The following is a 44,519-nucleotide window of genomic DNA, read 5'->3' as shown; positions in this document are numbered from 1 at the left end:
GCTGGTTCTATGTGGTCTGTGGTGCGCTGTGGGGGGCCGGCTCGCCGGCCCCCGACCCCACCCGAGAATTAGCAGTACAGACGACGACATAGGGGACAGAGTGCTCGACGTCAACTTCTTCGACGAGCTGCGCATTGGTCTCGCCACCGCCGACGACATCCGTCAGTGGTCGCACGGCGAGGTCAAGAAGCCTGAGACGATCAACTACCGCACCCTGAAGCCGGAGAAGGACGGACTCTTCTGCGAGAAGATCTTCGGTCCGCAGCGGGACTGGGAGTGCTACTGCGGTAAGTACAAGCGCGTCCGGTTCAAGGGCATCATCTGTGAGCGCTGCGGCGTCGAGGTGACTCGCTCCAAGGTCCGTCGTGAGCGGATGGGGCACATCGAGCTCGCCGCTCCGGTGACCCACATCTGGTACTTCAAGGGCGTTCCGAGTCGGCTGGGCTACCTGCTGGACCTCGCCCCCAAGGACCTCGAGAAGATCATCTACTTCGCCTCGTACGTCGTGACGAGCGTGGACGCCGAGTCGCGTCACCGTGACCTCTCGACGATCGAGAACGAGATCCTGGCCGAGAAGCGGCAGTCCGAGAACAGCCGCGACTCGGAGATCGAGAAGCGGGCCGCCAAGCTCGAGGCCGACCTGGCCGAGCTGGAGGCCGAGGGTGCCAAGGCGGACGTCCGGCGCAAGGTCAAGGAGGGCGGAGAGCGCGAGATGCGCCAGATCCGCGACCGGGCCCAGCGCGAGATCGACCGCCTGGACGAGGTGCTGGACACCTTCCGCAAGCTGGAGCCGAAGCAGCTGGTCACCGACGAGCTGCTCTACCGCGAGCTGCGCGACCGGTTCGGTGAGTACTTCACCGGTTCGATGGGCGCGGAGGCGATCAAGGCGCTGGTCCAGAACATGGACCTCGACGCCGAGGCCGAGAGCCTGCGGGAGACCATCCGGTCCGGCAAGGGTCAGCGGAAGATCCGGGCGCTCAAGCGACTCAAGGTCGTCGCGGCGTTCCTGAACACCCGCAACTCGCCGCTCGGCATGGTGCTGGACTGCGTCCCGGTCATCCCGCCGGACCTGCGCCCGATGGTGCAGCTCGACGGTGGCCGCTTCGCGACCTCGGACCTCAACGACCTGTACCGGCGTGTGATCAACCGGAACAACCGCCTCAAGCGGCTGATCGACCTCGGCGCGCCCGAGATCATCGTCAACAACGAGAAGCGGATGCTCCAGGAGGCCGTCGACGCGCTGTTCGACAATGGCCGTCGCGGCCGGCCGGTCACCGGCCCGGGCAACCGCCCGCTCAAGTCGCTGTCCGACATGCTCAAGGGCAAGCAGGGCCGGTTCCGCCAGAACCTGCTGGGCAAGCGCGTCGACTACTCGGGCCGTTCGGTCATCGTGGTCGGCCCGAAGCTCAAGCTGCACCAGTGTGGTCTGCCCAAGCAGATGGCGCTGGAGCTGTTCAAGCCGTTCGTGATGAAGCGGCTGGTGGACCTCAACCACGCGCAGAACATCAAGTCCGCCAAGCGGATGGTCGAGCGTCAGCGCCCGGTCGTGTGGGACGTGCTGGAAGAGGTCATCGGCGAGCACCCGGTGCTGCTCAACCGGGCGCCGACCCTGCACCGTCTGGGCATCCAGGCCTTCGAGCCGCAGCTGGTCGAGGGCAAGGCGATCCAGATCCACCCGCTGGTCTGCACCGCGTTCAACGCCGACTTCGACGGTGACCAGATGGCGGTGCACGTGCCGCTGTCCGCCGAGGCCCAGGCCGAGGCGCGGATCCTGATGCTGTCGTCGAACAACATCCTCAAGCCGGCCGACGGCAAGCCGGTCACCATGCCCACGCAGGACATGGTCATCGGTCTGTACTACCTCACCCACCTCACCCCCGGTGAGAAGGGCGAGGGCCGGGTGTTCAGCTCGGACGCCGAGGCGCAGATGGCCTTCGACAACGGTGAGCTGGGCCTGCAGGCGCCGGTGAAGATCCGCCTGCGTGGCGTGGTCGGCGTCGACAACGGCACCGGCGCCGAGGCGTGGACCGCCCCGGAGGGCTGGGTCGAGGGTGACCCGCTGACCGTGGAGACCACCCTGGGCCGGGTGCTGTTCAACGAGACGCTGCCGCAGGGCTACCGCTTCGTGAACTACGAGATCCGCAAGGGTCAGCTCTCCGCGATCGTCAACGACCTCGCCGAGCGCTTCCCCAAGGTGGCGCTGGCCGCCACCCTGGACGGGCTCAAGGAGGCCGGTTTCCACTGGGCCACCTGGTCCGGCGTGACGATCGGCATGGAGGACGTCATCGCTCCGCCGCGCAAGGCGGAGATCCTGGCGAAGTACGAGAAGGAAGCCGACCGGATCGACAAGCAGTACCAGCGTGGTCTGATGACCGCCGAGGAGCGTCGCGGCGAGCTCATCGAGATCTGGACCAAGGCGACCAACGAGGTCGCCAAGGAGATGGACACCGCGCTGCCGCAGGAGAACCCCCTGTGGGTGATGATCAACTCGGGTGCCCGCGGTAACCTGCTCCAGCTCCGGCAGATCGCGGCGATCCGTGGTCTGGTGGCCAACCCGAAGGGCGAGATCATCCCGCGGCCGATCAAGGCCAGCTACCGGGAGGGTCTGTCCGTGCTGGAGTACTTCATCTCCACGCACGGTGCCCGTAAGGGTCTCGCCGACACCGCGCTGCGGACCGCCGACTCGGGTTACCTGACCCGTCGTCTGGTGGACGTCTCCCAGGACGTGATCATCCGCGAGGAGGACTGCGGCACCGACCGGGCGATCCCGATGCAGATCGGCGAGAAGCTGGACGGCAAGCTCGTCATTCACACCCACGCCGAGACCAGCGTGCACGCCCGGACCCTGGCCGACGACATCAAGGGGCCGGACGGCACCGTGGTGGCCGAGCGCGGCCAGGACATCAACTCCATCGGGGTCGACAAGATCGTCGCCGCTGGCGTGGAGACGGTCCGGGTGCGCAGCGTGCTCACCTGCGAGTCGAAGCTGGGCGTCTGCGCGGCCTGCTACGGCCGTTCGCTGCCGACCGGCAAGTCGGTCGACATCGGTGAGGCTGTCGGCATCATCGCCGCCCAGTCCATCGGCGAGCCGGGTACGCAGCTGACGATGCGTACCTTCCACACCGGTGGTGTCGCGGGTGAGGACATCACCCAGGGTCTGCCGCGTGTCCAGGAAATCTTCGAGGCTCGGGTCCCGAAGGGTAAGGCGCCCATCGCCGACACCCCGGGTCGGATCCGGATCGAGGACGGCGAGCGCTCGCGCAAGATCATCGTGGTGCCGGACGACGGCAGCGAAGAGATCGTCTACGACAAGATCTCGAAGCGGGTCAAGCTCCGGACCCACGACGGCGGTCACGTCGCGGTCGGCGAGAAGCTGACCGAGGGCACCATCGACCCGCACGAGCTTCTGCGGATCATGGGTCCGCGGGCGGTCCAGGTCCACCTGACCAGTGAGGTCCAGGAGGTCTACCGCTCGCAGGGTGTGCTCATCCACGACAAGCACATCGAGATCATCATCCGCCAGATGCTCAAGCGGGTGACGGTCATCGACTCCGGCTCGACCGAGTTCCTGCCGGGTGTGCTGGTCGACCGGGCGCTGTTCGAGTCGGAGAACCGCCGGCTCGTGTCGGAGGGTGGCGAGCCCGCCGCCGGCCGTCCGGTGCTGATGGGTATCACCAAGGCCTCGCTGGCCACCGACTCCTGGCTCTCCGCGGCCTCCTTCCAGGAGACCACCCGGGTGCTGACCGACGCTGCGATCAACTCGCGCAGCGACTCGCTGGTCGGCCTCAAGGAGAACGTGATCATCGGTAAGCTCATCCCGGCCGGTACGGGCATCAGCAAGTACCGCAACGTCCGGGTCGAGCCGACCGAGGAGGCCAAGGCCAAGGTCTACTCGATGACCGGCTACCCGGAGACCGATTACGGGTTCGGGCCGGCCAGCGGGCAGGCTGTGCCGCTGGACGACTTCGACTTCGGGTCGTACCGCTAAGCACCGACACCGACGAGGCCCCCGGCACCTGCCGGGGGCCTCGTCGTGTCCGGACCGACCCGGCCGTCGACCGGGTTGGGCATGATGGAGGCATGACGACCGCACCCGGACAGGTGTCCGTCGCGTCTCAGGGCCTGCGCCACCCGCTGGATCCGGACCCGGCCCGTGCCACGAAGGCGCGGGCGGTCTTCGCGCTGGGGCTGCTCGGCATGTTGACCGGGCTCTTCATCGGCGGGGTGGTGCCGGCGACGGTGGCGCTGCAACTGGCCCGGCAGGCCCGCCGGGAGGCGTACGCCTCGGGGGGTTTCCTGACCGGCGGCGTCTGGCTGCGGCGGGGGGAGCGGTTGGCCTGGACCGGCCTGGCGCTGGTCGCGGTCACCGTGGTCGTCGCCGTGGTGATCGGGGTGGTCCGGCTGGCTGACACGCCGTTCGGCCACGACTACCCGGCGAACATGGACTGACCGTTTCACCGGCCACGCCCAGCGCGGACGGCGCCGCTTCCGGCGGTAGCCTGGCCGGTGTCCGCCGCGCGGCGACGGCGGCCCTGTCGACAGGAGGACCTCGTGACGGAACCGGCGCGGCCCCCGGCGGACGAGCCGGCGGGGCATCCTGACGCGCCGGCCGCGAGCCCGGCCCCCTCCGGCCCGGACGAGCGGGCCCAACCAAGTCCGAACGGGCCGCCCGCCCCGCCCGCCGACGTCCCCGATCCGGGTACGCCGCCGTCGGGTTGGGGTGCGCCGCCCCCGCCCGGATGGGGTCCGCCCACGGCCGAGTGGGGCGGGGTCTATCCGCCCGGACACGGCCAGCCCCATCCCGCTTCCGGGGCGCCGCTGCCGCACGCCTGGGGTCAGCCGCCGTCGGGCTGGGGTCAGCCGTCGGGGCCTGCCGCGCCGTCGGGCTGGGGTCAGCCGTCGTCCGGGCCTGGTGCGCCCGGGGGTTGGGGGCACCCGCCGGCGGGGGTTGGTGTGCCGCCCGGCTGGGGTCAGCCGCCATCGGGGCCCGGCGCGCCAGCGGGTTGGGGCCACCCGGCGCAGGGCCAGCCGGCGCAGGGCCAGCCGCCCGGGTGGGGCGTGGCTCCCGCCCGACCGGTGCCGCCGCCCACCGACGATCAGCGGCGGCCGCCGAAGCGGGTGGAGGCGGTGCCCGGCACGCCGTTCGGCGTGGTGTACCTGGACGTGCCGCCGGTCACCTCCGGACTGGCGACCGGGGCGCTGGTGGCGGGCATCGCGTCGATCCTGGTCTCGCTCCTGGTGATCTGCTTCGGGGTGGCCTTCGCAGACGACGGCGGCGTCTGGGCCTCCGGCGCCTTCACCGTTCTGGGGGTGCTGGCGGGGGTGGCGGCGATCGTCACCGGTCTGCTCGGTCGGCGGCAGATCGGCCGACCGGCCGCGCCGTCGGCGGTACGGTTCACCGGGCGAGGGCTGGCGGTGGCGGGCATCAGCTGCGGCGCGGCGGGTGCGGTGCTCAGCCTGCTGGGTCTGGGTCTGGCGTTGCTGATCACCCTGACGTGAGGCCGTGCGCCGGGTCTGCGGTGCCTGCCCGGGGGCGACGGGTGGTCCGGCGGGGAAGCCGGTACACTTGTGTCCGTAGGTGCCCATCGCGGGCGACGAGGCGGGACGAGATCCGGCCGGCGAGTGTGAGACGGTCGCCGACCCATTCCGTTTTGACCTGGGCGGCTGTGGTAGGTACTCTTTCCCCTTGTGCCCGGGCGTGCCCGGGCAACTCGTGCGTGCGCTGGATCCGGAGTCCGGACGGCGGCACGACAAGCCAGAGATCCGGGGCGGGGCGATCCGCGTGCCGGTGACAGAAAACCCGGTACGCCTGCGAAAGCGTCCGAACCGGGACCGTGAGCTGGGCGACACGCCCGACCGCGGGTGCCGGGGCCTCCGCAAGGTGGCCCTGGTCGGAATGTAGGAGAGCCGGTCATCAGGCCGGCTAACGAGCAGACGGCGCGGCCGCGTACAGCGGCCGAAGGGAGCGGAGAAACCCGGTGCCCACCATCCAGCAGCTGGTCCGAAAGGGCCGTCAGGCCAAGACGACCAAGACCAAGACCCCGGCGCTCAAGGGGTCCCCCCAGCGGCGCGGCGTGTGCACCCGCGTGTACACCACCACCCCGAAGAAGCCGAACTCGGCGCTGCGCAAGGTCGCTCGTGTGAAGCTCAGCAGCCAGATCGAGGTGACCGCCTACATCCCGGGCGTCGGTCACAACCTGCAGGAGCACTCGATCGTGCTCGTTCGCGGCGGCCGGGTGAAGGACCTCCCCGGCGTGCGTTACAAGATCGTCCGCGGCTCGCTGGACACCCAGGGTGTCCGCAACCGCAAGCAGGCGCGCAGCCGTTACGGCGCGAAGAAGGAGAAGAGCTGACATGCCGCGTAAGGGACCCGCTCCGCGGCGGCCACTGGTCGCTGACCCGGTGTACAACTCGCCGCTGGTCACCCAGCTGGTGAACAAGATCCTGCTGCGCGGCAAGCGTCAGCTCGCCGAGTCGATCGTGTACGCGGCCCTCGAGGGCTGCCGCGAGAAGTCCGGCACCGACCCGGTCGTCACCCTCAAGCGGGCGATGGACAACGTCAAGCCGACCCTCGAGGTGCGCAGCCGTCGTGTCGGTGGCGCCACCTACCAGGTTCCGGTCGAGGTCCGCCCCACCCGGGCGACCACCCTGGGCCTGCGCTGGCTGGTCACCTACTCCCGCGCCCGGCGCGAGAAGACCATGGTCGAGCGGCTGATGAACGAGCTGCTGGACGCGAGCAACGGCCTCGGTGCCGCCGTCAAGCGGCGCGAGGACACGCACAAGATGGCCGAGTCGAACAAGGCCTTCGCGCACTACCGCTGGTAACACCCTGGTTCCGGCGCCTCCGGGCGCCGGAACCGCCACCAGTTGAGTCGAGACGACGATAAGTAGGGATTGAAGTGGCCGCCGCAGACGCGCTCGCCAAGGTACGCAACATCGGCATCATGGCGCACATCGATGCCGGTAAGACCACGACCACCGAGCGAATCCTGTTCTACACCGGCATCACGTACAAGATCGGTGAGGTCCACGAGGGCGCTGCCGTCATGGACTGGATGGAGCAGGAGCAGGAGCGTGGTATCACCATCACCTCCGCTGCTACCAAGTGTGAGTGGAAGGGCCACACGATCCAGATCATCGACACGCCTGGTCACGTCGACTTCACGGTCGAGGTCGAGCGGTCGCTGCGTGTCCTGGATGGTGCGGTCGCGGTTTACGACGGTGTCGCCGGCGTGGAGCCGCAGACGGAGAACGTCTGGCGGCAGGCCGACAAGTACAACGTCCCGCGCATGTGCTTCGTCAACAAGCTCGACCGGACCGGCGCCGACTTCTTCCGCTGCGTGCAGATGATGATCGACCGGCTGAACGCCACCCCGCTGGTGCTCCAGATCCCGATCGGGCTCGAGGGCGACCACATCGGTGTCGTCGACCTGATCGGCATGCGCGCCCTCACCTGGCGTGGGGAGACTCAGAAGGGTGAGGACTACGCGGTTGAGGAGATCCCGGCCGACCTGGCCGACTCCGCTGCCGAGTGGCGCGAGAAGCTGATGGAGACCCTCGCCGACGTCGACGACTCGGTGATGGAGAAGTACCTGGAGGGCGAAGAGGTCTCCGTCGAGGAGATCAAGGCCGCCATCCGGCGTGCCACCATCGCCGGCAAGGCCAACCCGGTGCTCTGCGGCTCGGCGTTCAAGAACAAGGGCGTCCAGCCCATGCTCGACGCCGTGGTCGACTTCCTGCCGTCGCCGCTGGACGTTCCGGCGATCGAGGGTACGGCCACCGACGGCGAGACCCCGCTGCTGCGTAAGCCGTCCAACTCGGAGCCCTTCTCCGGCCTGGCCTTCAAGATCCAGACGGACAAGCACCTGGGCAAGCTCACCTACGTCCGGGTCTACTCCGGCACGCTCGATTCCGGTTCCCAGGTGGTCAACTCCACCAAGGACCGCAAGGAGCGCATCGGCAAGATCTACCAGATGCACGCCAACAAGCGGGAAGAGCGTCCGTCGGCGCAGGCCGGCGACATCATCGCCGTGCAGGGTCTCAAGCAGACCACCACCGGCGACACGCTCTCCGACCCGGCGAACCCGGTCATCCTGGAGTCGATGACCTTCCCGGAGCCGGTCATCTCGGTGGCGATCGAGCCGAAGACCAAGTCCGACCAGGAGAAGCTGGGCACCGCCATCCAGCGCCTGGCCGAGGAGGACCCGACCTTCCGCGTCCAGCTGGACGAGGAGACCGGTCAGACGGTCATCTCCGGCATGGGTGAGCTGCACCTGGACATCCTGGTCGACCGGATGCGCCGCGAGTTCAACGTCGAGGCCAACGTCGGCAAGCCGCAGGTGGCGTACCGCGAGACCATCCGCCGCAAGGTGGACAAGGTCGAGTACACCCACAAGAAGCAGACCGGTGGTTCCGGCCAGTACGCCCGCGTCATCGTGAGCGTCGAGCCGCTTCCGCTGGACAACGACTCGCCGACCTACGAGTTCGCCAACGCCGTCAGCGGCGGCCGCATCCCCCGGGAGTTCATCCCCTCGGTGGACGCCGGTGCGCAGGACGCGCTGCAGTACGGCATCCTGGCGGGCTTCCCGCTGGTCGGCGTGAAGCTGACCCTGCTGGACGGCCAGTACCACGAGGTCGACTCGTCGGAAATGGCATTCAAGATCGCCGGCTCGATGGTGATGAAGGACGCGGCCCGCAAGGCCGACCCCGCACTGCTCGAGCCGATGATGGCCGTTGAAGTCACCACTCCTGAGGAGAACATGGGTGACGTCATCGGTGACCTCAACTCCCGCCGCGGCATCATCCAGGCGATGGAGGAGCGCAGCGGCGCCCGCATCGTCCGGGCTCTGGTGCCGTTGTCGGAGATGTTCGGCTACGTCGGCGACCTGCGGTCGAAGACCCAGGGCCGGGCTAGCTACAGCATGCAGTTCGACTCCTACGCCGAGGTTCCGCAGAGCGTCGCGAAGGAGATCATCGCCAAGGCAACGGGCGAGTAACGCCCTGAGCAGGTGATTCGTGGTCGGTCGCGGGTGGTTTCACCCGCCCGCGGCCACCACGATCGGATTGCGTGAGACCGGGCCTGTAGGCTTCATCGCCGCAGAACCCACAAAAGCTCTCCGGCCGTTCGGCCGGAAAGGCTGTCGACAGAGTCCTAAGCGCCGACCGGCGCGCCGGGCGTACGAACCAAGAAGTCCACAGGAGGACACCAGTGGCGAAGGCTAAGTTCGAGCGGACTAAGCCGCACGTCAACATCGGCACCATTGGTCACATCGACCACGGTAAGACGACGCTGACGGCGGCCATCACCAAGGTCCTGCACGACCAGTTCCCGGACCTGAACCCCTACACGCCGTTCGACGAGATCGACAAGGCGCCGGAGGAGAAGGCCCGCGGCATCACGATCTCGATCGCGCACGTCGAGTACCAGACCGAGGCGCGGCACTACGCGCACGTCGACTGCCCCGGCCACGCGGACTACATCAAGAACATGATCACCGGTGCCGCGCAGATGGACGGCGCGATCCTGGTGGTCGCGGCGACCGACGGCCCGATGCCGCAGACCCGCGAGCACGTGCTGCTGGCTCGCCAGGTTGGTGTGCCGTACATCGTCGTGGCGCTCAACAAGAGCGACATGGTCGACGACGAGGAGCTCCTGGAGCTCGTCGAGCTCGAGGTCCGTGAGCTGCTCTCCTCGCAGGAGTACCCGGGTGACGACCTGCCGGTCGTCCGGGTTTCGGCGCTGAAGGCCCTCGAGGGTGACCCCGAGTGGACCGGCAAGCTCCTGGACCTGATGACCGCGGTCGACACCGCGATCCCGCAGCCGGAGCGTGAGACCGAGCGGCCGTTCCTCATGCCGATCGAGGACGTCTTCACGATCACCGGTCGTGGCACCGTCGTCACGGGTCGCGCCGAGCGCGGCATCCTCAAGCCGAACGAGGAGGTGGAGATCGTCGGTATCCGCGAGAAGTCGCAGAAGACGGTCTGCACCGGCATCGAGATGTTCCGCAAGCTGCTCGACGAGGCCCGCGCGGGCGAGAACGTCGGTCTGCTGCTGCGTGGCATCAAGCGCGAGGACGTCGAGCGCGGCATGGTGGTCGTCAAGCCGGGCACCACGACCCCGCACACGGAGTTCGAGGCGACGGTCTACATCCTCTCCAAGGAGGAGGGCGGCCGGCACACCCCGTTCTTCCAGAACTACCGTCCGCAGTTCTACTTCCGGACCACGGACGTCACCGGTGTCGTCACCCTCCCCGAGGGCACCGAGATGGTCATGCCGGGCGACAACACCACCATGTCGGTGAAGCTGATCCAGCCCATCGCCATGGAGGAGAACCTCAAGTTCGCGATCCGCGAGGGTGGCCGCACCGTCGGCGCCGGGTTCGTCACCAAGATCATCAAGTGAGCTAGGTAACCCCGATTAGACCCGCCGCCGGTCGTGCGGCATACTAGTCAGGTTGCGTAACGACAGTTCGTCGCCTGTGTTCGGCTTTCGCTGAACCTCCGGGTGGCGAGACAGTCGAGCGTGGGGTGGTTGGCGGCCCAGTCGCCAACCACCCTCGCACGGCGTTCAGGTCGCGGTAATGCGATCGGCGCCTTGACCCACCGCGCGGTCAGCACCACTCCGGAACCACGGGGCGGAGCCCGGCCCGAGGGCGCGACACGCCCGACCGCGGGGGTCGGCGAAGTGGGCCTGTGCCAGCCGGTACAGGCGCCCGCAACACAGCGGCATCGAGAGAAGGAACAGAAGCCACCATGGCGGGACAGAAGATCCGCATCCGGCTCAAGGCCTATGACCACGAGGTCGTCGACTCCTCGGCTCGGAAGATCGTCGAGACGGTGACGCGCACCGGGGCGCAGGTCGCGGGCCCGGTGCCGCTGCCCACGGAGATCAACCGTTTCTGCGTTATCCGCTCGCCGCACAAGTACAAGGACTCGCGCGAGCACTTCGAGATGCGCACGCACAAGCGGCTGATCGACATCATCGACCCGACCCCGAAGACGGTCGACTCGCTCATGCGCCTCGACCTGCCGGCTGGCGTCGACATCGAGATCAAGCTGTAGGGACCGGACAAATGGACAGGCAAGTCAAGGGGATCCTGGGCGCCAAGCTCGGCATGACCCAGGTCTGGGACAACAACAAGGTTGTTCCCGTGACCGTGGTCGAGGCCGGCCCGTGCGTCATCAGCCAGGTTCGTAGCGCCGAGAAGGACGGTTACTCCGCGGTCCAGCTGGCGTACGGCACGATCGACCCGCGCAAGGTCAAGAAGCCGATCAGCGGGCACTACGCGAAGGCGGACGTGGCGCCGCGCCGGCACATCGTCGAGCTGCGCACCACGGACGCCGGGGAATACTCGCTGGGCCAGGAGGTCACGGTCGAGGAGTTCCCGGCAGGCGTCACGATCGACGTCACCGGCAAGACCAAGGGCAAGGGCTACGCCGGCCCGATGAAGCGGCACGGCTTCCACGGCCTGGGTGCCGGTCACGGCGTCGAGCGCAAGCACCGCTCGCCGGGCTCCATCGGCGCCTGCGCCACTCCGGGTCGTGTCTTCAAGGGCACCCGGATGGCCGGCCGCATGGGTGGCGTGCGCTACACCGTGCAGAACCTCACCGTCCAGGCGGTCGACACCGAGAACAACCTGCTGCTCGTCCGGGGTGCCATTCCTGGTCCCAAGGGCGCGCTGGTTCTGGTCCGTACCGCGGCCAAGAGCAAGGTGAAGAAGGGCGGTGCGGCCAAGTGACCACCGTTGACGTGCGCACCGTCGAAGGCAGCACCAGCGGCTCCGTCGAGCTGCCGGCTGACATCTTCGACGTGCAGGCCAACGTCGCGCTGATGCACCAGGTCGTGGTGGCCCAGCTCGCGGCGGCCCGACAGGGCACGCACAAGACCAAGACCCGCGGCGAGGTCGCCGGTGGCGGCAAGAAGCCGTACAAGCAGAAGGGCACCGGTCGCGCCCGGCAGGGCTCGATCCGCGCGCCGCAGTTCGCCGGCGGTGGCGTGGTGCACGGTCCCGTGCCGCGCGACTACAGCCAGCGGACCCCGAAGAAGATGAAGGCCGCCGCACTCCGCGGTGCCCTCTCGGACCGGGCCCGCGCCGGGCAGGTGCACGTCGTCGAGGCGTTCGTCTCGGGCGAGAAGCCGTCGACCAAGGCCGCACTGGCCACGTTGACCACGCTCACCGAGGCCCGTCGGGTTCTCGTCGTGCTGAGCAGCACCGACGAGCTGAACTGGGTGTCGCTGCGCAACGAGCCGCGGGTGCACCTGATCGAGTCCGGCCAGCTGAACACGTACGACGTGCTGGTGGCCGACGACGTGGTCTTCACCAAGGACGCCCTGGACGAGTTCCTGGGCGTGCCCGCCGAGACCACCGAGGAGGGTGGCAAGTGAGCACGATCGCCGACCCGCGCGACATCATTGTGGCGCCGGTCGTCTCGGAGAAGAGCTACAGCGAGCTGAACCGGAACTGGTACACCTTCCTGGTGCACCCGGACGCGAACAAGACCGAGATCAAGATCGCTATCCAGCAGATCTTCGACGTCCGCGTCCTGACGGTCAACACGCTCAACCGCCAGGGCAAGCGCAAGCGCACCAAGACCGGCTTCGGTCAGCGCAAGGCGACCAAGCGGGCGATCGTGAAGCTGGCTGACGGTGACCGTATCGAGGCCTTCGGCGGCCCGGTCAGCTGAGGGGTGTAGACAATGGCTATCCGTAAGTACAAGCCGACGACGCCGGGCCGACGTGGCTCCAGCGTCGCCGACTTCGCCGAGATCACCCGGTCCACGCCGGAGAAGTCGCTGCTGGCTCCGCTGCCGAAGAAGGGCGGGCGTAACGCCCACGGCCGGATCACCACGCGGCACCACGGTGGCGGTCACAAGCGCCAGTACCGTCTGATCGACTTCAAGCGGGTCGACAAGGACGGCGTGCCGGCGAAGGTCGCTCACATCGAGTACGACCCGAACCGCACGGCGCGCATCGCGCTGCTGCACTACGCCGACGGCGAGAAGCGGTACATCATCGCGCCGAAGGACATGAAGCAGGGCGACCGCGTCGAGTCCGGTCCGGGCGCCGACATCAAGCCGGGTAACAACCTGCCGCTGCGCAACATCCCGGTCGGTACCACGATCCACAACGTGGAGCTGCGTCCGGGCGGCGGGGCCAAGCTGGCCCGTTCCGCCGGCGTCGGCATCCAGCTGCTCGGCCGTGAGGGCGCGTACGCGACCCTGCGTATGCCGTCCGGCGAGATCCGGCGGGTGGACGTGCGCTGCCGCGCGAGCGTCGGCGAGATCGGCAACGCCGACCAGTCGAACATCAACTGGGGTAAGGCCGGCCGTATGCGGTGGAAGGGCAAGCGCCCGACCGTCCGTGGTGTCGCCATGAACCCGGTCGACCACCCGCACGGTGGTGGTGAGGGTAAGACCTCCGGTGGTCGCCACCCGGTCAACCCGCAGGGTAAGCCCGAGGGCCGCACCCGCCGTAAGGGCCAGCCGAGCGACAAGCTGATCGTCCGCCGCCGCTACGCCACGCGTAAGCGCGGCTGAGGGAGATAAGACATGCCTCGCAGCCTCAAGAAGGGCCCGTTCGTAGACGACCACCTGCTCAAGAAGGTGGAAGTGCAGAACGACAAGGGCTCGAAGAACGTGATCAAGACCTGGTCGCGGCGCTCGACGATCATCCCGGAGATGCTCGGGCACACGATCGCGGTGCACGACGGACGCAAGCACGTCCCGGTGTTCGTGACCGAGGCGATGGTCGGGCACAAGCTCGGCGAGTTCGCGCTGACCCGCACGTTCAAGGGTCACGAGAAGGACGACCGGAAGAGCCGTCGGCGCTGACGCCGCGGGCATACGGATAGAGGGAACAAGGGGTTACAGCGATGCCAGGAAAGGGCGACGCTCCGGTGCTTCCGGGCGCGCGGGCGGTTGCGCGGCACGTGCGCATCTCGCCGATGAAGGCGCGCCGGGTGGTCAACCTCGTCCGCGGCCTGCCCGCGAAGGAGGCGCTCACGGTGCTGCAGTTCGCGCCGCAGGCTGCGAGCGAGCAGGTGTACAAGGTGCTCGCTAGCGCGATCGCCAACGCGGAGAACAACGAGCGGCTGGACCCCGACGCGCTGCTCGTCAGCGAGGCGTTCGTGGACGAGGGCCCGACGATGAAGCGGTTCCAGCCGCGGGCACAGGGTCGGGCGTACCGGATCCGCAAGCGCACCTGCCACATCACCGTGGCGGTCGAGGCGGTCGCGCCGGCAGCGCCGAGGAAGGCCGCGGCGAAGAAGGCCGCCCCGGCCACGGAGGCCGCACCGGCCGAAGCGCAGAGCAAGACGGAGGACGCCGAGTAATGGGTCAGAAGGTTCACCCCACTGGGTTCCGGCTCGGCATCTCGACCGACTGGAAGTCCCGTTGGTTCGCGGACAAGCTCTACAAGGACTACATCGGCGAGGATGTCAAGATCCGCCGCATGATGTCCAAGGGCCTCGAGCGTGCCGGGATCTCCAAGGTCGACATCGAGCGCACCCGCGACCGCGTCCGCGTCGACATCCACACCGCCCGGCCGGGCATCGTCATCGGCCGTAAGGGTGCGGAGGCCGACCGGATCCGCGGCGAGCTCGAGAAGCTCACCGGCAAGCAGGTCCAGCTGAACATCATCGAGGTGAAGAACCCCGAGTCGGACGCTCAGCTCGTCGCGCAGGGCGTGGCCGAGCAGCTGTCCAGCCGGGTCAGCTTCCGTCGGGCGATGCGCAAGGCCATGCAGTCGGCCATGAAGAACCCGGTCTGCAAGGGCATCCGGGTTCAGGTCTCGGGTCGCCTCGGCGGCGCCGAGATGAGCCGGACCGAGTTCTACCGCGAGGGCCGGGTTCCGCTGCACACGCTGCGGGCCAACATCGAGTACGGCTTCTTCGAGGCCCGTACCACCTTCGGCCGGATCGGCGTGAAGGTCTGGATCTACAAGGGCGACGCGGTTCCGGGCCGGGAGGCTCCGGCCGAGGCCGGTCCGTCGCGCCCGCGTCGTGGTGAGCGCGGCGACCGTCCCGAGCGTCCGCGCCGTGGCCGGTCCGGTTCGTCCGGCACGACCGCTGGTGGCACCGAGGCCGGCCGGGCTGCTGCGACCACCATCGCGCAGCAGGCCGAGACGCCGAGTGGCGAGCCGGTCGACAGCGCTGCTGTCGCCGCGGCGGCTGCTCCGGCAGAAACGCAGCAGGAGGGCTGACAGATGCTGATGCCGCGCAAGCCCCCGAAGGGCTTCCGCAAGCCGCACCACCCGGACCGCAGTGGCGCGTCCAAGGGTGGTAACCGGGTGGTGTTCGGCGAGTTCGGGATCCAGGCTCTCGAGCCGGCGTACGTGACCAACCGCCAGATCGAGTCGGCGCGTATCGCGATGACCCGTCACATCAAGCGTGGCGGCAAGGTCTGGATCACGATCTTCCCGGACCAGGCCCTCACCAAGAAGCCTGCCGAGACCCGGATGGGTTCCGGTAAGGGTTCGCCCGAGTGGTGGGTCGCCAACGTCAAGCCGGGGCGGGTTCTCTTCGAGATGTCCTTCCCCAACGAGCAGATCGCGCGAGAGGCCATGCGTCGCGCGATCCACAAGCTCCCGATGAAGTGCCGCATTGTTACGCGCGAAGTGGGTGAATCCTGATGGCAGCGGGCGTTAAGGCGACCGAGCTGCGTGAGCTCTCCGAGGAGGAGCTGGTCACGAAGCTGCGGGAGGCCAAGGCGGAGCTGTTCAACCTCCGCGTGCAGGCCGCAACCGGGCAGCTGGACAACAACCGGCGGCTGCAGGTCATCCGTCGGGAGATCGCCCGGATCTACACGATCATGCGCGAGCGCGAGCTGGGGCTCTCGGCCGCGCCGACTGAGGTGACTGCATCATGACCGAGAACACCACCACTGACGCCACCCGCGCGCGCCGCAAGGTCCGCGAGGGCCTGGTGGTCAGCGACAAGATGGACAAGACCGTCGTGGTCGAGGTCGAGGACCGGGTTCGGCACGCGCTGTACGGCAAGATCATGCGCCGTACGCGCAAGCTGAAGGTGCACGACGAGCAGAACGCCGCCGGCATCGGCGACCGGGTCCTGATCATGGAGACCCGGCCGCTGAGCGCCACCAAGCGTTGGCGGATCGTGGAGATCCAGGAAAAGGCCAAGTAGCGAAGGCTCGATCTCGCCCGGCGTTGCGTCGGGCGTAGGTTCCGCCAGGCTCCGGCCGGCCGCTACGGCGGCCGGAGAACCGGCAGACATAGGAGATAGACGTGATTCAGCAGGAGTCGCGACTGCGCGTCGCCGACAACACGGGTGCTCGGGAGATCCTGTGCATCCGGGTTCTCGGTGGCTCCGGTCGGCGCTACGCGAGCATCGGCGACGTCATCGTGGCCACGGTCAAGGACGCGATCCCGGGTGCCGGTGTGAAGAAGGGCGACGTCGTCAAGGCGGTCGTCGTTCGCACGGCCAAGGAGAAGCGGCGGCCGGACGGCTCGTACATCCGCTTCGACGAGAACGCCGCCGTCATCATCAAGGACGGTGGGGACCCGCGCGGTACCCGCATCTTCGGCCCGGTGGGCCGGGAGCTGCGGGACAAGCGGTTCATGAAGATTATTTCCCTCGCGCCGGAGGTGTTGTGACCGTGAAGGTCAAGAAGGGCGACACGGTCGTCGTCATCGCCGGCAAGGACAAGGGTGCCAAGGGCAAGGTCATCGCGGCCTACCCGCGGCAGGACAAGGTCCTGGTCGAGGGCGTGAACCGGGTCAAGAAGCACACCCGCATCAGCACCACCCAGCGTGGCGCCAAGACCGGCGGCATCGTCACCCAGGAGGCCCCGATCCACGTCTCGAACGTGCAGGTCCTGGACTCCGACGGCAAGCCGACCCGCGTCGGTTACCGGATCGACGACAACGGCCAGAAGGTCCGCATCGCGCGTAGCACCGGTAAGGACCTGTGATGACCACGGCTACCGAAAAGACCATGCCGCGCCTCAAGGAGCGGTACCGCAACGAGATCGTGGCCCAGCTGCGTGAGCAGAACAGCTACGGCAACCCCATGCAGGTGCCGCGGCTGGTCAAGATCGTCGTCAACATGGGTGTCGGCGAGGCTGCTCGCGACGCCAAGCTGATCGACGGCGCGGTCCGCGACCTCGCCACGATCACCGGCCAGAAGCCGCAGGTGCGGCGGGCGACCAAGTCCATCGCGCAGTTCAAGCTCCGCGAGGGCATGCCGATCGGCGCGAAGGTGACCCTTCGTGGCGACCGGATGTGGGAGTTCCTGGACCGGCTGCTGTCCATTTCGCTGCCGCGTATCCGCGACTTCCGCGGTCTGGACGGGCGCAAGCTGGACGGGCACGGCAACTACACGTTCGGTCTGACCGAGCAGTCCGTGTTCCACGAGATCGACCAGGACCGGATCGATCGGCAGCGGGGTATGGACATCACGGTGGTCACGACCGCCACGACTGACGACGAGGGTCGGGCGCTGCTCAAGCTCCTGGGCTTCCCGTTCAAGGAGAACTGAGATGGCCAAGAAGGCGCTGATCATCAAGGCGGCCGCGAAGCCGAAGTTCTCGGTTCGCGCGTACACCCGCTGCCAGCGGTGCGGGCGTCCGAAGGCGGTCTACCGCAAGTTCGGGCTCTGCCGGGTCTGCATCCGGGAGATGGCCCACCGCGGTGAGCTGCCGGGTGTGTCCAAGGCTTCCTGGTAAGGGCGACCGCGTCCCGGCTGTCAGCCGGGAACTCCTGCACCGATTAGGTATTGCTCTTCGCCGTAGGCCCGGGGCTGATGCCCCGGGAACCCCGGCGAGAAAGGCTGACGAAATCCATGACGATGACCGACCCGATCGCAGACATGCTCACGCGTCTGCGTAACGCCAACCAGGCGTACCACGATCAGGTGAAGATGCCCTACTCCAAGATCAAGGCGAACATCGCCGAGGTCCTGAAGGCCGAGGGTTACATCGCCACCTGGTCGGTCGAGGAGCCCGAGGAGGGCGCCGTCGGCAAGCGACTGGTCGTCGAGCTGAAGTACGGCCAGAACCGGGAGCGGAGCCTGGCCGGCATCAAGCGCGTGTCCAAGCCCGGTCTCCGGGTGTACGCCAAGTCGGACGGGCTCCCGCGGGTGCTCGGTGGGCTGGGCGTGGCGATCATTTCGACGTCCCAGGGGCTGCTGACCGACCGGCAGGCCCGCAAGCGGAGTGTTGGCGGGGAAGTCCTCGCCTTCGTCTGGTAACGGGAGACTGGTAGAAATGTCGCGAATTGGACGTAAGTCGATCCCGGTACCAGCCGGCGTCGACATCACGATCGACGGGCAGACCGTCAAGGTCAAGGGCCCGAAGGGCGAGCTCCAGCACACGATCGCCGACCCGATCACGATCGAGCGTGCGGAGGACGGGCAGCTGAACGTCAACCGCCCGAACGACGAGCGCAAGGCCAAGGAGCTGCACGGCCTGAGCCGTACCCTGGTCGCCAACATGATCGTCGGCGTGACCGAGGGCTACCGCAAGAGCCTGGAGATCGCCGGCACCGGTTACCGGGTCACCGCCAAGGGTTCGGACCTCGAGTTCGCGCTCGGGTTCTCGCACCCGGTGGTCGTTCCCGCGCCGGCGGGCATCACCTTCACGGTGGAGCGGCCGACCCTGTTCCACGTGGCCGGCATCGACAAGCAGCAGGTCGGTGAGGTCGCCGCCAACATCCGGAAGATCCGTCCGCCGGAGCCCTACAAGGGCAAGGGCGTGAAGTACCAGGGCGAGGTCATCCGCCGCAAGGCCGGCAAGGCAGGTAAGAAGTAATGGGCGAGGTCATCCGCCCCAGCAACGCGAAGGCTGGAAAGGCAGGTAAGAAGTGAGCGCCACGCTGCTCAAGCGCCGCCGCGGCGTCGCCGCCAAGCGCGCCGTTGGGCGTGCGCGTCGGCACTTCCGCGTCCGCAAGAACGTCAGCGGTACGGCCGAGCGTCCGCGCCTGGTCGTCACCCGTTCGCTGCGGCACATGGTTGCCCAGATCGTCGACGACACCAAGGGCCACACCCTGGCGTCGGCGTCGACCCTGGACTCCTCGCTGCGCGGTACGGAGGGCGACAAGAGCGCCCTCGCCGGCAAGGTGGGCGCCCTGCTCGCCGAGCGGGCCAAGGCCGCCGGCGTCTCCAAGGTCGTCTTCGACCGCGGTGGCAACCGGTACGCGGGGCGAGTCGCCGCGCTTGCCGACGCCGCCCGCGAAGCCGGGCTCGAGTTCTAACAACCCCGTCACGAGAGATAAGGAAGGCTGCTGATGCCAGGTCAACAGCGCCGTGGCGGCGGGTCCGGTGGCAACGAGGGTGGTCGCCGCGACAACCGCCGTGAGGGCGGCCGCGGAAACGCGCCCGTCGAGAAGACCCCGCACCTTGAGCGGGTCGTCGCGATCAACCGCGTCGCCAAGGTCGTGAAGGGTGGTCGTCGCTTCAGCTTCACCGCCCTGGTGATCGTGGGCGACGGCGACGGCACGGTCGGCGTGGGCTACGGAAAGGCCAAGGAGGTGCCCGCGGCGATCGCCAAGGGTGTCGAGGAGGCCAAGAAGCACTTCTTCAAGGTTCCGCGGATCGGTCAGTCGATCCCGCACCCGGTGACGGGTGAGGACGCCGCTGGCGTCGTGCTGCTCAAGCCGGCCTCGGCCGGTACGGGTGTCATCGCCGGCGGTCCGGTGCGTGCCGTGCTGGAGTGCGCCGGGATCCACGACGTGCTCTCCAAGAGCCTCGGCTCGTCGAACCCGATCAACATCGTGCACGCCACCGTGGCGGCCCTGAAGGGGCTTGAGTCCCCCGAGCAGGTCGCGGCGCGTCGTGGTCTGCCGGTGGAGGACGTCGCGCCGGCCGCCATGCTGGCGTCGCGTGCGGGGGTGGCGCGCTGATGGCACGCCTGAAGGTCACCCAGCTCCGGTCCGGTATCGGGACCAAGCACAACCAGCGTGAGTCGCTGCGTTCGCTCGGTCTCAAGCGGATCAACGACGTGGTGGTCAAGGAGGACCGGCCCGAGATCCGCGGCATGATCTTCACTGTGAGCCACCTCGTGAAGGTCGAGGAGGTCGAGTAATGACGATCAAGGTGCACCACCTGCGCCCGGCGCCCGGTTCGAAGACCGCGAAGACCCGTGTGGGTCGTGGTGAGGGTTCCAAGGGCAAGACCGCTGGTCGCGGTACGAAGGGCTCCAAGGCCCGCAAGAACATCTCGGCGGCGTTCGAGGGTGGGCAGATGCCCATCCACATGCGCCTGCCGAAGATGAAGGGCTTCAAGAACAAGTTCAAGGTGGTCTTCCAGGTGGTCAACCTGGACCGGCTCGCCGAGCTGTTCCCGAACGGCGGCCAGGTTGGCCCGCTCGAGCTGGTCGAGGCCGGCGCGGTCCGCAAGGGCCAGCCGGTCAAGGTCCTCGGCACCGGGGACCTCGGCGGGGTGGCGCTCCAGGTGTCGGCGCACGCGTTCAGCGCGTCGGCCAAGGAGAAGATCGCCGCCGCCGGTGGCTCCGTCACCGAGCTGTAAGGCGTACGACCTCGGCGCCCGTCAGTTGTGAGTAACTGGCGGGCGCCTAGGTCTGCCTGGGGCGTGTGCGCCCGGTAACATCGGATTCGGTTTATGTAGCCGGGCACACCTGCCCGGAGCGGGACAGGGCTGTTAGAGTCCCATCCCAGCCATGGATTGCGGGCACTCGCCCGTGATCCACCCCCACCCGCCAGGGATCACCGGCGGCCCGCCTCGCGCAGGAGGAAGAAGTTGCTGTCCGCCTTTCTCAGTGCGTTCCGTACGCCTGACCTGCGCAAGAAGCTGCTGTTCACAGTAGGCATCATCGCGGTCTACCGGCTGGGTGCCACGCTCCCCAGCCCGGGCGTCTCGTACGGCAACGTGCAGAAGTGCCTCGACTCCATCTCCGGGCAGACGACGGGCCCGCTGAATCTGCTCAACCTCTTCTCCGGCGGGGCGCTGCTCCAGCTCTCGGTCTTCGCGTTGGGCATCATGCCCTACATCACCGCGTCGATCATCCTGCAGCTGCTGACCGTCGTGATTCCGCGCCTGGAGCAGCTCCGCAAGGAGGGCCAGGCCGGCCAGGCGAAGATCACGCAGTACACCCGCTACCTGACCCTCGGTCTCGGCGTGCTGCAGGCCTCGGCGTTCGTGGCGCTGGCCCGCTCGGGGCAGCTGTTCCAGAACCGCTGCGACCAGTTCCCGATCATCCCCGAGGGCACCGGCATCCCGGACTGGCTGACCCTGTCCATCCTGGTGATCACCATGACCGCCGGCACGGGCATGGTCATGTGGCTCGGTGAGCTGATCACCGACCGGGGCGTCGGCAACGGCATGTCCGTTCTGATCTTCACCTCGATCGCGGCCCGGCTGCCCGGCGAGGGCTGGCAGATCAAGACCAGCCAGGGCTGGGGCAAGTTCGCCCTGGTCATCGCGCTGGTTCTGGTGGTCATCACCGCGGTCACCTTCATCGAGCAGGCGCAGCGCCGGATCCCGGTGCAGTACGCCAAGCGGATGATCGGCCGGCGGATGTACGGCGGCACCTCGACCTACATCCCGCTGAAGGTCAACCAGGCGGGTGTCATCCCGGTCATCTTCGGTTCGTCGCTGCTGTACCTCCCGCAGCTGGCGCTCCAGTTCTTCGACCAGAACGACCCGGGCAAGGTCCAGGCGTGGATCCAGAACAACCTGGTCGCTCCGAACAGCCCGATCTACATCTCGGTCTACTTCCTGCTGATCATCTTCTTCACGTACTTCTACGTCTCGATCACGTTCAACCCGACCGAGGTCGCGGACAACATGAAGAAGTACGGCGGGTTCGTGCCGGGTATCCGGCCGGGCAAGCCGACGGCCGACTACCTGGACTTCATCCTCAGCCGGATCACCCTGCCGGGCGCGCTCTACCTCGGCATCATCTCCATCCTGCCGAACTTCTTCTTCATCTGGCTGGACAGCCAGCAGTATCAGAACTTCCCGTTCGGTGGCACCGCTGTGCTCATCATGGTCGGCGTCGGTCTGGAGACCGTGAAGCAGATCGAGAGCCAACTCATGCAGCGGAACTACGAAGGGTTCCTGCGGTAGATGAGACTCGTTCTGGTTGGCCCGCCGGGTGCGGGTAAGGGCACGCAGGCAGAGTTCGTCGCCGCGCACCTGTCGGTACCCAAGATCTCGACCGGAGACATCTTCCGCTCGAACGTCACCCAGGGCACGCCGCTCGGCGTCGAGGCGAAGCGTTACATGGACGCAGGTGAGCTGGTTCCGGACGAGGTCACCATCAACATGGTCCGGGACCGGCTGGCCGAGCCGGACGCCAGCGAGGGCTTTCTGCTCGACGGCTTCCCGCGGACGACTCCGCAGGCCGCCGCTCTGGACAAGCTCCTCGCCGATCTGGGCACCGCCCTGGATCTGGTCCTGGAGCTGGTGGTCGACGACGACGAGGTGATCCGGCGGCTCTCCGGCCGGCGCACCTGCCGGGGTTGCGGCAAGATCTGGCACGTCGAGTTCGACGCCACCACCCGGCCGGGCATCTGTGACCGGTGCGGCGCCGAGCTGTTCCAGCGCGACGACGACAAGCCGGAGACCATCGCCACCCGCCTGCGGGAGTACAGCGAGAAGACCGCGCCCCTGGTCGACTACTACGGCGCCCAGGGCAAGCTGGTCGGGATCGACGCCACCGGCCCGGTGGAGGACGTCACCACCCGGGCCATCGACGCCCTGCGGTCGTACGGCGGCTGAGGTTCTCCCCGCGCCGCGGCGGATAGAGTGCGAACAGCGGGGTACGCCAGACGTGCCCCGCTGAATGGCCACGAAAGGTAACCGCTCCATGCGTCGTCCCCAGCTGGACATCCAGCTGAAGACCCCTGACCAGATCGAGAAGATGCGCGCCGCCGGGCTCGTGGTCGCCGAGGCCCTGCGCCGGATGCGCGAGGCGGTGGCCCCCGGCGTGAGCACGGCGGACCTGGACGCCATCGCCGAGTCGACGATCCGCGAGGCGGGCGCCGTCCCGTCCTTCAAGGGCTACCACGGCTTCCCGGCGTCGATCTGCTCGTCGGTCAACGAGCAGATCGTGCACGCCATCCCCTCGCCGGAGCAGGTGCTCGCCGACGGCGACCTCATCTCGATCGACTGCGGCGCGGTGCTCAACGGGTGGCACGGGGACTCCGCTATCACCGTCGGGGTGGGCGACGTCGACCCGGCGCTGCTCAAGATGGCCGAGGTCGCCGAGGACGCGATGTGGGCGGGCATCGCCGCCGCAGCGCGCGGAGCGGCCAGCGGCAAGGGGCGGCTCACCGACATCTCGTACGCCGTGGAGACGGCGGTCCGCAAGGGCGGCCGGTACGGCATCGTCGACGGCTACGGTGGCCACGGCATCGGCACCGAGATGCATCAGGACCCGCACGTGCTCAACCACGGCCGGCCGGGCAAGGGGCCGCGTCTGGTCCCCGGCATGGCGCTGGCGATCGAGCCCATGATCACCATGGCGTCCCCGCGTACGGTCGAACTGGCCGACGGTTGGACGGTCGTCACCCGGGACGGTTCGGTCGCGGCGCACGTCGAGCACTCGATGGCGCTGTTGCCCGACGGCGTGTGGGTGCTCACGGCCTTCGACGGGGGCCGCGCCCGCCTGGGCGACCTGGTCACCGCCCGCCAACCCGCAGAAACCACAACCCCCTGACCCACCTCGCCGGTTGATCATGAAGTTATTGCCCTGACACGCCGGTGCGGCTGGCAATAACTTCATGATCAACCGATGTTCGAGGTCGGGCTGACTGGCGTGGCGGTGGCATGCTTGCCGGCATGGACGGGCGCGACGGGATGCGAGCCGCGGACGCGGACCGCGAGGTGGTTGCCGACCGGCTACGGGCCGCCCTCGGCGAGGGGCGGTTGGACCTGCACGAGTACGACGAGCGGGTGCAGCGGGCCTACGCGGCGCGCACGTACGCCGAGCTGGACGCCCTGCTCACCGATCTACCCCCGGTCACGCCCCCGGAGCATTCGGCCCTGCGGCCGGCCAGCGCGCCGGCTGAGCCGCCCGTCGGCCCGCTCGCGCACGGCCACGTCAATCGTTGGCTGGTCGAGGTCTGGCTGCCGTACGTGAGGGTGATCGCCATCGTGGTGATCATCTGGGGCGTGACCTCGCTGCTGAGCCAGGAACTGCTCTACTTCTGGCCGGCGTGGGTGGCCGGGCCCTGGGGCGTGGTGCTGCTGCTCCGGACGGTCGGCGGGCTGGCCGGGGGAGAGCCGCGCCGGCAGGCGATCGAGCGGGAGCGTCGGCGTGAGCGTAAGCGGGCCAAGCGTGAGCGCCGCCGGGAGCTGCGCACCGACGGGCCGGAAGACCCCGGGCCTGAAACCTGACCCACCCCGATGATCATGGACTTGGTGTCGTCGATCGCGGTGTTTCGCCTCGACAACCTCATGATCGATATTCGGTGGGGCGCGGCTCCGCGAAGATCATCCGAGGGCCGGGTGGGGGAGCGGGGGCCGACGCGAGGCTGCGGTGGGTGGCCGGTTTGGCGACGGCGCGCAGGCCGGCGTACACTTTCTGTTCGGCGCACAGCGTCCACTCCGGCATGCCCACCCTGCGCTTCGGTGGGACCTGGAGCCGCGGCTGGCGCGGGCTTCTGATCTTGGTCAGTTTCCCGTGTAAGACGTTGTGGGCCGCCCGGAGCAATCGACGTCAGGACAGCGGAGGACATGCCGAAAAAAGACGGAGCCATTGAGATCGAGGGTCGGGTCATCGAGCCCCTGCCGAACGCCATGTTCCGGGTGGAGCTCGCGAACGGCCACAAGGTGTTGGCTCACATCAGCGGCAAGATGCGGCAGCACTACATCCGCATCCTGCCGGAGGACCGGGTCGTCGTCGAACTCTCGCCGTACGACCTGACCCGCGGGCGCATCGTCTACCGCTACAAGTAGTCCTGACGTCGGCCGGGAAGTCCCGTGTCCGTCTTCGACGTCCGGTCTCGCGCATCGCGCGTCCCCGGGCCAGATGGGAAGTAAGGCAACCGTGAAGGTCAAGCCGAGCGTCAAGAGGATCTGCAACAAGTGCCGGGTTATCCGCCGGCACGGCCGGGTCATGGTCATCTGCAGCGACCCGCGCCACAAGCAGCGCCAGGGCTGACTCAGCCCGTCCGGTCGGAACACGGCCGGGTGGCGTTGGTCCGGGCAGTTCCTCAGCGACACACACATCACACATGCTCGTCCCAGCCGCGAGACGTACTTCTTCGTGGCTGACCCCCGGTCGGAGGCCGGGGCCCGCTCGGGCAGCGACCGATCCCGGTCGCCGGCGCTGACAGCGTCGGAAAGACGGGACGGCCGGTAGCGGGGTGGGACGGGTCCACACCTCCGCCACACATCACGAGGAGTACGCCCGCACATGGCACGTCTAGTCGGCGTGGATCTCCCCCGCGAGAAGCGGATGGAGATCGCGCTCACCTACATCTTCGGGGTCGGTCGCACCCGCGCCCTGGAGACACTCGCCGCCACCGGCATCTCGCCGGACAAGCGCGCTCGGGACCTCACGGACGAGGAGCTCGTGCAGCTCCGCGACCACATCGAGGGCAACTACAAGGTTGAAGGCGACCTGCGCCGCGAGGTCGCCGCTGACATCCGCCGCAAGGTCGAGATCGGCTGCTACGCCGGCATCCGGCACCGCCGGGGCCTGCCCGTGCGTGGCCAGCGGACCAAGACCAATGCACGGACCCGCAAGGGCCCGAAGCGGACCGTCGCCGGCAAGAAGAAGCCCGGCAAGAAGTAGTTCTTAACCGGATGACGGGGTCGGCCGCCGCCGAGGTAGGGCGGGCCGCAACCCAATCCGGAAAGTCAACTAGGAGCGCACAGACTTATGCCACCGAAGGCTCGTGCCGGAGCCGCTGTCAAGAAGGTCCGGCGCAAGGAACGCAAGAACGTCGCCCACGGGCAGGCGCACATCAAGAGCACCTTCAACAACACCATCGTGTCCATCACGGACCCGACCGGTGCGGTCATCTCCTGGGCCTCCGCGGGCCAGGTGGGCTTCAAGGGCTCCCGCAAGTCGACTCCGTTCGCCGCGCAGCTGGCCGCCGAGGCCGCCGCGCGTCGGGCCATGGAGCACGGCATGCGCAAGGTCGACGTGTTCGTCAAGGGCCCCGGCTCCGGCCGGGAGACCGCGATCCGTTCGCTGCAGGCCGTCGGGCTGGAGGTCGGCCAGATCGCCGACGTCACCCCGCAGCCGCACAACGGATGCCGTCCGCCTAAGCGTCGTCGGGTCTGAGAGGTAGAGAGAGATGGCTCGTTACACCGGTGCTGACTGCCGCCGTTGCCGGCGGGAGAAGATGAAGCTGTTCCTCAAGGGCAGCAAGTGCGATGGCCCGAAGTGCCCGTTCGAGTCCCGGCCGTTCCCGCCCGGGCAGCACGGCCGCGGCCGCACCAAGGAGACGGAGTACCTGCTCCAGCTCCGCGAGAAGCAGAAGGCCCGCCGCGTTTACGGCGTGCTGGAGAAGCAGTTCCGTGGCTACTACGAGGAAGCCGTTGGCAAGCAGGCCAAGACCGGTGAGGTCCTCCTGCAGATCCTCGAGTCGCGGCTGGACAACGTCGTTTACCGGGCCGGCTACGCCCACTCGCGGGACATGGCCCGCCAGCTGGTCAAGCACGGTCACTTCATGGTGAACGGCAAGAAGGTCGACATCCCGTCGTACCGCGTCAAGGAGCACGACATCATCGAGGTCCGGGGCAAGAGCAAGGAGCTCACCCCGTTCGTGGTGGCGCAGGCTCAGGCCGGTTCGAAGACGGTGCCGGCCTGGCTGGAGGCAATCCCCAGCCAGATGAAGGTGCTCGTGCACTCCCTCCCGGCCCGGCAGGTCATCGACACGCAGGTCCAGGAGCAGTTGATCGTCGAGCTCTACTCCAAGTAGTCGGGCTCGTTGCGGTGGCCCGCCCTTCGGGGCGGGCCACCGGAACAGTTTGTGTCGTGGACGTCAAATAGCGGGCGTCCTGGAAGAGAAGAGACAACATGCTCATCAGCCAGCGACCCTCCCTCTCCGAGGAGTCGATCAACGAGACCCGGTCGCGGTTCGCCATCGAGCCGCTCGAGCCGGGCTTCGGCTACACCCTGGGCAACTCGCTGCGGCGCACGCTGCTGTCGTCGATCCCGGGTGCGGCGGTCACCTCGATCAAGATCGACGGCGTGCTGCACGAGTTCACCACGATCCCCGGTGTCAAGGAGGACGTGGTCGAGCTCGTCATGAACATCAAGGAGCTGTGCGTCAGCTCCGAGCACGACGAGCCGGTCAGCATGTACCTGCGCAAGCAGGGCCCGGGCGACGTGACGGCGGGCGACATCCAGCCCCCGGCCGGCGTCTCGGTGCACAACCCGGACCTCAAGCTCGCGACCCTCAACGGCAAGGGCCGGCTCGACATGGAGCTGACCGTCGAGCGGGGCCGGGGCTACGTGACGGCTGCACAGAACAAGCAGTCCGGCGCCGAGATCGGCCGTATCCCGGTCGACTCGATCTACTCGCCGGTGCTGAAGGTGACCTACCGCGTCGAGGCGACCCGCGTCGAGCAGCGCACCGACTTCGACCGGCTCATCATCGACGTCGAGACCAAGCCGTCGATGGGCCCGCGTACCGCGCTGGCCTCCGCCGGTTCGACGCTCGTGGAGCTGTTCGGGCTGGCCCGGGAGCTGGACGAGACCGCCGAGGGCATCGACATCGGGCCGTCCCCGCAGGACGCCCAGCTGGCGGCGGACCTCGCTCTGCCGATCGAGGAGCTGGACCTCACCGTCCGCTCCTACAACTGCCTCAAGCGCGAGGGCATCAACTCCGTTGGTGAGCTCATCGGGCGTACCGAGGCCGACCTCCTCGACATCCGCAACTTCGGTCAGAAGTCGATCGACGAGGTCAAGATGAAGCTCGCCGGGATGGGTCTCGGGCTGAAGGACTCGGCTCCGAACTTCGACCCGGCGCACGTCGTGGACACCTTCGGCGAGGCCGACTACGACACCGACGACTACCGCGAGACCGAGCAGCTCTAGTCCGCGCTGCCGCCACAACTGAGGAGCACCAAAAATGCCCACGCCCACCAAGGGCCCCCGCCTCGGCGGCAGCCCCTCGCACGAGCGGCTGATGCTCGCCAACCTGGCGACCGCGCTGTTCCAGCACGGCAAGATCCAGACCACCGAGACGAAGGCCCGCCGGCTGCGTCCGCTGGCCGAGCAGCTCATCACCAAGGCCAAGCGCGGTGACCTCGCCTCGCGGCGGCGGGTGCTGGGTGTCGTCAAGGACAAGGACGTTGTCTACGCCCTGTTCGACCAGATCGCGCCCCGGTACTCCAACCGCCCCGGCGGTTACACCCGGATCGTGAAGACCGGTCCGCGCAAGGGTGACAACGCGCCGATGGCCATCATCGAGCTGGTGGAGGAGCTTCAGGTCGCCGAGCCGAAGGTGAACAAGAAGACCGCCGCCCGCAAGGCCGCGCAGCAGGACAAGGTCGAGGCGCTCGCCCCGGCCGAGGAGGCCCCGCAGTCGGCCCCGGCCGACCAGGACTCCGAGGCGCCGGCGTCGGCGTCCGGTGACACCGACGCCGCCCGCGAGGACAGCGACGAGGCCACCGAGAACAAGGCCTGATCAAGGGCAACGTCGGGCCCGGCACCCCCATCGGGGTGCCGGGCCCGACCCGTAACAGGAGGTACGAGGTGGACGAGCGGATCCGGCTGCGGTTGGACGTCTCGTACGACGGCGCCGGTTTCTCCGGCTGGGCGCCCCAGCCGACCCGGCGGACCGTCGCCGGGGTGCTCGTCGAGACCCTGGACCTGGTCCTCGGCGCGGGCACGGCGACCGGTCTGACCGTCGCGGGTCGCACCGACGCGGGGGTGCACGCCACCGGGCAGGTCTGCCACCTGGACCTCCCCGCCGAGGTGTGGCGGCAGCACGACGGACGGCTGCTGCGCCGGCTCGCGCGGCTGCTCCCCACCGACGTGCGGGTACGGGCGATGTCGGAGGTGCCGGCCGACTTCGACGCCCGGTTCTCGGCCACCTTCCGGCGCTACGAGTACCGGGTGACCGACGCCCCGTACGGCGCCGAGCCGCTACGCCGGCACGAGGTGCTGGCCTGGCCGCGACCGCTGGACCTGGCCGCCCTGAACGCCGCCGCGGCCGGTCTGGTCGGTGAGCACGACTTCGCCGCGTACTGCCGGCGCAAGGAGAACGCGACGACGCTGCGCGAGGTGACCCGGCTGGACTGGCGGCGCGACCCGGACGGCATCCTGGTCGCCACCGTGCAGGCGGACGCGTTCTGCCAGGCGATGGTCCGCAGCCTCGTGGGGGCGATGCTCGCGGCCGGCGACGGCCGTCGGGCGGTCCAGTGGCCGGGCAGCCTGCTCGACCGGCAGGAGCGTTCCAGCGAGGTGACGGTGGCCCCGGCGCACGGGCTCACCCTGGTCGCGGTCGGCTACCCGGCCGACCCGGCCGACTACGCCCGCCGCGCCGACCTGACCCGCCGCCTGCGCGTGCCCGTCGAGGGCTGACAACGGCGGCCGCGACCTCGTCCGCCCGTCGAGAAGGCTGACGACGGCGGCAGCGGACGACGACGGGTGTGCCACCGGTCGGCGGCACACCGGTCGGGCGGAGGCGCGGATCAGTCTCCGGGCAGTTCGCCGTCGCCGCTGCTGCTGCCGCTCTGGGTTCCGCCGCTCTCGGTCGGCGCTGCCGTTGGTTGTCCGGCCGTGCGGCTGTCGGCCCGCCGTTGCAGGACGCCTCGGCTGAGGTGCGCCTCGATCATGTCGAACAGGATCTCCCGGATCTTGGTGTCGCCGGACTTGACCGCGGCTCCGTCCGCGCGGACCACCAGCGCGTACACCAGGTAGTGGCCCCGGACCTGCCAGCCGACCCGTGCCGGGGCGGTGGCCAGGACATCCGCGTCGTCGCCGGCGGACAGCCCCCGGAACCGGCCCTGCCGGTCGTCGAGGAGTTGCCGGATCCGGTCCCGGGCCCGTTCGGCGCTGACCTTGTCGGTGAGGTTGAACAGGCCGGCGGTGACCAGGTGGTCGCCGCCGGGAGCCCGCAACGTCGCCCGGACGACCTGGTTGCAGCCGAGCCGGACCAGCAGGTCGGCCACCTCGTCGGTGGCGGCGACGGCGCAACTGCCGCTGGAGTGCGTCTTGAGGATCTCGTAGGCGGGCTGGCCGTCGGCGAGCTTCAACTCCTTGCCGGGAAAGAGTTCCTTCGCGGTGAGCGGCGCCTGGTCGGTGTCCCGCGAGTCGAGATCCTGCCGCTGCGCGGAAGCGGACGCGGCGACGTTCGGCTGGTACGTCGGGGTGGCCTGTGGCGCCGGCTTGTTGTCCACCAGCAGCGCGGCGGCGCCCAGACCGCAGAGCGCGAGCAGGACCAGGACGGCCGCACCGCCGACCAGCACCTGCCAGAGTCGCCCGCCGCCGCGCCGCGCGGGCGGCTCCACCGGCTGGGCCGAGGTGTAGACCTGGCTGCGGGGGGCCGCGACCGGGGTGCTGACGCGGGTGACCGGCGGCGGCTGGGTCGACGGCAGCATCAGCTGGTTGGGTCGGGGCAGCGACGGAGCGGGAAACCGGGACGGTGAGGGGCCGGCCGGCGGAGGCGGACCGGCGCCGAGCACGGCCAGGTCGGAGCCGGGCTCCGGGTCCTCGAATGCGTCCTCTTCGGACTCGTACCGATACACCATGTCGCCTAGAGTAGGAGCCATTGTCCCTTTAGGGGGTAATATTGGGAAATGCGGCTGTGGGCCGTGTCGTGGCCGACCCGGGCCGGTGCGAGAATTGCCGGCGTGACCGGCGACCATTACTTCACCGCGCAGCCCGCCAGCGACGCGCCGGCGCGCGAAGTCGAGTTCTCTGTCGCCGACCGCGACTACCAGCTCGTCTCGGCCGGCGGCGTCTTCTCCGCCAGCCGCCTCGACCCCGGCACGGCGGTGCTCCTGCGCAAGGCCGAGCTGCCCGCCGCCGACACCACCGGTGACCTGCTCGACCTCGGCTGCGGGTTCGGCCCGATCGCCTGCGTGCTGGCCGACGTGGCACCGGCGAGCACCGTCTGGGCGGTCGACGTCAACGCCCGCGCCCGCGAACTGACCGCCGTCAACGCGGCCCGGATCGGCGCCGCCGACCGGGTCCGGGTCAGCGCACCGGACGACGTGCCGGCGGACCTCCGGTTCGCGCAGCTGTGGTCCAACCCGCCCATCCGCATCGGCAAGGACGAGTTGCACGAGCTGTTGCTGCGTTGGCTGCCCCGACTCGCCCCGGACGGCGTCGGCTGGCTGGTCGTCGCCCGCCACCTCGGCGGCGACTCGCTGCACCGCTGGATCGTCGACCAGGGTTGGCAGGTCGAGCGGCACGCCAGCCAGAAGGGCTTCCGGGTGCTGCGGGTCACCCGGTAATTGGATGTCCCTCCCGGCCCTGGCTGGGGCAGGATCCCGGCGTGGGATACGTGGACGTGGCAGCGGTCGGGCACATCCTGCCCGACGGTCGGGAACTCTTCGCCGACGTGTCGTTCCGGGTCGGTGAGGGCGCCAAGGTCGCCCTGGTCGGGCCGAACGGCGCGGGAAAGACGACCCTGCTGCGGATGGTCGCCGGTGACCTGCCGGTGCGTACCGGCACGGTCGCGCGGGCCGGCGGGCTGGGCGTGATGCGCCAGTTCATCGGCATGATCGGCGACGAGACGACGCTGGCCGACCTGGCGCTGTCGCTCGCCCCGCCACCGCTGCGCGACGCCGGCCGCCGGCTCGCCGAGACCGAGACGGCCATGCGGGCGGCCGAGGTCCGCGGCAAGTTCAGCAGCGCCGCCGGAAAGGCCCAGCTGGCGTACGCCGACGCGCTCGGCGCCTGGGGCGAGGCCGGCGGGTACGACGCCGAGGTGCTCTTCGACACCGTCGCGACCATCGTGCTCAACCAGCCGTGGGACGCCGTACGGGACCGGCCGGTGCGTACCCTCTCCGGCGGCCAGCAGAAGCGCTTCGCCCTGGAGTTGCTGCTGCGCGGCCCGGACGAGGTGCTGCTGCTCGACGAACCGGACAACTTCCTCGACGTGCCCGGCAAGCGCTGGCTGGAGGCGCGGCTGCGCGAGTCCACCAAGTCGGTGCTCTACGTCTCGCACGACCGCGAGCTGCTGGCCCAGAGCGCCGCCCGGGTGGTGGCCGTGGAGGGCGGCAGCGCCTGGGTGCATCCCGGTGGCTTCGCCAGTTGGTACGAGGCGCGGGTGGCCCGGCACGCCCGTCTCGACGAGCTGCGCCGGCGCTGGGACGAGGAGCACCAGAAGCTGCGCGAGCTGATGCTGATGTACAAGCAGAAGGCCGCGTACAACGACGGGTTGGCCTCGCGCTACCAGGCCGCGCAGACCCGGTTGCGCAAGTTCGAGGAGGCCGGGCCGCCGCCCGTACCGCCGAAGGACCAGGACATCCGGATGCGGCTGACCGGCGGGCGAACCGGCAAGCGCGCGGTCGTCTGCGACCAGCTGGAGCTGGACGGCCTGACCTTCCCCTTCGACCTGGAGATCTGGTACGGCGACCGGGTGGCGGTGCTCGGCGCCAACGGCACCGGCAAGTCGCACTTCCTGCGGCTGCTGGCCCGGGGTGGCACCGATCCCGACCCGGCGAACGGACCGGTCGACGGGGCGGGCGCGCTCGCCCCGGTGACGCACGACGGCACCGCCCGGCTCGGCGCCCGGGTCCGCCCCGGCCACTTCTCGCAGACCCACGACCGACCGGAGCTGATGGGCAAGACGCTCGTCGAGATCCTGTGGCGGGGTGACGAGCACCGCACCGGGATGGACCGGCACGCGGCGATGGGGGTGCTCAGCCGCTACGAGCTGGCCGGGCAGGGCGACCAGCGCTTCGGCACGCTCTCCGGCGGGCAGCAGGCCCGGTTCCTGGTGCTGCTGTTGGAGCTGTCCGGCGCGACCCTGCTGCTGCTCGACGAGCCCACCGACAACCTCGACCTGGCCAGCGCCGAGGCGCTGGAAGCGGGCCTGAACGCGTTCGAGGGGACGGTGGTGGCGGTCACCCACGACCGGTGGTTCACCCGCTCCTTCGACCGGTTCGTGCTGTTCCGGGGCGACAGCGAGGTGGTGGAGACCCCGGAGCCGGTCTGGGACGTGGGCTGAGCGGTCACCGGGCGGCGGTGCGTCCGGCCGGCATAGGGTGGATCTCGTGACTGAGATGACCTATCGCCGGCTGGGCGACTCCGGGCTCGTGGTGTCCGTCGTCGGGATCGGCTGCAACAACTTCGGCCGCAAGCTCGACCTCGATGGCACCCGCGCGGTCGTGGACGCCGCCCTTGACGTCGGGATCAACCTCTTCGACACCGCCGACATCTACGGCGAGCCGCAGGGCGGCTCCGAGGAGCTGCTCGGGCAGGCGCTCAAGGGACGCCGGGACGACGTGGTGGTGGCCACCAAGTTCGGCATGGACATGAACGGCCTCAACGGTCCGGACTTCGGCGCCCGGGGTTCGCGGCGGTACATCGCCCGCGCGGTGGAGGCGTCGCTGCGCCGGCTCGGCACCGACCACATCGACCTGTACCAGATGCACGAGCCCGACCCGGGCACCCCGATCGACGAGACCCTCGCGGCCCTCGACGATCTGGTCCGCGACGGCAAGGTCCGCTACCTGGGCAACTCCAACTTCGCCGGCTGGCAGATCGCCGACGCCGACTGGGTCGCCTCGTCCAACGGCCGGTCCCGCTTCATCAGCGCGCAGAACCACTACAGCCTGCTGGAGCGGTCCGTGGAGGCCGAGGTGATCCCGGCCTGCGAGCGGTTCGGCCTCGGCATGCTGCCGTTCTTCCCGCTCGCCAACGGCCTGCTCACCGGCAAGTACAAGCGCAGCGGGCAGCCGCCGGCCGGCAGCCGGCTCTCCGGCGGTGGCCGGTACGCCGACCGGCTCGCCGCGGCCGACTGGGACACCATCGAGGCGATCGAGGCGTACGCGGCCGAGCGGGGTCTGACCATGCTCCAGGTGGCGATCGGCGGGTTGGCCGCCCAGCCGGCGGTGACCTCGGTGATCGCCGGCGCCACCACGCCCGAGCAGGTGTACGCGAACGCCGCCGCCGGCACCTGGGAGCCCAGCGACGACGACCTGGCGGCGCTGCGCGCCATCCTCTGAGCGCGGCGGGCGCGTGGTCGCCTGAACGACACCGGGCCGGGCCGCTCGTCGCGGCCCGGCCCGGTCGTTTCAGTGGCGCCGGAGCGCCGGTCGGTCAGTCGTTCGGCGTCCAGGTGCGGCGGCGGCCGAACAGCATGGCCGCCCCCATCGCCGCGGCGACCAGCACGAGGCCGGCCGCCGCGAACGGCCACCAGCCGGCGCCCGCCCCGCGGTCGCCGGTCCCGTCCGCGGTCACCGCGACCGGTCTGGGGGCCGGAGGTGACTGCGCCGCCCGGGCCTGCACCGTGGCGGTGGCCTTGCCCTGCAGCGGAGCGGGGGAGTTCACCGTCACCTTCCACGTGCCGGTGGAGAGCACCGGGCCGCTGCTGTAGAAGCCCTGTCCCTCGGGCTGTGGCTCCAGTTGCACCGGCCCGACCCGCTGCCCGTCCGGGCCGGTGGCGGTGAGCACCAACCGCACCAGCTGGTCCAGCCGGCGGCCATCGGTGTAGGTGGCCTGGATGGTGACCCCCTCGGCGCCGTCGCCGGCCACCGTCAGCTTGAGTTTGTCGGCTTGGGCGGCCGCCGGGACCGCGGCGAACAGGGTCAGGGCCAGTCCGGCGAACACGGCGGCGACCACCTTGCGGATACCCGTCACGGACATCTCCTCACTACGGATGAGGGAGGCCCCTCCCCGACACCGTGGCGTCGGGGAGGGGCCTCGTCGGATCAGAGCTGGCGGCCCGGAGCGAGCCGGGTGACGTCGCCACTCAGTCGCCCGGCACCCTTGACGGGTTTGCCGTCGTTCGCCTTGACCCCGGCGTTGCTGGCCGGCGTTCCGCCGAGCCGCACCGTCATGGCGTCGGCGTCGCGGATCAGCACGTCCCGGATCTCCGCCTCGGTCACCAGCTTGGTGTCCGCGGCGAGCTTCCGGAATGCGGTCAGTTCCTTGAGCGCCTTGTTGTCGTTGCCCGCCGCCTCGGCCTTACGAACGGCGTCGAGCTTGTTCGTCAGATCCTTGTGGGCCTTGGCCGAGAGCCGCCCCGTCGCCTTGAACCGGTCCAGCAGGAACTGCATGTCCCGGAACGAGGTGGTGACGAAGAACCGGACCGCCGAGGTCGTCGTGTTGCCGGCCTTGTCGGTCGCGGTGACGGTCAGCTCGTGCAGGCCGAGCGGCAGCTCGTACATGGCCTGCAGGGTGCCGCTGGCGTACGCCTTGCCGTCCAGTTGGCCGACCACGGTCGCGATGCCCGAGGTCGGGTCGACGGCCTGCCAGGACACCCGAACGTCCTGGCTGTCCCCGTAGAGCTGGCCGTCGGCGATACCGGAGACCAGCAGCGTCGGCTTGGTGCCGTCGATCTTCAGGATCGCCGACTTGAGCGTCTCGGCGTTGCCCGCCTTGTCGGTGGAGCGGTACAGCAGCTCGTGCTGCCCGTCACCGGTCACCTCGACCGGCTTCGAGTACGGCGTCCACGCGCCTCCATCCAGCGACCACTCGACCGTCTTGACTCCGGAACCGGCGTCGGTCGAGGTCAGCACCACCGGGATCGTTCCGTTGTGCCAGCCCGCGTCGTTCGCCGGAGCGAACGTCGCCGTGGTGACCGGCGCGGTGGCGTCGATCTTGACCGAGACGGTCTTCGTCGACTCCACGTTGCCCGCCTGGTCCGTCGAGCGGAATCGCAGCTCGTGCTCGCCGTCCCCGCTGACCGTCACCGGAGCGGTGTAGTCGGTCCAGGTGGTGGCCCCGTCCAGCTGGTACGCCGTACCGGCCAGTCCGCTGCCGCCGGCCTCGTCGGCGGCGGTCAGGGTGACCGTCACCGGCCCGGTGTACCACCCGTCGGTGGGGGTGCCGGACACCGCCGCCGTCGTCACCGGAGCGGTCTCGTCGGTGACCACCTTGGTGCTCAGCCGGAAGTAGTCGAACGAGGCCGTCTTCGACGCCGTCTGGTTGGCGCCGAGGGTGAACAGACCGACCTTCGGGGTGGCCCCGACCGCGCTGTTGGTCAGCGCCTCCAGCGTGGTCCAGGTCGTCCCGTCGGCCGAGTACGACGCCGTGAAGGTGTCGCCGCTGCGGGCCAGCCGCAGGTGCCACACCGCCGAGGTGAGGCTTGTGGCCTCCGGCTGCGGGTTCTGGACGACGCCGCCGATCTCGCTGCGGAACTCGATCCGCCGCGTCACCGTCTGGCCGGCCTGGTTGTCCGCGATGAAGTCGAACTTCAGGTAGTTGTCGTCGTCCGCCTGCACGAGCAGACCGGCCTGCTGGTACTGCTCGTTCAGCAGGCTGCCGTCGACAGCCGTCTCCAGGGTCCAGTCGCCCGAGGGCGCGGTCTGGAGGATGAAGTTCTTCGGCCCGGTGTTGCTGGTGCCGTAGATGTCACCGTTCGGCACGTCGATCCGCAACGCGCCACCGGTGACCCGGTAACCGTTCGGGTCCTCCCGCAGGATCGCGTCCCACCGGCACTTGTCCAGCGTGTCGCCGGTGAACTCGTCCGACGGGTCGATCGGGCCGGCCGGGGCGTCCGGCGTGACCTGGAACGAGTCGAACGCCGCGTCGACCACTGGTGCCTCGGTGCCTCCGTTGAGCGCGAAGACCCCGATCCGCGGGTTGGTGATGCCGGCGAGCGCGGCCGACCGGCCGGCCGGGGTGAAGGTCTGCCCGTCGCCCGAGAAGGCCGCGGTCAGGTTCGTCCCGTCGCTGGTGATCCGCAGGTACACGGTGTCACCCGCCGGTGCGGCGGCGTTGTCGGCAGCGTCGTTGCGCGGCGTTCCGGCCGTCTCCCGGATGAACTCCACCCGCCGGCTGCCGTTGTAGAGCAGGTCCAGCTTGGCGTAGTTGTCGTCGTCGCCGTAGACCAGCAGGCCAGCCTGCTGGTAGTTGGCCGTCACCGGCAGGGTGACCTTGGTGGTCATCTCCCAGGCGCCGCTCGGAGCCGCCTGGAGCACCAGGTTGGTGGCGTCGTTGCGCGCGCCGTAGAGGTCACCGACCCCGGTCGGCAGCCGCAGCGCGCCGCCACTGACCGAGTAGAGCTGGTTCTCCCGGACCACGCTGGTCCACCGGCCCTTGTCGAGGCTGGTGCCGTTGAAGTCGTCCGAACGCGCCCCGAAGCAGGACGTGTCCGGCGCGTTCACCCGCACCGGCACCGTGGCGTACGACTTGGCGCCCTTGCTGTCGGTCACCGTGAGGGTGGCCGTGAAGGCTCCCACGCTGGTGTACGTGTGGCTGGCGTCCAGGGTGGACGCCGTACCGCCGTCACCGAAGTCCCAGGCGTACGTCAGCGGGGTGTCGCCCTCGGCGTCGGTGGCCGTGCCGTCGAAGGAGACGGTGACCGGCACGGTGCCGGTGGCCGGGGTCGCGGTGGCGGTGACCACCGGCGGCCCGTTCTCGGTGACGCCGCGGCCGACGAAGTCCATCCAGTTGACGTTGAACAGGGAACCCGTTCCGCCGTTCGGATCGCGGGCCACGAAGTACAGCGAGCCGCTCGCGGCACCGGTGACCGGCGCGCTCACGTCCGTGTACGTCTGCCACGCGCCGGTCGCCGGAACGGTGGCCGTGGCCACGACCGGTCCGTCGACGGCGCCCGCGTGGACCTCGATCCGACCGCCGGCGGCGGCCGAGGCGGCCCGGAACCGGATCTCGGTGATGTTCGTCAGGTTCGCCGGGACGATCGACCACCAGTCGCCGTCCTCGATGAACCCGATGTTCTGGCCGCCACCTGCGGTGTCGGCCCCGGTCTCCCGCTGCACGCCGGCGTCTCCGCCGCCGGTGCCGCCCGGCACCCGTCCGGTGGCCGTGAAGTACTCGGCCTGCTTCTGCTTGGGCTGCAGGATCTCGATGTCCCGGCCGGTGAGCGCGCCGGACCCGCCGGCCCCGCCCTTGTCGGTGTAGGTGGCCTCGAAGACCGCGAACACGTTCGCCTCGGCGCCGTGCCCGGAGGCGAGCGACGTCTGGACGGTGCCGGTGCAGCCGGTGTGCTGCTCCAGCGGGTGGGCGTGCTCGTCGTGACCGAGCAGCACCTGCAGGTTCACCCGGGCGCAGTCGATCTGCCCGTCCTCGGGGTCGGTCACCTTGACCGTGTAGCGGACCTGGTCACCCCAGTTGAAGAAGCCACCGTCCGGCGGGAACTCGATGCTCACCGTCGGTGCGGTGTTGCCCACGGTGACCGGCACGTTGGCCACCGCGGTACGGCCCTTCGGGTTGGTCACGGTGAGCTGGGCGGTGTAGTTGCCCGCCGTGGCGTACGTGTGCGTCGGGTTGGCCTCGGTGGAGGTCTGCCCGTCGCCGAAGGTCCAGGCGTAGGTGAGCGCGCCGCCGTCCGGGTCCCGGGAGCCGGCGCTGGAGAAGGCGACCGTCAACGGCGCCGGCCCCGAGGTCGGGTTGGCGGACGCCGCGGCAATCGGTGCGCGGTCGCCGGCGGTGTAGTCGATCCGGTAGATGCCGGAGTCGTCGTTGTTGCCGCCGAAGCCCGTGCCCCACTCGATCAGGTAGAGCGCGCCGTCCGGGCCGAACTCGAAGTCCATCGGCCGGATCATGCGCATACCGGTGAGCAGCTGGTTGATGTCCACCAACGACTTGCCGTCGGCGGTCATCTGCATCGTGTACATCTTGTTCTGGTTCCACTCGCCGAGCAGCGCCTTGCCGTCGTAGTAGGCCGGCCACTTGCGGGTGGAGTTGAGGTTGGCGTCGTACCGGTAGGCCGGACCGCCCATCGGGGCGCCACCGCCACCGATCTCCGGGTACCGCGCGTCACCGGCGTAGCCGTAGTCGACGGTGGCCGGGACGACCGGCGGGAGGTTGGTCAGGCCGGTGTTGTTGGGCGAGTTGTTCACCGGCGCGGCGCAGTCGAACTTCGGACCGCTCGGGCCGGACGGGAACGTGTAGTCGTTGTACGCCTCGTTCGTCCCGGTGCAGTACGGCCAGCCGTAGTTGCCGGGGGTCACGACGTTCCACTCGACCAGACCGCGGGGGCCCCGGTTCGGGTTGTCCGCGTTGGCGTCCGGCCCGTAGTCCCCGACGTACAGCGTGTCGGTCTTCGGGTCGGTGCCGATCCGGAACGGGTTGCGGAAGCCCATCGCGTAGATCTCGGGACGGGTCTTCTCGGTGCCCGGCGCGAAGAGGTTGCCGGTCGGAACGGTGTACGTCCCGTCGTCCTCCGGGTGGATCCGGATCACCTTGCCGCGCAGGTCGTTCGTGTTGGCGGAGGTGCGCTGCGAGTCGTAGTCCTGACGGCCCGGCCGCTCGTCGAGCGGCGAGTACGCGTTCGACTCGAACGGGTTGGTGTTGTCACCGGTGGCCAGGTAGAGGTTGCCGGCGCTGTCGAAGGTCATGCTGCCGCCCGCGTGGCAGCAGGTGTTGCGCTGGGTGTCGACCCGCAGCACCTGCTTCTCGCTCGCCGGGTCGATGGTGTCGCCGGTCACCGTGAACCGGGACAGCAGGTTGCGGGTGACGCCGTCGTTCGGGGCGTAGTAGAGATACACCCACTTGTTGGTGGCGAAGTCCGGGTCGAGCCGGATGCCGATGAGGCCGTCCTCGTTGCCGGTGAAGACGTCCAGGTCGACGGCGGTGACGGTGCTGCCGGTGTCGGGCTTGATGATCTGCACCCGGCCGTCGCGCTCGATGTAGAAGACCCGCCCGTCGGGGGCGATGTCCAGCTCCATCGGGTTGCTTGTGTTGCTGTCCAGCGTGACCTTCTCGAAGCTGGACGTCTTCGAGGCGCCGCAGTCGGCGTCGACCACGCCGGCCGCCGTCTGGATGCCGCCGAGCAGGTGCTTGAGGAACTCGGGCTCGGCGTACGACTCCCGGGTGTGCCCGCCGCCGGTGTACCAGGAGCGGCCACCGTCGAAGTCCTGGCACCACGCGGTCGGGTGGTCGGCGCCCATCGCGCCGGCGCCCGGGGTGTAGCTCTTCTCGTCCAGGCTGGCCAGCACGTGCACGTCCGGCCGGGGGTTGGTCTGGAAGTTGTACCACTCGTCGAACCGGGACCAGCGGTCCGGCAGTTCGGCGGTGGACGGGTGGGCGTGGTCCTCCACCTTGACGGTGGCCTGCTGGTTCTGCGGGTGGTTGGCGAAGTACGCGCCGACCAGGTCGCCGTACCAGGCCCAGCTGTACTCGGTGTCCGAGGCGGCGTGGACGCCGGCGTAACCGCCGCCGGCCCGCACGTAGCGCTCGAAGGCCGCCTGCTGGTCGGCGTCGAGGACGTCACCGGTGGTGGAGAGCCAGATCACGGCCTTGTACTTGGCGAGGTTGGCGTCGTTGAACGAGGCGCCGTCCTCAGTGGTGTCCACTGTGAACCCGTTCGCCGCGCCGAGCTGCTGGATGGCGGCGATGCCGGTGGGGATGGAGTCGTGCCGAAAGCCGGCGGTCTTGGAGAAGACCAGGACGGAGTAGGGGTCGGCCGCTGCGGCCTTCGGTGCCTTCGGCACCACCTGGGTGACCGGAGCCGCGGCCTGCGCGTCTCGCGGGGGGACCTGCGCCGCGGCCGGAGCCGCCTGCGCCGGCGACCCGAGCAGGGTCGTCGAGGCGAGCGCTAGGGAGAGCAGGGTAGCGGTGAGTGGTAAACGGGTACGACGAGAACGGGACACGCCGCCTCCAATGTCGCGGTGGACAGGAATCGCGGGGGCCGGCTGCCGAAGACCGTCCCGGATGGAGCCGGCGGGGAGGCCGTGCCAGGGCGTCCCCACCGGCATTTTGTCGAATCGCTGAACAAATTAATTCTGGTGTATCCATGTCGGGCAAGATGCCGGCCGGTAACGGTTCTGCAACGGCGTGCGACATTCCGAACAGGACCGGAGAAAGTACCCCATCGATGGAGCCGTGTCCGGCCGGCGGCCGCTCCCTTGGCAGACCGGCGGAACTGTCGTACGGTGACAAGCAAGTAACCCACGGGAGCCCGGTGTACCGGGCTGAGAGGGGGGCTGACAGCCCCCGACCGTCGAACCTGATCCGGGTAATGCCGGCGCAGGGAGGAGTGTTGCCGTGCCGTCCCTTGGACGACTGCATCTGATCACCGACACCCGACCCGGGCGTGACCCACTCACCGTGGTCCGGGCCGCCCTCGCGGCGGCCCGCGCCGACCTCGTCGTGCAGGTCCGGGTGGAGGACTCCGCGACCGATCGCGAGGCGTACGACCTGGCCGGCCGGGTGCTGGCGCTCTGCGCGCCGTACGGAGCGACCTGCCTGGTCAACGACCGGCTGCACGTGGCGCTCGCGGTGGGCGCCGCCGGTGGGCACGTCGGGGCCGACGACCTGCCGGTCGCCGCCGCCCGGCACGTGCTCGGCCCGACCGGAGTGCTCGGCGCCACCGCACGCGCGCCGCAGACGGCGGTCGAGGCGGTCACCGCCGGGGCCAGCTACCTGGGCGTCGGCCCATGCCACGCCACCAGCACCAAGAACGGCCTGCCGGATCCCATCGGGCCCGCGGGCGTCCGCGCCGTCGCCGACGCCGTCGACGTGCCGGTCATCGCGATCGGCGGGGTGACCGCCGACCGGGTGCCGGCGCTGCGGGCCGCCGGGGCGTACGGGGTGGCGGTGGTCGGCGCGCTCTCCGACGCCGCCGACCCCGCGCGGGCGACCGCCGACCTGCTGCGGGCGCTGGCGTGACGCGCACCGATGTGGCGGTGGTCGGCGCGGGCCCGATTGGACTGGCCATCGCGTGGCGCTGTGCCATCCGGGGGTTGCGCGTCGAGGTGCACGACCCGGCTCCCGGGTCGGGGGCATCGGCCGTCGCCGCCGGCATGCTCTCCCCGGTCGCCGAGGCGTACTTCGGTGAGCGGCGGCTGACCGAGTTGCTGGTGGCGTCCGCCGCCCGCTGGCCCGGGTTCACCGCCGAGCTGACCGAGGCGAGCGGCACCGAGATCGGCTACCGGACCGAGGGCACCCTGATGGTCGGGCTGACCGGCGACGACCTCGCCGAGGCACGCCGGCTCTGGGCGTACCAACAGGGGTTGGGTCTGCCGGTGACGCCGCTGCGCCCCAGCGAGCTGCGCGACCGCGAACCGGCGCTCGCCCCTCGGGTGCGCGGCGGCGCGCTCGCGCCCACCGACCACCAGGTCGACCCCCGGCTGCTGGTGCCGGCGCTGCGCACGGCCGCGCAGCGGGCCGGCGCGGTGCTCGTGCCGCAGCCGGTCCGGCGGCTGTCGGACGTCGACGCGGGGGTCACCGTGGTCGCCGCCGGCTGCGGGGCCGCCGCGCTCACCGGCCTGCCCGTGCGGCCGGTGAAGGGCCAGATCCTCCGGCTGCGCGCGCCCGGCGGCGTCGCGCCGGGCTTCCGGCACGTGATCCGGGGGTACGCCGACGGCGAGCACGTCTACCTGGTGCCCCGCGCCGACGGCGAGGTGGTCCTCGGCGCGACGGTCGAGGAGCGCGCGGACACCAGCGTCACCGCCGGCGCGGTGCTGCGGCTGCTGCGAGCTGGTGTCGACCTGCTGCCCGAGCTGACCGAGTACGACCTGGTCGAGGCGGTCGCCGGTCTGCGGCCCGCAACGCCGGACAACGCGCCGATCCTCGGGCCGCTGCCCGGCCGGCCGGACGTCCTGGCCGCCACCGGGCACCACCGGCACGGCATCGTGCTCACCCCGATCACCGCCGAGAAGATCGCCGACCTGGTGACCACCGGCGTGCCCGACCCGCTGCTCGCGCCCTTCGGCGCGGACCGGTTCGCCGTCGCGTCGTCGACCGGGACCGGCGACGCGGCACGGCCCGACGCGGGCGACGTGAGCGGACGCCGGTTCGCCGTCGCCTCTCCGGCCGGCGACGCGGCACGGCCCGGCGCGGGCGACGTGAGCGGACCTGGACGGACGACCGAGGAGGACCTGTGGAGTTGACGGTGAACGGGGCCGGGCGCAGCGTCCCCGGCGGCGCGTCGGTGGCCGACCTGGTCCGCGACGTCGCCCCGCACCAGCGTGGCGTCGCGGTCGCGGTCAACGGCGAGGTGGTGCCCCGGGCCGGCTGGCCGGGCACGGTGCTGCGCGACGGTGACCGCGTCGAGGTGCTGACCGCCGCGCAGGGCGGGTGAGCGGCGTGTCCTTCGAACTGGGTGGGGTCACGTTCTGCTCGCGGTTGATCCTCGGCACCGGCGGCGCCGCGAACCTGCACGTGCTGGAACAGGCGATCCGGGCGTCCGGTACGGAGCTGGTCACGCTGGCGCTGCGCCGGGTGGACACCGCCCCGGGCACCGCCGGAGGGCTGCTCGACCTGCTGGACCGGTGCGGCGTACGGCTGCTGCCGAACACCGCCGGCTGCCACACCGCGACCGAGGCGGTGAAGGTGGCCCGGCTGGCGCGCGACGCGTTCGACACCGACTGGGTCAAGTTGGAGGTGATCGGCGACGAGCGGACGCTGCTGCCCGACGGCGTGGAACTGCTCCGCGCCGCCGAGGAGCTGGTCGCCGACGGCTTCACGGTGCTGCCGTACACGAGTGACGACCCGGTGCTGGCCCGCCGCCTCGCCGACGTGGGCTGTGCCGCGGTGATGCCCGCTGGGGCGCCGATCGGCTCCGGGCTCGGCATCGGCAACCCGCACCACATCCGGCTGATCCGGCAGAGCGTGGACGTCCCCGTGATCCTGGACGCCGGCATCGGCACGGCGTCCGACGCGGCCCTGGCCATGGAGCTGGGCTGCGACGCGGTTTTGCTGGCCAGCGCGGTGACCCGGGCCGCCGACCCGGTGGCGATGGCCACGGCGATGCGGTACGCCGTCGAGGCGGGCCGACTGGCCGCCGGTGCGGGACGGATCGCCCGCCGCTTCCACGCCCTGCCGTCCACTCCCGACGAGGGAAGACCAGACCTGTGACGGGGTTGGTGCCGTCGGGGGTGGTCCTGTTGACCGATCGGCTGGTCGCCACGGGCGGGCTTGAACGGGTCGTCGCGGGAGCGGTCGCCGGGGGAGTGCGGTGGGTCGTACTGCGGGAGAAGGACCTGCCCCGCGCCGAGCGCGCCGCCCTCGCGGTCGACCTGCGCGCGATCCTCGCCGACGTCGACGGGACCCTCATCGTGGCCGGCCCCGACCAGCTCGGCGGCGACGCCGTCCACCTGCCCGCCGCCGGCCCGTACCCGCCGCCGCCCCACCAACTGGTCGGCCGCTCCTGCCACAGCGTGGCCGAGCTGAACCGCCTCACCACCGAGCACTACGCCACGGTCTCCCCAGTCTGGCCAACAAAATCCAAGCCCGGCTACGGCCCACCCCTGAACGTCGCGGGACTGGGCAACCTGGTGCGCGCCAGCCCGGCGCCTCTGCTGGCTCTGGGCGGGGTTGAAACCCCGGAACAGGTAACCGCGTGCGTCGACGCCGGAGCCGCCGGAGTGGCCGTGCTGGGCGCACTCATGCGAGCCGAAGACCCAGAAGAAACAGCCGCCACCCTGAGCAGCGCCTTCGTCAAGGCGGTCACCCAAAAGCTCGTAAAAAGCCGGCACGGGCGCACGGAGGCCCCCCGGTCAGGGCTGCGGCCGACCGTGCCCACGCAGGGATCAAGCCTGACCGCCCGGAGTGGG

General features: G+C 69.7%; 51 protein-coding genes and 1 riboswitch. Of the genes, 48 read left to right on the top strand and 3 right to left on the bottom strand.

The window, feature by feature from the left end; genetic code table 11:
* Nucleotides 1-100: 100 nt before the first annotated feature.
* From ABZU46_RS17075 to truA, 40 genes are all read left to right on the top strand, one after another.
* Nucleotides 101-3,988 (top strand): DNA-directed RNA polymerase subunit beta', encoded by a 3,888-nt coding sequence (locus ABZU46_RS17075; protein ID WP_354858669.1) that lies wholly within the window; start codon nt 101-103, stop codon nt 3,986-3,988.
* A gap of 92 nt (nt 3,989-4,080) precedes the next feature.
* Nucleotides 4,081-4,449: a hypothetical protein gene (locus ABZU46_RS17070; RefSeq protein ID WP_354858666.1), complete on the top strand. Its 369-nt coding sequence runs from the start codon at nt 4,081-4,083 to the stop codon at nt 4,447-4,449.
* A 669-nt stretch (nt 4,450-5,118) separates the two neighbouring features.
* A complete protein-coding gene (locus tag ABZU46_RS17065; RefSeq protein ID WP_354858671.1) occupies nt 5,119-5,499 on the top strand; it encodes a hypothetical protein in 381 nt (126 codons plus the stop codon).
* A 479-nt stretch (nt 5,500-5,978) separates the two neighbouring features.
* A complete protein-coding gene (gene rpsL, locus ABZU46_RS17060; protein ID WP_007465318.1) occupies nt 5,979-6,353 on the top strand; it encodes a 30S ribosomal protein S12 in 375 nt (124 codons plus the stop codon).
* A gap of 1 nt (nt 6,354) precedes the next feature.
* Nucleotides 6,355-6,825 carry a 30S ribosomal protein S7 gene (rpsG, locus tag ABZU46_RS17055; protein WP_007465317.1) on the top strand — a complete coding sequence of 157 codons (471 nt, stop codon included), beginning with the start codon at nt 6,355-6,357 and terminating at the stop codon, nt 6,823-6,825.
* 74 nt (nt 6,826-6,899) lie between these two features.
* Nucleotides 6,900-8,996, top strand: coding sequence for an elongation factor G (gene fusA, locus ABZU46_RS17050; RefSeq protein ID WP_354858664.1), 2,097 nt, complete (start codon nt 6,900-6,902; stop codon nt 8,994-8,996).
* Between the two features lie 212 nt (nt 8,997-9,208).
* Nucleotides 9,209-10,402, top strand: a complete 1,194-nt coding sequence (tuf, locus tag ABZU46_RS17045) for an elongation factor Tu (protein ID WP_007465313.1) — start codon at nt 9,209-9,211, stop codon at nt 10,400-10,402.
* A gap of 350 nt (nt 10,403-10,752) precedes the next feature.
* Nucleotides 10,753-11,061 (top strand): 30S ribosomal protein S10, encoded by a 309-nt coding sequence (gene rpsJ / locus ABZU46_RS17040; RefSeq protein WP_007073037.1) that lies wholly within the window; start codon nt 10,753-10,755, stop codon nt 11,059-11,061.
* Nucleotides 11,062-11,072: 11 nt separating this feature from the next.
* The gene (gene rplC / locus ABZU46_RS17035; RefSeq protein WP_354823900.1) at nt 11,073-11,738 is read left to right on the top strand and encodes a 50S ribosomal protein L3; all 666 of its coding nucleotides are present in this window, start codon (nt 11,073-11,075) and stop codon (nt 11,736-11,738) included.
* A complete protein-coding gene (gene rplD / locus ABZU46_RS17030) occupies nt 11,735-12,385 on the top strand; it encodes a 50S ribosomal protein L4 (RefSeq protein ID WP_354858661.1) in 651 nt (216 codons plus the stop codon). The genes rplC and rplD overlap by 4 nt, the downstream gene beginning before the upstream one ends.
* Nucleotides 12,382-12,684 carry a 50S ribosomal protein L23 gene (gene rplW, locus ABZU46_RS17025; RefSeq protein WP_088998352.1) on the top strand — a complete coding sequence of 101 codons (303 nt, stop codon included), beginning with the start codon at nt 12,382-12,384 and terminating at the stop codon, nt 12,682-12,684. Before rplD ends, rplW begins: the two co-directional genes overlap by 4 nt.
* Nucleotides 12,685-12,696: 12 nt before the next feature.
* A complete protein-coding gene (gene rplB / locus ABZU46_RS17020; RefSeq protein ID WP_007465301.1) occupies nt 12,697-13,536 on the top strand; it encodes a 50S ribosomal protein L2 in 840 nt (279 codons plus the stop codon).
* 12 nt (nt 13,537-13,548) lie between these two features.
* Nucleotides 13,549-13,830, top strand: coding sequence for a 30S ribosomal protein S19 (gene rpsS / locus ABZU46_RS17015; RefSeq protein ID WP_007465299.1), 282 nt, complete (start codon nt 13,549-13,551; stop codon nt 13,828-13,830).
* Nucleotides 13,831-13,871: 41 nt separating this feature from the next.
* Entirely contained in the window at nt 13,872-14,330 is a 459-nt protein-coding gene (gene rplV, locus ABZU46_RS17010) for a 50S ribosomal protein L22 (RefSeq protein WP_007465297.1), read from the top strand.
* A complete protein-coding gene (gene rpsC, locus ABZU46_RS17005) occupies nt 14,330-15,199 on the top strand; it encodes a 30S ribosomal protein S3 (RefSeq protein WP_007465294.1) in 870 nt (289 codons plus the stop codon). The genes rplV and rpsC overlap by 1 nt, the downstream gene beginning before the upstream one ends.
* A 3-nt stretch (nt 15,200-15,202) precedes the next feature.
* On the top strand, nt 15,203-15,628 hold the full coding sequence (rplP, locus tag ABZU46_RS17000) for a 50S ribosomal protein L16 (protein WP_007465292.1): 426 nt from the start codon (nt 15,203-15,205) through the stop codon (nt 15,626-15,628).
* Nucleotides 15,628-15,864: a 50S ribosomal protein L29 gene (gene rpmC, locus ABZU46_RS16995; protein WP_007465283.1), complete on the top strand. Its 237-nt coding sequence runs from the start codon at nt 15,628-15,630 to the stop codon at nt 15,862-15,864. Before rplP ends, rpmC begins: the two co-directional genes overlap by 1 nt.
* Nucleotides 15,861-16,139 (top strand): 30S ribosomal protein S17, encoded by a 279-nt coding sequence (gene rpsQ / locus ABZU46_RS16990; RefSeq protein ID WP_354858656.1) that lies wholly within the window; start codon nt 15,861-15,863, stop codon nt 16,137-16,139. Before rpmC ends, rpsQ begins: the two co-directional genes overlap by 4 nt.
* A 101-nt stretch (nt 16,140-16,240) precedes the next feature.
* Nucleotides 16,241-16,609 carry a 50S ribosomal protein L14 gene (gene rplN / locus ABZU46_RS16985; RefSeq protein ID WP_007073026.1) on the top strand — a complete coding sequence of 123 codons (369 nt, stop codon included), beginning with the start codon at nt 16,241-16,243 and terminating at the stop codon, nt 16,607-16,609.
* Nucleotides 16,606-16,926, top strand: a complete 321-nt coding sequence (rplX, locus tag ABZU46_RS16980) for a 50S ribosomal protein L24 (protein WP_007465276.1) — start codon at nt 16,606-16,608, stop codon at nt 16,924-16,926. Before rplN ends, rplX begins: the two co-directional genes overlap by 4 nt.
* Nucleotides 16,926-17,492, top strand: a complete 567-nt coding sequence (rplE, locus tag ABZU46_RS16975) for a 50S ribosomal protein L5 (protein WP_354858655.1) — start codon at nt 16,926-16,928, stop codon at nt 17,490-17,492. Before rplX ends, rplE begins: the two co-directional genes overlap by 1 nt.
* Before the next feature lies 1 nt (nt 17,493).
* Complete coding sequence (locus ABZU46_RS16970; RefSeq protein WP_007465272.1) at nt 17,494-17,679, top strand: type Z 30S ribosomal protein S14; 186 nt, start codon at nt 17,494-17,496, stop codon at nt 17,677-17,679.
* Nucleotides 17,680-17,795: 116 nt separating this feature from the next.
* Nucleotides 17,796-18,203: a 30S ribosomal protein S8 gene (gene rpsH, locus ABZU46_RS16965; RefSeq protein ID WP_007465270.1), complete on the top strand. Its 408-nt coding sequence runs from the start codon at nt 17,796-17,798 to the stop codon at nt 18,201-18,203.
* Nucleotides 18,204-18,219: 16 nt separating this feature from the next.
* Complete coding sequence (gene rplF / locus ABZU46_RS16960) at nt 18,220-18,762, top strand: 50S ribosomal protein L6 (RefSeq protein ID WP_354858653.1); 543 nt, start codon at nt 18,220-18,222, stop codon at nt 18,760-18,762.
* 64 nt (nt 18,763-18,826) lie between these two features.
* Entirely contained in the window at nt 18,827-19,204 is a 378-nt protein-coding gene (gene rplR / locus ABZU46_RS16955) for a 50S ribosomal protein L18 (RefSeq protein WP_344355683.1), read from the top strand.
* Nucleotides 19,205-19,237: 33 nt separating this feature from the next.
* Entirely contained in the window at nt 19,238-19,852 is a 615-nt protein-coding gene (rpsE, locus tag ABZU46_RS16950) for a 30S ribosomal protein S5 (protein ID WP_007465263.1), read from the top strand.
* Nucleotides 19,852-20,034: a 50S ribosomal protein L30 gene (gene rpmD, locus ABZU46_RS16945; RefSeq protein ID WP_007465262.1), complete on the top strand. Its 183-nt coding sequence runs from the start codon at nt 19,852-19,854 to the stop codon at nt 20,032-20,034. Before rpsE ends, rpmD begins: the two co-directional genes overlap by 1 nt.
* Nucleotides 20,034-20,477: a 50S ribosomal protein L15 gene (gene rplO, locus ABZU46_RS16940; protein WP_354858649.1), complete on the top strand. Its 444-nt coding sequence runs from the start codon at nt 20,034-20,036 to the stop codon at nt 20,475-20,477. Before rpmD ends, rplO begins: the two co-directional genes overlap by 1 nt.
* Nucleotides 20,478-20,708: 231 nt before the next feature.
* The gene (gene secY, locus ABZU46_RS16935) at nt 20,709-22,037 is read left to right on the top strand and encodes a preprotein translocase subunit SecY (RefSeq protein ID WP_354858647.1); all 1,329 of its coding nucleotides are present in this window, start codon (nt 20,709-20,711) and stop codon (nt 22,035-22,037) included.
* Entirely contained in the window at nt 22,038-22,691 is a 654-nt protein-coding gene (locus ABZU46_RS16930; protein WP_007465256.1) for an adenylate kinase, read from the top strand.
* Nucleotides 22,692-22,779: 88 nt separating this feature from the next.
* Nucleotides 22,780-23,631 carry a type I methionyl aminopeptidase gene (map, locus tag ABZU46_RS16925; RefSeq protein ID WP_354858645.1) on the top strand — a complete coding sequence of 284 codons (852 nt, stop codon included), beginning with the start codon at nt 22,780-22,782 and terminating at the stop codon, nt 23,629-23,631.
* A 122-nt stretch (nt 23,632-23,753) separates the two neighbouring features.
* Complete coding sequence (locus ABZU46_RS16920; RefSeq protein ID WP_354858642.1) at nt 23,754-24,311, top strand: DUF1707 domain-containing protein; 558 nt, start codon at nt 23,754-23,756, stop codon at nt 24,309-24,311.
* Between the two features lie 339 nt (nt 24,312-24,650).
* The gene (gene infA / locus ABZU46_RS16915) at nt 24,651-24,872 is read left to right on the top strand and encodes a translation initiation factor IF-1 (RefSeq protein WP_007073013.1); all 222 of its coding nucleotides are present in this window, start codon (nt 24,651-24,653) and stop codon (nt 24,870-24,872) included.
* Between the two features lie 91 nt (nt 24,873-24,963).
* Complete coding sequence (rpmJ, locus tag ABZU46_RS16910; protein ID WP_043965539.1) at nt 24,964-25,077, top strand: 50S ribosomal protein L36; 114 nt, start codon at nt 24,964-24,966, stop codon at nt 25,075-25,077.
* Nucleotides 25,078-25,332: 255 nt separating this feature from the next.
* Nucleotides 25,333-25,713 carry a 30S ribosomal protein S13 gene (rpsM, locus tag ABZU46_RS16905; protein ID WP_007465236.1) on the top strand — a complete coding sequence of 127 codons (381 nt, stop codon included), beginning with the start codon at nt 25,333-25,335 and terminating at the stop codon, nt 25,711-25,713.
* 87 nt (nt 25,714-25,800) lie between these two features.
* Nucleotides 25,801-26,208 (top strand): 30S ribosomal protein S11, encoded by a 408-nt coding sequence (gene rpsK / locus ABZU46_RS16900; protein WP_030329919.1) that lies wholly within the window; start codon nt 25,801-25,803, stop codon nt 26,206-26,208.
* Between the two features lie 13 nt (nt 26,209-26,221).
* Nucleotides 26,222-26,848 (top strand): 30S ribosomal protein S4, encoded by a 627-nt coding sequence (gene rpsD / locus ABZU46_RS16895; protein WP_354858640.1) that lies wholly within the window; start codon nt 26,222-26,224, stop codon nt 26,846-26,848.
* 98 nt (nt 26,849-26,946) lie between these two features.
* Nucleotides 26,947-27,969: a DNA-directed RNA polymerase subunit alpha gene (locus ABZU46_RS16890; RefSeq protein ID WP_007465227.1), complete on the top strand. Its 1,023-nt coding sequence runs from the start codon at nt 26,947-26,949 to the stop codon at nt 27,967-27,969.
* Nucleotides 27,970-28,003: 34 nt separating this feature from the next.
* Nucleotides 28,004-28,561: a 50S ribosomal protein L17 gene (gene rplQ / locus ABZU46_RS16885; RefSeq protein WP_354858638.1), complete on the top strand. Its 558-nt coding sequence runs from the start codon at nt 28,004-28,006 to the stop codon at nt 28,559-28,561.
* 68 nt (nt 28,562-28,629) lie between these two features.
* Nucleotides 28,630-29,460, top strand: coding sequence for a tRNA pseudouridine(38-40) synthase TruA (gene truA, locus ABZU46_RS16880; RefSeq protein ID WP_354858636.1), 831 nt, complete (start codon nt 28,630-28,632; stop codon nt 29,458-29,460).
* Nucleotides 29,461-29,570: 110 nt separating this feature from the next.
* Here truA and ABZU46_RS16875 read toward each other — a convergent pair whose 3' ends face one another.
* Nucleotides 29,571-30,629, bottom strand: coding sequence for a hypothetical protein (locus tag ABZU46_RS16875; RefSeq protein WP_354858633.1), 1,059 nt, complete (start codon nt 30,627-30,629; stop codon nt 29,571-29,573).
* Nucleotides 30,630-30,731: 102 nt separating this feature from the next.
* Here ABZU46_RS16875 and ABZU46_RS16870 point away from each other — a divergent pair, with 102 nt between their 5' ends.
* Genes ABZU46_RS16870 through ABZU46_RS16860 form a run of 3 tightly spaced genes read left to right on the top strand, consistent with a single transcriptional unit; the run spans nt 30,732 to nt 34,058 of the window.
* Nucleotides 30,732-31,337, top strand: a complete 606-nt coding sequence (locus ABZU46_RS16870; protein WP_354858630.1) for a methyltransferase — start codon at nt 30,732-30,734, stop codon at nt 31,335-31,337.
* Nucleotides 31,338-31,378: 41 nt separating this feature from the next.
* Nucleotides 31,379-33,058 carry an ATP-binding cassette domain-containing protein gene (locus tag ABZU46_RS16865; RefSeq protein WP_354858628.1) on the top strand — a complete coding sequence of 560 codons (1,680 nt, stop codon included), beginning with the start codon at nt 31,379-31,381 and terminating at the stop codon, nt 33,056-33,058.
* A gap of 37 nt (nt 33,059-33,095) precedes the next feature.
* Complete coding sequence (locus ABZU46_RS16860) at nt 33,096-34,058, top strand: aldo/keto reductase (protein WP_354858626.1); 963 nt, start codon at nt 33,096-33,098, stop codon at nt 34,056-34,058.
* Nucleotides 34,059-34,152: 94 nt separating this feature from the next.
* Here ABZU46_RS16860 and ABZU46_RS16855 read toward each other — a convergent pair whose 3' ends face one another.
* Both ABZU46_RS16855 and ABZU46_RS16850 read right to left on the bottom strand, forming a co-directional pair.
* Complete coding sequence (locus ABZU46_RS16855; protein ID WP_354858623.1) at nt 34,153-34,698, bottom strand: hypothetical protein; 546 nt, start codon at nt 34,696-34,698, stop codon at nt 34,153-34,155.
* Between the two features lie 65 nt (nt 34,699-34,763).
* Entirely contained in the window at nt 34,764-40,613 is a 5,850-nt protein-coding gene (locus ABZU46_RS16850) for a ThuA domain-containing protein (protein WP_354858621.1), read from the bottom strand.
* 290 nt (nt 40,614-40,903) lie between these two features.
* Nucleotides 40,904-41,013, top strand: a riboswitch (TPP riboswitch).
* Here ABZU46_RS16850 and thiE point away from each other — a divergent pair.
* The 5 genes from thiE to ABZU46_RS16825 all read left to right on the top strand — a co-directional run.
* The gene (gene thiE, locus ABZU46_RS16845) at nt 41,008-41,631 is read left to right on the top strand and encodes a thiamine phosphate synthase (protein WP_354858619.1); all 624 of its coding nucleotides are present in this window, start codon (nt 41,008-41,010) and stop codon (nt 41,629-41,631) included. (Overlaps the previous riboswitch by 6 nt.)
* A complete protein-coding gene (gene thiO / locus ABZU46_RS16840; RefSeq protein WP_354858616.1) occupies nt 41,628-42,854 on the top strand; it encodes a glycine oxidase ThiO in 1,227 nt (408 codons plus the stop codon). Before thiE ends, thiO begins: the two co-directional genes overlap by 4 nt.
* Entirely contained in the window at nt 42,845-43,045 is a 201-nt protein-coding gene (gene thiS, locus ABZU46_RS16835) for a sulfur carrier protein ThiS (protein ID WP_234583421.1), read from the top strand. The genes thiO and thiS overlap by 10 nt, the downstream gene beginning before the upstream one ends.
* Entirely contained in the window at nt 43,042-43,821 is a 780-nt protein-coding gene (locus ABZU46_RS16830) for a thiazole synthase (RefSeq protein ID WP_354858613.1), read from the top strand. The genes thiS and ABZU46_RS16830 overlap by 4 nt, the downstream gene beginning before the upstream one ends.
* Nucleotides 43,818-44,519: thiamine phosphate synthase (locus tag ABZU46_RS16825; RefSeq protein ID WP_354858610.1), on the top strand; the 702-nt coding region annotated here is incomplete at its 3' end. The genes ABZU46_RS16830 and ABZU46_RS16825, both read left to right, overlap by 4 nt.

Origin of the sequence: Micromonospora sp. NPDC005197 (assembly GCF_040608295.1) — a bacterium.
Lineage (GTDB): Bacteria > Actinomycetota > Actinomycetes > Mycobacteriales > Micromonosporaceae > Micromonospora.
This window is presented reverse-complemented; position numbering and strand designations above follow the sequence as displayed.

Excerpts from the sequence above, each read along its gene's own strand:
- ABZU46_RS16930 (WP_007465256.1), top strand. The coding sequence starts at position 22,038 with ATGAGACTCGTTCTGGTTGGCCCGCCGGGTGCGGGTAAGGGCACGCAG.
- ABZU46_RS16920 (WP_354858642.1), top strand. The coding sequence starts at position 23,754 with ATGGACGGGCGCGACGGGATGCGAGCCGCGGACGCGGACCGCGAGGTG.
- rplO (WP_354858649.1), top strand. The coding sequence starts at position 20,034 with ATGACGATCAAGGTGCACCACCTGCGCCCGGCGCCCGGTTCGAAGACC.
- rplC (WP_354823900.1), top strand. The coding sequence starts at position 11,073 with ATGGACAGGCAAGTCAAGGGGATCCTGGGCGCCAAGCTCGGCATGACC.
- rpsC (WP_007465294.1), top strand. The coding sequence starts at position 14,330 with ATGGGTCAGAAGGTTCACCCCACTGGGTTCCGGCTCGGCATCTCGACC.
- rpsD (WP_354858640.1), top strand. The coding sequence starts at position 26,222 with ATGGCTCGTTACACCGGTGCTGACTGCCGCCGTTGCCGGCGGGAGAAG.
- infA (WP_007073013.1), top strand. The coding sequence starts at position 24,651 with ATGCCGAAAAAAGACGGAGCCATTGAGATCGAGGGTCGGGTCATCGAG.
- rpsS (WP_007465299.1), top strand. The coding sequence starts at position 13,549 with ATGCCTCGCAGCCTCAAGAAGGGCCCGTTCGTAGACGACCACCTGCTC.
- rplF (WP_354858653.1), top strand. The coding sequence starts at position 18,220 with ATGTCGCGAATTGGACGTAAGTCGATCCCGGTACCAGCCGGCGTCGAC.
- rplP (WP_007465292.1), top strand. The coding sequence starts at position 15,203 with ATGCTGATGCCGCGCAAGCCCCCGAAGGGCTTCCGCAAGCCGCACCAC.
- rpmC (WP_007465283.1), top strand. The coding sequence starts at position 15,628 with ATGGCAGCGGGCGTTAAGGCGACCGAGCTGCGTGAGCTCTCCGAGGAG.
- ABZU46_RS16875 (WP_354858633.1), bottom strand. The coding sequence starts at position 30,629 with ATGGTGTATCGGTACGAGTCCGAAGAGGACGCATTCGAGGACCCGGAG.
- ABZU46_RS16855 (WP_354858623.1), bottom strand. The coding sequence starts at position 34,698 with ATGTCCGTGACGGGTATCCGCAAGGTGGTCGCCGCCGTGTTCGCCGGA.
- rpmD (WP_007465262.1), top strand. The coding sequence starts at position 19,852 with ATGGCACGCCTGAAGGTCACCCAGCTCCGGTCCGGTATCGGGACCAAG.
- rpsQ (WP_354858656.1), top strand. The coding sequence starts at position 15,861 with ATGACCGAGAACACCACCACTGACGCCACCCGCGCGCGCCGCAAGGTC.
- rpsH (WP_007465270.1), top strand. The coding sequence starts at position 17,796 with ATGACGATGACCGACCCGATCGCAGACATGCTCACGCGTCTGCGTAAC.
- rplB (WP_007465301.1), top strand. The coding sequence starts at position 12,697 with ATGGCTATCCGTAAGTACAAGCCGACGACGCCGGGCCGACGTGGCTCC.
- rplQ (WP_354858638.1), top strand. The coding sequence starts at position 28,004 with ATGCCCACGCCCACCAAGGGCCCCCGCCTCGGCGGCAGCCCCTCGCAC.
- rpsG (WP_007465317.1), top strand. The coding sequence starts at position 6,355 with ATGCCGCGTAAGGGACCCGCTCCGCGGCGGCCACTGGTCGCTGACCCG.
- rpsM (WP_007465236.1), top strand. The coding sequence starts at position 25,333 with ATGGCACGTCTAGTCGGCGTGGATCTCCCCCGCGAGAAGCGGATGGAG.
- rplV (WP_007465297.1), top strand. The coding sequence starts at position 13,872 with ATGCCAGGAAAGGGCGACGCTCCGGTGCTTCCGGGCGCGCGGGCGGTT.
- map (WP_354858645.1), top strand. The coding sequence starts at position 22,780 with ATGCGTCGTCCCCAGCTGGACATCCAGCTGAAGACCCCTGACCAGATC.
- rpsE (WP_007465263.1), top strand. The coding sequence starts at position 19,238 with ATGCCAGGTCAACAGCGCCGTGGCGGCGGGTCCGGTGGCAACGAGGGT.
- rplE (WP_354858655.1), top strand. The coding sequence starts at position 16,926 with ATGACCACGGCTACCGAAAAGACCATGCCGCGCCTCAAGGAGCGGTAC.
- ABZU46_RS16890 (WP_007465227.1), top strand. The coding sequence starts at position 26,947 with ATGCTCATCAGCCAGCGACCCTCCCTCTCCGAGGAGTCGATCAACGAG.
- ABZU46_RS17070 (WP_354858666.1), top strand. The coding sequence starts at position 4,081 with ATGACGACCGCACCCGGACAGGTGTCCGTCGCGTCTCAGGGCCTGCGC.
- rpsK (WP_030329919.1), top strand. The coding sequence starts at position 25,801 with ATGCCACCGAAGGCTCGTGCCGGAGCCGCTGTCAAGAAGGTCCGGCGC.
- rpsJ (WP_007073037.1), top strand. The coding sequence starts at position 10,753 with ATGGCGGGACAGAAGATCCGCATCCGGCTCAAGGCCTATGACCACGAG.
- ABZU46_RS16970 (WP_007465272.1), top strand. The coding sequence starts at position 17,494 with ATGGCCAAGAAGGCGCTGATCATCAAGGCGGCCGCGAAGCCGAAGTTC.